53 protein-coding genes and 1 tRNA gene (1 of these 54 running past the window's edge) are annotated in these 57,671 nt (G+C 50.7%); 24 read left to right on the top strand and 30 right to left on the bottom strand.

Going from position 1 to position 57,671, the window contains the following annotated elements; translation table 11 throughout:
* The 4 genes in view from PsW64_RS23745 to PsW64_RS23730 are tightly spaced (each overlapping or abutting the next) and all read left to right on the top strand, a layout consistent with a single transcriptional unit that may run on beyond the window.
* Nucleotides 1-693, top strand: the 3' portion of a protein-coding gene (locus PsW64_RS23745; RefSeq protein ID WP_063305231.1) for a flavin-containing monooxygenase. Its footprint begins 624 nt before the window's first position; only the last 693 of its 1,317 coding nucleotides appear in the window; the start codon falls outside the window, past its left edge; the stop codon is at nucleotides 691-693.
* Nucleotides 690-1,610: a bile acid:sodium symporter family protein gene (locus tag PsW64_RS23740; protein WP_063305230.1), complete on the top strand. Its 921-nt coding sequence runs from the start codon at nucleotides 690-692 to the stop codon at nucleotides 1,608-1,610. The genes PsW64_RS23745 and PsW64_RS23740 overlap by 4 nt, the downstream gene beginning before the upstream one ends.
* Nucleotides 1,607-2,545: an SDR family oxidoreductase gene (locus PsW64_RS23735; RefSeq protein WP_063305229.1), complete on the top strand. Its 939-nt coding sequence runs from the start codon at nucleotides 1,607-1,609 to the stop codon at nucleotides 2,543-2,545. The genes PsW64_RS23740 and PsW64_RS23735 overlap by 4 nt, the downstream gene beginning before the upstream one ends.
* A complete protein-coding gene (locus tag PsW64_RS23730; RefSeq protein WP_063305228.1) occupies nucleotides 2,545-3,315 on the top strand; it encodes an SDR family NAD(P)-dependent oxidoreductase in 771 nt (256 codons plus the stop codon). The genes PsW64_RS23735 and PsW64_RS23730 overlap by 1 nt, the downstream gene beginning before the upstream one ends.
* 13 nt (nucleotides 3,316-3,328) lie before the next feature.
* Here PsW64_RS23730 and PsW64_RS23725 read toward each other — a convergent pair whose 3' ends face one another.
* From PsW64_RS23725 to PsW64_RS23700, 6 genes are all read right to left on the bottom strand, one after another.
* The gene (locus PsW64_RS23725) at nucleotides 3,329-4,726 is read right to left on the bottom strand and encodes a glutamine synthetase family protein (RefSeq protein ID WP_063305227.1); all 1,398 of its coding nucleotides are present in this window, start codon (nucleotides 4,724-4,726) and stop codon (nucleotides 3,329-3,331) included.
* A 34-nt stretch (nucleotides 4,727-4,760) separates the two neighbouring features.
* Nucleotides 4,761-5,747 carry an agmatinase gene (speB, locus tag PsW64_RS23720; protein ID WP_063305226.1) on the bottom strand — a complete coding sequence of 329 codons (987 nt, stop codon included), beginning with the start codon at nucleotides 5,745-5,747 and terminating at the stop codon, nucleotides 4,761-4,763.
* A gap of 14 nt (nucleotides 5,748-5,761) precedes the next feature.
* On the bottom strand, nucleotides 5,762-6,580 hold the full coding sequence (locus PsW64_RS23715; RefSeq protein ID WP_063305225.1) for an ABC transporter permease: 819 nt from the start codon (nucleotides 6,578-6,580) through the stop codon (nucleotides 5,762-5,764).
* Complete coding sequence (locus PsW64_RS23710; protein WP_208980989.1) at nucleotides 6,577-7,533, bottom strand: ABC transporter permease subunit; 957 nt, start codon at nucleotides 7,531-7,533, stop codon at nucleotides 6,577-6,579. The genes PsW64_RS23715 and PsW64_RS23710 overlap by 4 nt, the downstream gene beginning before the upstream one ends.
* Before the next feature lie 8 nt (nucleotides 7,534-7,541).
* The gene (locus PsW64_RS23705; protein WP_063305224.1) at nucleotides 7,542-8,690 is read right to left on the bottom strand and encodes an ABC transporter ATP-binding protein; all 1,149 of its coding nucleotides are present in this window, start codon (nucleotides 8,688-8,690) and stop codon (nucleotides 7,542-7,544) included.
* A gap of 90 nt (nucleotides 8,691-8,780) precedes the next feature.
* Complete coding sequence (locus tag PsW64_RS23700; RefSeq protein WP_063305223.1) at nucleotides 8,781-9,887, bottom strand: polyamine ABC transporter substrate-binding protein; 1,107 nt, start codon at nucleotides 9,885-9,887, stop codon at nucleotides 8,781-8,783.
* Nucleotides 9,888-10,074: 187 nt separating this feature from the next.
* On the opposite strand from PsW64_RS23700, the gene PsW64_RS23695 reads away from it, so the two are divergent.
* The 3 genes from PsW64_RS23695 to PsW64_RS23685 all read left to right on the top strand — a co-directional run bounded on the left by PsW64_RS23695 (nucleotide 10,075) and on the right by PsW64_RS23685 (nucleotide 13,707).
* Entirely contained in the window at nucleotides 10,075-10,752 is a 678-nt protein-coding gene (locus PsW64_RS23695) for a GntR family transcriptional regulator (RefSeq protein WP_063305222.1), read from the top strand.
* 190 nt (nucleotides 10,753-10,942) lie between these two features.
* Nucleotides 10,943-12,334: an aspartate aminotransferase family protein gene (locus PsW64_RS23690; protein ID WP_063305221.1), complete on the top strand. Its 1,392-nt coding sequence runs from the start codon at nucleotides 10,943-10,945 to the stop codon at nucleotides 12,332-12,334.
* A gap of 23 nt (nucleotides 12,335-12,357) precedes the next feature.
* Nucleotides 12,358-13,707, top strand: a complete 1,350-nt coding sequence (locus tag PsW64_RS23685; protein ID WP_063305220.1) for an NAD(P)/FAD-dependent oxidoreductase — start codon at nucleotides 12,358-12,360, stop codon at nucleotides 13,705-13,707.
* Here PsW64_RS23685 and PsW64_RS23680 read toward each other — a convergent pair.
* The 10 genes from PsW64_RS23680 to PsW64_RS23635 all read right to left on the bottom strand — a co-directional run bounded on the left by PsW64_RS23680 (nucleotide 13,699) and on the right by PsW64_RS23635 (nucleotide 25,692).
* Entirely contained in the window at nucleotides 13,699-15,105 is a 1,407-nt protein-coding gene (locus tag PsW64_RS23680) for a GH1 family beta-glucosidase (protein ID WP_063305219.1), read from the bottom strand. The genes PsW64_RS23685 and PsW64_RS23680 overlap by 9 nt on opposite strands.
* Nucleotides 15,086-16,750 carry an amino acid ABC transporter permease gene (locus PsW64_RS23675; RefSeq protein WP_063305218.1) on the bottom strand — a complete coding sequence of 555 codons (1,665 nt, stop codon included), beginning with the start codon at nucleotides 16,748-16,750 and terminating at the stop codon, nucleotides 15,086-15,088. The genes PsW64_RS23680 and PsW64_RS23675 overlap by 20 nt, the downstream gene beginning before the upstream one ends.
* A 123-nt stretch (nucleotides 16,751-16,873) precedes the next feature.
* A complete protein-coding gene (locus tag PsW64_RS23670) occupies nucleotides 16,874-17,626 on the bottom strand; it encodes a basic amino acid ABC transporter substrate-binding protein (protein ID WP_063305217.1) in 753 nt (250 codons plus the stop codon).
* A 63-nt stretch (nucleotides 17,627-17,689) separates the two neighbouring features.
* The gene (locus PsW64_RS23665; protein ID WP_063305216.1) at nucleotides 17,690-18,718 is read right to left on the bottom strand and encodes a LacI family transcriptional regulator; all 1,029 of its coding nucleotides are present in this window, start codon (nucleotides 18,716-18,718) and stop codon (nucleotides 17,690-17,692) included.
* Between the two features lie 353 nt (nucleotides 18,719-19,071).
* Entirely contained in the window at nucleotides 19,072-19,929 is an 858-nt protein-coding gene (locus tag PsW64_RS23660) for a carbohydrate kinase family protein (RefSeq protein WP_063300427.1), read from the bottom strand.
* Entirely contained in the window at nucleotides 19,926-20,984 is a 1,059-nt protein-coding gene (locus PsW64_RS23655) for an ABC transporter ATP-binding protein (protein ID WP_063305215.1), read from the bottom strand. Before PsW64_RS23655 ends, PsW64_RS23660 begins: the two co-directional genes overlap by 4 nt.
* 4 nt (nucleotides 20,985-20,988) lie before the next feature.
* The gene (gene argH, locus PsW64_RS23650) at nucleotides 20,989-22,476 is read right to left on the bottom strand and encodes an argininosuccinate lyase (protein ID WP_063305214.1); all 1,488 of its coding nucleotides are present in this window, start codon (nucleotides 22,474-22,476) and stop codon (nucleotides 20,989-20,991) included.
* Nucleotides 22,473-23,351 (bottom strand): carbohydrate ABC transporter permease, encoded by an 879-nt coding sequence (locus PsW64_RS23645; protein ID WP_063290664.1) that lies wholly within the window; start codon nucleotides 23,349-23,351, stop codon nucleotides 22,473-22,475. Before PsW64_RS23645 ends, argH begins: the two co-directional genes overlap by 4 nt.
* A gap of 1 nt (nucleotide 23,352) precedes the next feature.
* Complete coding sequence (locus tag PsW64_RS23640; protein WP_063289273.1) at nucleotides 23,353-24,246, bottom strand: carbohydrate ABC transporter permease; 894 nt, start codon at nucleotides 24,244-24,246, stop codon at nucleotides 23,353-23,355.
* 192 nt (nucleotides 24,247-24,438) lie between these two features.
* Nucleotides 24,439-25,692 (bottom strand): extracellular solute-binding protein, encoded by a 1,254-nt coding sequence (locus PsW64_RS23635; protein ID WP_063305213.1) that lies wholly within the window; start codon nucleotides 25,690-25,692, stop codon nucleotides 24,439-24,441.
* A 315-nt stretch (nucleotides 25,693-26,007) separates the two neighbouring features.
* On the opposite strand from PsW64_RS23635, the gene PsW64_RS23630 reads away from it, so the two are divergent.
* A complete protein-coding gene (locus PsW64_RS23630) occupies nucleotides 26,008-27,057 on the top strand; it encodes an ROK family protein (protein WP_063305212.1) in 1,050 nt (349 codons plus the stop codon).
* Between the two features lie 9 nt (nucleotides 27,058-27,066).
* Nucleotides 27,067-29,460 carry a PIG-L family deacetylase gene (locus tag PsW64_RS23625; RefSeq protein ID WP_063305211.1) on the top strand — a complete coding sequence of 798 codons (2,394 nt, stop codon included), beginning with the start codon at nucleotides 27,067-27,069 and terminating at the stop codon, nucleotides 29,458-29,460.
* Nucleotides 29,461-29,512: 52 nt separating this feature from the next.
* On the opposite strand, the gene PsW64_RS23620 is transcribed toward PsW64_RS23625, so the two are convergent.
* The 4 genes from PsW64_RS23620 to PsW64_RS23605 are packed head-to-tail and all read right to left on the bottom strand — an operon-like array spanning nucleotide 29,513 to nucleotide 33,204.
* A complete protein-coding gene (locus tag PsW64_RS23620; protein ID WP_063290668.1) occupies nucleotides 29,513-30,643 on the bottom strand; it encodes an ABC transporter permease in 1,131 nt (376 codons plus the stop codon).
* Nucleotides 30,640-31,557 (bottom strand): ABC transporter ATP-binding protein, encoded by a 918-nt coding sequence (locus PsW64_RS23615; protein ID WP_063305210.1) that lies wholly within the window; start codon nucleotides 31,555-31,557, stop codon nucleotides 30,640-30,642. Before PsW64_RS23615 ends, PsW64_RS23620 begins: the two co-directional genes overlap by 4 nt.
* Nucleotides 31,554-32,504 (bottom strand): HlyD family secretion protein, encoded by a 951-nt coding sequence (locus tag PsW64_RS23610; protein WP_063290670.1) that lies wholly within the window; start codon nucleotides 32,502-32,504, stop codon nucleotides 31,554-31,556. Before PsW64_RS23610 ends, PsW64_RS23615 begins: the two co-directional genes overlap by 4 nt.
* Nucleotides 32,497-33,204 (bottom strand): CerR family C-terminal domain-containing protein, encoded by a 708-nt coding sequence (locus PsW64_RS23605; RefSeq protein WP_063305209.1) that lies wholly within the window; start codon nucleotides 33,202-33,204, stop codon nucleotides 32,497-32,499. The genes PsW64_RS23610 and PsW64_RS23605 overlap by 8 nt, the downstream gene beginning before the upstream one ends.
* 210 nt (nucleotides 33,205-33,414) lie before the next feature.
* On the opposite strand from PsW64_RS23605, the gene PsW64_RS23600 reads away from it, so the two are divergent.
* Both PsW64_RS23600 and PsW64_RS23595 read left to right on the top strand, forming a co-directional pair.
* A tRNA-Ser gene (locus tag PsW64_RS23600) sits at nucleotides 33,415-33,504 on the top strand.
* 144 nt (nucleotides 33,505-33,648) lie between these two features.
* On the top strand, nucleotides 33,649-34,950 hold the full coding sequence (locus tag PsW64_RS23595) for a DUF6538 domain-containing protein (RefSeq protein ID WP_082831206.1): 1,302 nt from the start codon (nucleotides 33,649-33,651) through the stop codon (nucleotides 34,948-34,950).
* Between the two features lie 267 nt (nucleotides 34,951-35,217).
* Here PsW64_RS23595 and PsW64_RS23590 read toward each other — a convergent pair whose 3' ends face one another.
* The 6 genes from PsW64_RS23590 to PsW64_RS23565 form a co-directional block, all read right to left on the bottom strand.
* Nucleotides 35,218-35,451: a hypothetical protein gene (locus PsW64_RS23590; RefSeq protein WP_153042422.1), complete on the bottom strand. Its 234-nt coding sequence runs from the start codon at nucleotides 35,449-35,451 to the stop codon at nucleotides 35,218-35,220.
* Between the two features lie 254 nt (nucleotides 35,452-35,705).
* Complete coding sequence (locus PsW64_RS23585; RefSeq protein ID WP_063305206.1) at nucleotides 35,706-36,161, bottom strand: hypothetical protein; 456 nt, start codon at nucleotides 36,159-36,161, stop codon at nucleotides 35,706-35,708.
* Nucleotides 36,162-36,194: 33 nt separating this feature from the next.
* A complete protein-coding gene (locus PsW64_RS23580; protein WP_063305205.1) occupies nucleotides 36,195-36,869 on the bottom strand; it encodes a hypothetical protein in 675 nt (224 codons plus the stop codon).
* 52 nt (nucleotides 36,870-36,921) lie between these two features.
* Entirely contained in the window at nucleotides 36,922-37,698 is a 777-nt protein-coding gene (locus PsW64_RS27460) for a hypothetical protein (RefSeq protein WP_153042421.1), read from the bottom strand.
* 28 nt (nucleotides 37,699-37,726) lie between these two features.
* Nucleotides 37,727-38,479 (bottom strand): abortive infection family protein, encoded by a 753-nt coding sequence (locus tag PsW64_RS23570; RefSeq protein ID WP_244275187.1) that lies wholly within the window; start codon nucleotides 38,477-38,479, stop codon nucleotides 37,727-37,729.
* Nucleotides 38,480-38,553: 74 nt separating this feature from the next.
* Nucleotides 38,554-38,943, bottom strand: coding sequence for a hypothetical protein (locus PsW64_RS23565; RefSeq protein ID WP_063305202.1), 390 nt, complete (start codon nucleotides 38,941-38,943; stop codon nucleotides 38,554-38,556).
* A gap of 524 nt (nucleotides 38,944-39,467) precedes the next feature.
* Here PsW64_RS23565 and PsW64_RS23560 point away from each other — a divergent pair.
* Both PsW64_RS23560 and PsW64_RS23555 read left to right on the top strand, forming a co-directional pair.
* Nucleotides 39,468-45,149: an ATP-binding protein gene (locus PsW64_RS23560; protein WP_063305201.1), complete on the top strand. Its 5,682-nt coding sequence runs from the start codon at nucleotides 39,468-39,470 to the stop codon at nucleotides 45,147-45,149.
* 529 nt (nucleotides 45,150-45,678) lie between these two features.
* The gene (locus PsW64_RS23555; RefSeq protein WP_063305200.1) at nucleotides 45,679-46,071 is read left to right on the top strand and encodes a DUF302 domain-containing protein; all 393 of its coding nucleotides are present in this window, start codon (nucleotides 45,679-45,681) and stop codon (nucleotides 46,069-46,071) included.
* Nucleotides 46,072-46,209: 138 nt separating this feature from the next.
* On the opposite strand, the gene PsW64_RS23550 is transcribed toward PsW64_RS23555, so the two are convergent.
* The 4 genes from PsW64_RS23550 to PsW64_RS23535 form a co-directional block, all read right to left on the bottom strand.
* Nucleotides 46,210-46,461, bottom strand: coding sequence for a hypothetical protein (locus PsW64_RS23550; protein ID WP_063289257.1), 252 nt, complete (start codon nucleotides 46,459-46,461; stop codon nucleotides 46,210-46,212).
* 10 nt (nucleotides 46,462-46,471) lie between these two features.
* Nucleotides 46,472-46,681 (bottom strand): hypothetical protein, encoded by a 210-nt coding sequence (locus PsW64_RS23545; protein ID WP_063305199.1) that lies wholly within the window; start codon nucleotides 46,679-46,681, stop codon nucleotides 46,472-46,474.
* Between the two features lie 59 nt (nucleotides 46,682-46,740).
* Nucleotides 46,741-47,016 carry a hypothetical protein gene (locus PsW64_RS23540; RefSeq protein ID WP_063305198.1) on the bottom strand — a complete coding sequence of 92 codons (276 nt, stop codon included), beginning with the start codon at nucleotides 47,014-47,016 and terminating at the stop codon, nucleotides 46,741-46,743.
* A 578-nt stretch (nucleotides 47,017-47,594) separates the two neighbouring features.
* Nucleotides 47,595-47,909 carry a helix-turn-helix domain-containing protein gene (locus PsW64_RS23535; protein WP_063305197.1) on the bottom strand — a complete coding sequence of 105 codons (315 nt, stop codon included), beginning with the start codon at nucleotides 47,907-47,909 and terminating at the stop codon, nucleotides 47,595-47,597.
* Between the two features lie 550 nt (nucleotides 47,910-48,459).
* Here PsW64_RS23535 and PsW64_RS23525 point away from each other — a divergent pair.
* The 11 genes from PsW64_RS23525 (at nucleotide 48,460) to PsW64_RS23480 (ending at nucleotide 57,578) form a co-directional block, all read left to right on the top strand.
* Nucleotides 48,460-48,948: a hypothetical protein gene (locus tag PsW64_RS23525; protein ID WP_057465635.1), complete on the top strand. Its 489-nt coding sequence runs from the start codon at nucleotides 48,460-48,462 to the stop codon at nucleotides 48,946-48,948.
* A gap of 79 nt (nucleotides 48,949-49,027) precedes the next feature.
* Nucleotides 49,028-49,924, top strand: coding sequence for a helix-turn-helix domain-containing protein (locus PsW64_RS23520; protein WP_063305195.1), 897 nt, complete (start codon nucleotides 49,028-49,030; stop codon nucleotides 49,922-49,924).
* The gene (locus PsW64_RS23515) at nucleotides 49,921-50,487 is read left to right on the top strand and encodes a hypothetical protein (RefSeq protein WP_063305194.1); all 567 of its coding nucleotides are present in this window, start codon (nucleotides 49,921-49,923) and stop codon (nucleotides 50,485-50,487) included. Before PsW64_RS23520 ends, PsW64_RS23515 begins: the two co-directional genes overlap by 4 nt.
* 10 nt (nucleotides 50,488-50,497) lie before the next feature.
* A complete protein-coding gene (locus tag PsW64_RS27455) occupies nucleotides 50,498-50,773 on the top strand; it encodes a hypothetical protein (RefSeq protein ID WP_153042420.1) in 276 nt (91 codons plus the stop codon).
* Entirely contained in the window at nucleotides 50,770-51,369 is a 600-nt protein-coding gene (locus PsW64_RS23510) for a transcription termination/antitermination NusG family protein (RefSeq protein ID WP_063305193.1), read from the top strand. The genes PsW64_RS27455 and PsW64_RS23510 overlap by 4 nt, the downstream gene beginning before the upstream one ends.
* Nucleotides 51,370-51,734: 365 nt before the next feature.
* The gene (locus tag PsW64_RS28045; RefSeq protein WP_153042423.1) at nucleotides 51,735-51,908 is read left to right on the top strand and encodes an HNH endonuclease; all 174 of its coding nucleotides are present in this window, start codon (nucleotides 51,735-51,737) and stop codon (nucleotides 51,906-51,908) included.
* A gap of 154 nt (nucleotides 51,909-52,062) precedes the next feature.
* The gene (locus PsW64_RS23500; RefSeq protein WP_063305191.1) at nucleotides 52,063-52,464 is read left to right on the top strand and encodes a hypothetical protein; all 402 of its coding nucleotides are present in this window, start codon (nucleotides 52,063-52,065) and stop codon (nucleotides 52,462-52,464) included.
* 12 nt (nucleotides 52,465-52,476) lie between these two features.
* The gene (locus PsW64_RS23495; protein ID WP_063305190.1) at nucleotides 52,477-54,186 is read left to right on the top strand and encodes a terminase large subunit domain-containing protein; all 1,710 of its coding nucleotides are present in this window, start codon (nucleotides 52,477-52,479) and stop codon (nucleotides 54,184-54,186) included.
* Nucleotides 54,183-55,409 (top strand): phage portal protein, encoded by a 1,227-nt coding sequence (locus PsW64_RS23490; protein WP_063305189.1) that lies wholly within the window; start codon nucleotides 54,183-54,185, stop codon nucleotides 55,407-55,409. Before PsW64_RS23495 ends, PsW64_RS23490 begins: the two co-directional genes overlap by 4 nt.
* Nucleotides 55,406-56,254, top strand: coding sequence for a head maturation protease, ClpP-related (locus tag PsW64_RS23485; RefSeq protein ID WP_063305188.1), 849 nt, complete (start codon nucleotides 55,406-55,408; stop codon nucleotides 56,252-56,254). The genes PsW64_RS23490 and PsW64_RS23485 overlap by 4 nt, the downstream gene beginning before the upstream one ends.
* A 13-nt stretch (nucleotides 56,255-56,267) precedes the next feature.
* Nucleotides 56,268-57,578 (top strand): phage major capsid protein, encoded by a 1,311-nt coding sequence (locus PsW64_RS23480; RefSeq protein ID WP_063305187.1) that lies wholly within the window; start codon nucleotides 56,268-56,270, stop codon nucleotides 57,576-57,578.
* Nucleotides 57,579-57,671 lie beyond the last annotated feature (93 nt).

Raw genomic sequence — 57,671 nt, 5'->3', positions numbered from 1 at the left:
CGTGGCTATTACTTTGTTCCCAAGTATGTTTTCGGGAAGCCGGCAGACACGATGGGTGGGGCGGTGAAGTTGCCGCTCTGGCTGAAGCGGCGAGTGGATCAAACATTACTGAAATGGTTTGTTGGTGATCCGCAGGCCTATGGGTTCCCCAAACCTGACTATGAGCTTTATGAGAGCCATCCGGTGGTGAACTCGCTTATTCTCTATCATGCCGGTCACGGGGATATTGGCATTCGAGCAGATATCAAGGAACTGGATGAGCATACAGTTCGGTTTCGTGGTGGTGAAGAGGCTGAGTATGATCTCATCGTCACCGCGACTGGCTATAAACTGCATTATCCCTTTATCGACAAAGAGCTTTTGAACTGGCAGGGCGATGCACCGCATCTGTTTTTGAACTGCATGCATCCAGAACGGAATGATCTGTTTGTAATGGGCATGATTGAGGCAACGGGTCTGGGTTGGCAGGGGCGTCATGATCAGGCGGAACTGGTTGCGCGTTATCTGAGGGGCCTCAGGGACGGAAGTGCGACAGCTGAGGCAATCAAAGCTGAGAAAGCCAAGGGATTTGAGCGTGAGACTGGGGGGATGAACTACCTCCAGCTGGCGCGGATGGCTTACTACGTGGACAAACAGAGTTATCGCTCTGCACTGAACAAGCGCACACAGGCGTTGAAGAGGGAAATGGCATGAGTGACATTGACCTTGTTGTTCTCAACTTCAGTTCGGGTTCGCTGACCTTGCTCAACGGTATTTTGGGTGTTGTGATGTTCTCAATCGCGCTGGACCTGTGTCCTGCGGATTTTAAGCGACTGACACTGTCGCCAAAGCCTGTGGTGATTGGACTGTGCTCTCAATTTCTGGTCTTGCCGAGCCTCACATTTCTGCTTGTTCTGATCGTTCAGCCCCGACCTTCGATTGCTTTGGGGCTTATTCTGGTGGCGGCGTGTCCGGGTGGTAATATCTCAAACTTCATCACTCATCGTGCAGGAGGTAATGCAGCGCTATCGGTTTCCATGACGGCTTTTGCCACGGTGGGAGCAATTGTTGCGACACCCTTTAATATCGCATTTTGGGGTAGTCTTTACGGCCCGACGCGCGCGATATTGCAAGAGACGCATATCGATAAGCTGTCAGTTGCAATTACTGTTTGCTTTATGTTGGTGTTGCCATTGTTTCTTGGCATCATGCTAAACCGCATCAAACCACGGCTGGCTGCCAAAATCCGGCAGCCACTGCGCATGGCGTCCATGGGGATTTTTATCGGTTTCATCTTCATCGCGCTGTTTGCCAACTGGTCGTTTTTTCTTGCCTATGTGGGTGCTGTGGCATCTCTCGTAATTGTCCATAATGGGCTGGCTTTAGCGGCGGGGTATACTCTGGCGAGCATTGCTGGTGTGTCTGCTTATGACCGGCGGGCCATTACGATTGAAACTGGCATCCAGAATTCCGGTCTGGGACTTGTGTTGATCTTCGGCTTTTTTGGTGGGCTTGGCGGCATGTCTGTTGTGGCGGCTGCCTGGGGGATTTGGCATGCGATCAGCGGACTGGTGCTTGCCAGTTTTATGGCGCGCAAAGCAGTCAAGCTCCCCGCGGAGGCGACGTCATGACCAAGCTTCTTATTACCGGGGCTGCAGGAGGTGTCGGACAAGCATTCTTACGGCAATTGGCGGGCACGGAGCTGGAGGTTGTTGCGACTGATATTCGTGAACCGAGTGGCCTCCCAGCAAATGCCCGTTTCAGAACGCTGGATGTGACTACAGACAGGGTGTCAGCGCTGATTGAGGACGAGCGGCCTGATGTGATTGTGCATCTGGCTTCCATCGTCACACCCTCTGTGGGTTCTACACGGGATATTGAGTATCTGGTTGATGTTGTTGGCACTCAGTCGGTGATTGATGCTGCGATCAAAGCAGGTGTGAAGCGTCTTGTCGTCACATCATCCGGGGCAGCCTATGGGTATCATGCAGACAATCCTGTGCCATTGCATGAGGATGATCATATTCGCGGCAATAAAGAATTCGCGTACTCCTACCATAAGCGTTTGGTTGAAGCTGCTTTGGCTCGTGCACGTGCGGAGGCACCGCAACTGGAGCAGGTTGTGTTGCGGGTTGGGACGGTTCTTGGAACCGGCATGAACAATCAGATTACCGCGTTGTTCCTTAAGCCAAGGCTGCTTGGGGTCGCGGGATCGGACAGTGCTTTTGTGTTTATCTGGACGGAAGATCTTGCGCGCATTCTATTTTTGGCTACGACAGAAGCTCCTGAGGGGATTTACAACGTGGCGGGTGATGGAGCGTTGTCAATGCAGCGGTTGGGGCAAATGCTCAATAAGCCTGTCCTTAAGTTGCCGTCCTGGTTGTTGAAATTTGTTTTAGGTGTGGCGAAACCACTGCGGCTTTCCCGGTATGGACCGGAGCAGGTTCGGTTTTTGCAATACCGTCCTGTGCTGGCCAATGAGCGGTTGAAATCAGTGTTTGGCTATACTCCGGAAAAGACAAGTGCAGAAGTGTTTGAACACTGGCGAGCATCTGTGGGGCTTTGATGAAAACAGCGGTTATTACAGGCGGTGCTGGTGGCTTAGGGCAGGCACTTGCAACCCGGTTGCAGCGCGAGAGCTGGCATACGGTTCTGCTTGATTTACCCGGTCCGGCACTGGAGGGGCTGCCACAAAATGAGCGACAGAGCATTTATGCCTGCGACTTAACGGATGGGGGTGCGGTTGAGCAGGTTGCTCAGCAGGTTTTGGCTCGGCACAACAGCATTAATCTGGTGGTTTACAATGCAGGCATTACGCATATCGGATTGTTTGCGGACATGGACCTGACAGCGCATCGCAAAGTGCTGGATGTGAATTACTTCGGAGCGGTGCATACGGCGCGGGCATTTTTGAAAGCGGTGCGGGCCTCCAGTGGATGCCATCTGGCGATCTCGTCAGTTGCAGGATTCTCGCCACTAATTAAACGGACAGCTTATGCGGCCAGCAAGCATGCACTGGAGGGTTTTTTCGGCTCGTTGCGGTCTGAAGAGAAGTCTTATGGCGTTCATACGTTGATTGCAGCGCCTTCGTTTGTGGCAACCAATGTTGGACGGTCGGAGACGCAAGAGAACGGTTTGGCCCGTCCGGGCTCGTCAACAGATGGCGTTGATTATATGAGCGCGGAACGGGCGGCGGATATCATCTACAAAGCGTATGTGCGCAAGACGGAGATGAAGCCGGTTGGCCGCGTTGCCAGTTTGGCGTGGTGGCTCAACCGGTTATCACCCAAAGCCTATCAGCTGCTGATGGAGCGCAACATCAAGGAACCTTCCTAGGTTTGATGAAATGTCAGACCTTCCTGGCGTAGGTCTGACATTCAAAACCGGTAATGGTGGTTGCAAACACGTCGTACTCAGCTTTCCGGCTGATGCCGTAGAGGCGATGAAACTCTGCTGTGCTCATCTGCTCAGCCGTTTTGCTTTGCGCCCACGTTTGGATCGCTGTCTCCCAGTTTCCTGTCAGGTGATCATATTGGGTGAGGTCCGCCTCCAAGGTGATTGGAGTGCCGGGATCGCTTCGGTTTTCAAGACCGTGATGAATGCCTTCAAGGATCGCTGAGACAACCAGATATGGGTTGGCATCAGCGCCGGAGACGCGGTGCTCCAGCCTTGCGCCTTTGCCATGTGTAGCTGGCACGCGGATAGCTGCGGCGCGGTGATCATACCCCCAGCAAGAGGTGATTGGGGCATAAGAGCCCGGCTGGAGGCGGCGGTAGGAATTGGCGTGTGGAGCAAACAGAATTTGCATGTCCAGCATAGTGTCCAGCAGGCCTCCTACGGCGTTGCTCAAGGCCGGGTTTGCTTCCTCTGCGCTGCCGCTGAAGATGTTGTTGCCTTCAGTATCCAGCAGGCTGGTGTGGACATGGAAGCCGCTGCCGGTCTCTTCTGCGTAGGGTTTAGACATGAACGTGACATCCATGCCGTGTTTGCGGGCAATATGGCGGACAACGCGCTTGAACAGCAGGCAGTGATCCGCAGCTTCCACTGCGCTTGGCACGTGAAGCAAGTTGATCTCAAACTGTCCGTGACCAAACTCGGAGGTGGTGGTGTCTGCAGGAATATCCTGAATTTTGCAGGCTTGGTTGATCTCCATGAGGATCGGTTCGAACTGAGCCATGATGTCCAGATCATAGATCTGTGAGGCCTCAAGACGCTGGTTGGTGCCGGGAATGTATGGTGGGAGCGGCAAACCGGTTGGGCCGGACCCAATGTCGATAAAGTAGAATTCCAGCTCCGTGGCGACAACAGGTGTCAGGCCCTTACTCTGAAACTTCTTTTCAACGGTTTCAAGAACATACCTTGGGTCCAGCGGGTTTGGTTTCTGATCTTCAATCTCGAAAAGAGTGACGAGCACTTGCGCGGTCGGCACTTTGGCCCATGGCACGCGCTTCAGTGTTCCCGGAACTGGGATGCATATGCCATCCGGGTCTCCACGCTCAATGGCAAGGCCTGTTGCCGGCACATCAACGCCCCAAACGTCCAGTGCGACGGTGGACAAGGGCAACCGAACACCACCTTCTGCCAGCTTGTGCAGCATTTCTGCTGGCAACCATTTGCCTCTGAGCGGGCCACAAAAGCCAGCATAAAGGACCTCGATCTTTTCGAGGTCGGGATGTTGTTTCAGGAAGGCGTCGGCTTCAATTCGAAACTGTTCCAATTGCGGCTGTACTGCTGTCAGGGTTGGCATGCGAACTCTTCTGGTCGTGATCTGATGTGTTGTTTTATCGGGTGTTCTGATTGAACTGGCTGGCATAGATGCAAAGTAAATCCAAGGCTAATGTGGCACCGGCCAGTGCTGTGATCTCTGCATGGTCGTAGGCTGGTGCGACTTCTACAAGGTCCATGCCTTTTAGGTTTATTCCAGCAAGCCCACGCAGGATCTCACGTGTCTCTCCGGTATTCAGGCCGCCAACTACAGGTGTTCCTGTTCCCGGTGCAAAAGCAGGGTCGAGGCAATCGATGTCGAAGCTGATGTAGCTGGCACTTTTTCCAACCACGTTGTGAATGCGTTCAATCGTTGCCTCTGCCCCGTTATTACGGACCCAGTCCGCTGTAATTGTGGTGAGGCCCTGTGTGTTCTCGTTGTTGGTTCTGATACCAACTTGTATCGATGTCTGCGGGTTGATGAGACCATCTTTTACCGCTCTATAGAACATGGTGCCATGGTCAATACGGTTGGAGTTGTCTGTCCATGTGTCGCTGTGTGCATCAAACTGGATGAGGGAGAGTGGCCCGTGTTTTTGGGCGTGCGCTTTGAGCATAGGGTAAGTGCAGAAATGATCTCCACCGAGCATGAGTGTTGCTGTACCCGCGTCCAGAATGGCAGAGGCCTGCTGCTCCAGCTCGTCTGGGACGCTCATGGGGTAACCGGGATCGAAGATGAAGTCACCATAATCTGCGACTGCCAAACGGTCGAACGGGTCAAATGACCAACCCCATGCGTGGTCCCAAGCCAGAATGGAGGAGGCTTGCCTGATGGCTCTTGGGCCGAAGCGGCAACCCGGCCTGTTGCTGACTGAGGTGTCAAAGGGGATGCCACAGACGGCGACATCTATCCCTTTAAGGTCCTTGGTGAATTTGCGGCGCATAAAGCTGAGTGTTCCGGCATAACTGGATTCAGCTATGGTCCCGTAAGGGGTGGAGCGAGTGTAGGCCAGATCACCTTGCGAGTATTCATCCAGCGAGGATGGGTGTTTTGTATCAGACACGTGTACTTCCTCGATCAGATTGAGCTTATCGCCAGTCGTTCTTCTTTCATGCGCTTGACCTGTGCCTGTTTTGTGACCAGCGAAGCGGTGACCACGCCAACGGCAACAACAGCGATGAGAATGGATGACAGGGCATTGATTTCTGGTGAAACGCCAACGCGGACCTGAGAATAGATCTTCATCGGAAGGGTAGTCGCGCCCGGGCCTGAAGCAAAGGAGGCAATGACCAGATCATCCAGCGAGAGTGTGAAGGCCAGCAACCATGCTGCCAAAATTGCGGGAAATATGATGGGCAGCGTTACCTGCATGAAGGCGGAAAAACGGGTGCATCCAAGATCAAGCGCAGCTTCTTCCAAACTGCGCTCAAAGGTCACCAAGCGGGCAGAGACGACAACGGCGGCGTAGCACATAGAGAACGTGATATGCGCCAGCGTGACTGTCCAGAAGCCTCGGGTGAAATCCAGTGAGACGAATAGCAAGAGTAGTGATAGCCCCGTGATGACCTCAGGCATGACCATTGGCGCGTAGATCATGCCAGTGAAAAGCGTTTTGCCATGGAATGGGCCAGCGCGATTGAGCACAAGTGCGGCCATGGTGCCGAGCACTGTCGCGACAGATGCAGAGATGAAGCCGACCCGGAGTGTCACCCATGCGGCATTGATGAAACTCTCATTGAAGAAGACTGATTGATACCACTTGGTGGAGAAACCAGCCCAAACGGTGACCAACCTAGATTCATTAAAGGAGTAGATCATCAGCAGGATGATCGGCAGGTAGAGGAATGCAAAGCCGAGTGTGAGCGTTGTTGTGTTGAACCAGTTGAAGCGGGTCATTGACTGGCCTCCGCTTGCTTCTCCTGCTGTTTCTGGAACAAGATGATGGGTAGGATCAGCATGAGCAGCAGCAGAATTGCGACTGCAGATGCGACTGGCCAGTCTCTGTTAGAGAAGAACTCTACCCAGAGCGTTTTACCGATCATAATGGTGCTGGACCCGCCCAGAATGTCTGGAATGACAAACTCGCCGACAGCAGGGATAAAGACAAGGAAGCAGCCTGCCCAAACACCCGGTAGTGACAGTGGTAGGGTAATGACCCAAAATGCTTTCAGGGGCGAACATCCCAGATCCGTTGCTGCTTCCAACAGCGAAATATCGAGTTTTTCCAGAACTGCGTAGAGTGGCAGGACCATGAAAGGCAGGTAGGAATAGACGATGCCGATGTAGATGGCAGTGTCGGTGTTCAAGATCATCAAAGGCTCGTCAATGACGCCTGTCCAGAGCAGGAAGTAGTTGAGGAAGCCTTCTTTTTTTAGGATGCCAATCCATGCATAAACGCGGATGAGAAAGCTGGTCCAGAAGGGCAGGATTACCAGCATCAGGAGGGTTGCTCGCCACTCTTTCGGGGCTTTGGCCATGGCATAGGCAATGGGATAGCCAATTGCCAGAGTGAGCAGAGTTGAGATGGAGGCGATCCTGAGGCTGCTCAGATATGAGTTCAGGTAGAGTGTATCTTCCGTTAGCCAGACATAGTTTTCCAGATCAAACGCCTGAAGCATGGCGAGCAGACCTTGCCAACCCTCTGAGATGTCGAAGTTTGGAAAATATGGCGGGCGGGCCAGTATGACGTCTGACAAGGAGATCTTCAGCACGATTACAAAAGGTGCGAGGAAGAAGATCAGCAGCCAGATGTATGGGATCGCTATGAGCAATCTGCGCCCCCAACCTGAACTCAGGCCGGATGTTTCCTGTATTTCTTCTGAGGGGGAGGTAATGTCTGCAACTGTCATCGCTCACCTCACGCTTCCAGAAAGACGCCAGCGCCTTTCTCCCAGTAGACGTAAACATTGTCTTCCCACGTGATTGGGCGGTCGGCGAGATGCTCCCTGTTGGAGACCTGTGCTTTCAAAATGGCGCCATTTGAGGCTTTGACATGATACGTAGAGATGTTGCCAGTGTAACCGATGTCCCAGACTTCACCTTGAATGCAGTTATCGACGTTCTCTGGCTTTTCTTTAGAGATGCGGAGTTTTTCAGGGCGAACTGCGAGCCAGGCGGTCGTTCCGGTTTGAGGGCGAAGTTTGGTTGAGATCGCCAAAGGAGTTTCACCTTCAGCCCATGCTAAGCTCGCCGTTTCGCCAGTGGTAACGTCAATCTGGCCTTCTATGATGTTAACGTCGCCGAGGAAATCGGCAGAATAACGGGAGTTAGGATACTCGTAGATTTCAGCTGGTGTCGCGACCTGAACGATTTTGCCGTGGTCCATCACGGCGATGCGGCTCGCGACTGTCATGGCTTCTTCCTGATCGTGGGTGACGATGACGAAGGTGAGGCCGAGCTGCTCCTGAATATTCATCAGTTCAAACTGGGTTTGCTCGCGCAGCTTCCTGTCCAGCGCACCAAGCGGTTCGTCAAGCAGCAGGAGTTTAGGCTTCTTGGCGAGAGAGCGGGCAAGGGCCACGCGCTGTTTTTGACCGCCGGAGAGTTGGTGCGGCTTGCGCTTGGCGAAAGGTTCCAGCTGGACCAGCGACAGCATTTCTTCAACACGCCGCCGGATCTCGGTCTTGGGTGTCTTTTCTTGTTTGAGGCCGAAGCCGATGTTCTGTTCCACTGTCATATGCGGGAAGAGGGCGTAGGACTGGAACATCATGTTGACGGGCCGCTTGTGCGGCGGAGCTTTTTGTAAGTTGCTCTGGCCGAGCATGATGTTGCCAGCGGTGGGATACTCAAAGCCTGCCAGCATGCGCATCATAGTCGTCTTACCGCAACCGGACGGGCCGAGAAGGGCGAAGAATTCGCGCTCATAGATGTTGAGCGTTAGGTCCTCTATGGCAGTGAAATCGCCAAATTTCTTTGTAACGTTTTCAAAGCGCACCAAAGGTTCCTGAGCCGGATCTTCCCAAGGTGCGAATTTGCAGACTGGCTGAGTGCTTACCAAAGTTTCCATCGTGGCCCGCTCTACCCTCTGTTGTTGTCTTGCTTCAAAGGAAACAAGGGAGGCGCGCGGACAATTTGAGTTGCCCGCTTCTGCCGATGATTATTGGCCTGACTTCACAGCGGTCCAGGCACGGGTCACAATCCGCTGAATTTTTGGCGCATAAGGCGTTGTGACGTATAGTTTTTCCATGGTTGCCTCGTCAGGGTACACGGCGGGATCTTCCAGCACTTCCTTATCCAGATGCTCGTGGGAGGCTTTGTTGCCGTTGGCATAGACCACGTAGTTAGAGGCTTTTGCGATAACCTCCGGGCGCATGATGTAATCCAGGAACACATGCGCTTCCTTGGAGTTGGCTGCATCTGTCGGGATTGCCATCTGGTCAAACCACATCAACGCACCTTCCTTTGGAATGATGTAGTTGATGGTGACACCATTGTCGGCCTCTGCTGCCCTGTCACGCGCCTGAAAGACGTCGCCAGACCAGCCGATGGCTAAGCAGATATCACCGTTCGCGAGTGCGTTGATGTATTCGGAGCTGTGAAACTTCTGAACGTATGGGCGGATGGTTTTGAGGAGTGCTGCGGCTTTCTCAATATCAGCCTTGTTGTGGCTGTCAGGATTTAGTCCGAGGTGGTTGAGTGCCGCGGGGATGAGCTCTGTTGGAGCGTCCAGCATGTGGATGCCACAGTCCTGAAACTTGGCGAGGATTTCGGGATTGAAGATGATTTCCCAACTGTCGACCGGTTTGTCATCCAAACGCTTTGCGGCGGCCTCTACATTGTACCCGATGCCGGTGGTACCCCATAGGTAGTTTATGGAATAAGCATTGCCCGGGTCATAGATGGACGTCCTGTCGGAGACGAGCGACCACATGTTTTTCAGGTTCGGGAGAGCTTCTTTGTCCAGCTTCTGGAAGACGCCAGCTTGAATTTGGCGGGAGAGGAAGCTGCCTGTTGGAACGACGATGTCGTAACCGGTGGTGCCTGCGAGCAGTTTGGTTTCCAGGACCTCATTTGAATCGAAAACGTCGTAATTGACTTTGATGCCGGTCTCGTCTTCGAAATCTTTGAGAACGCTTTCGTCGATGTAATCAGACCAGTTGTAAACGTTGACAGTACCTTCTGCGTGCGCTGCGCTGGCTGCAAATGCAACCATCATTGCGGTTGCCATTGTGCCCGTCAGTCTGGACTTGAAGTTTGAACTCATTTCATCTTCCCCCCTCAAATTCTTGCACAGCATTGGTGCTGGCTTGTCTGGATCTGGCTGTCTCCGTTGTTCTTAATTGTGTGCCTGTTTTGAAAGATGACCACAGAATTCTCAGCTAGGCAATAGTTTGTGATCAAATTATCTTTGCAGCTGGTTCGGGTGCTTCTATAGTTCCTTCATGAGTAAGATGACTTTTAAAAGCGCTGTTCTCCCTGATGTCGGGATCCCTGTTCACGAGCAGGTTTACCGACAGTTGAGAGAGCGGATTTTGTTTGGCGGCTTTCTTCCAGGCAAGGCTGTGACTCTGCGTGGGTTGGCTGACGAACTGGGTGTGAGTGCGATGCCCGTTCGCGAGGCTGTGCGACGCCTCATTGCAGAAAATGCGTTGGAATTACATGGCAATAGGCGCGTTTCTATCCCGGATGTCTGTATTGATATAATCGATGAAATTTGGTCTGCGCGGCGACTTCTGGAAGTTGAACTGGCATCCAAAGCTCTGGATAATTTGAAAGAGGAAGATATTCAGGTTCTCCAAGACATTGATGATCAAATTGATGTCGCTCTGGAAACAGGTGATGTGGAAGGGTACATGCGCGGAAACTATGAGTTTCATTTTTACCTTTACTCAAAAAGCCATTCCGAAATTCTTATCAAACTTGTCAAAAATCTATGGGTTCAGTTTGGTCCATTTATGCGTCTTGTCTATGGGCGGTCTGGTACTGCGAATCTGGAGGACCAGCATAAACAGGCTTTGGAAGCACTAAAATCGCGTGATCAAAACGCTCTGAATGACGCCTTGGAAGCGGATATTGCGCAGGGAATGGGTTTTATCAGAGAGTCCCTCAGTCTTGCTGAGAAGGTTTGATGATCTGCTGTTTTCTCTGGCTGAGTTCACAGAGCCGCAGGCTTTGATGGGTTAGACTGGAGGCATAGGCAGGTAGCGTCTTTATTGAAGTAAAGATTGACTCTCTTACATTTGTGATCACAAAATAATGGGGAGTTTACTTCTATTGCCCGGTTTGCAGGGCGTGCCTCTTTTCGGAAGGACTGACCCCATGGACTATATTGCTAATCTTCCGCCCACTCATGTTCTGCAAGAAAAGGATGCTGCCCACCATCTGCATCCGTTTACAGATACCAAGTCCCTCAACGCCAAGGGGACGCGTGTGATTACGCGGGCTGATGGTGTTTATCTTTGGGATTCTGAGGGCAATAAGATCCTGGATGGAATGGCGGGGCTTTGGTGTGTGAATGTGGGGTATGGCCGTAAAGAGATTATCGAGGCGGTTCACCGGCAGATGCAACAACTGCCTTATTACAATACGTTTTTCCAGAGTTCTCATCCGCCTGCGATTGCCCTTGCCGAAAGGATCTCTAATCTAGCGCCGGATCATCTGGACCACGTATTTTTTGCAGGTTCGGGTTCTGAAGCCAATGACACCGTCGTTCGAATGGTACGCCATTACTGGGCCAGTGAAGGCAAACCGACCAAGAAGACGATCATCTCCCGTCATAATGCTTATCATGGCTCTACCATGGCCGGTGCGAGCTTGGGCGGTATGAGTGCGATGCACGCGCAAGGTGGACTGCCTATTCCTGACATCACTCACATCAACCAGCCTTACTGGTATGGTGAAGGTGGGGATATGGACCCTGCCGAGTTTGGCTTGATGCGCGCGCGTGAGCTTGAGGCTGAGATTGATCGTCTTGGCGAAGACAATGTGGCGGCCTTTATCGGGGAGCCTATTCAGGGGGCAGGCGGTGTTGTTATTCCGCCAGAGACCTATTGGCCAGAGATTCAGCGTATCTGCAGTGAACGCAATATCCTGCTGATTGCTGATGAGGTGATTTGCGGGTTTGGGCGTACCGGGAACTGGTTTGGTTCACAGACTTTCAACTTCAAGCCAGATCTGATGCCGATTGCTAAGGGGCTTTCCTCTGGTTATCTGCCGATTGGTGCGGTTGTGGTGAGTGAGAAGGTTGCCAAGGGCTTTATTGAGCATGGCGGCGAGTTCTATCACGGCTTTACTTATTCTGCGCATCCTGCAGCTTGCGCAGCAGCGCTTGCGAACCTTGATATCATTGAAAATGAGCGACTGCCTGAAAAGGTCGCGAATGATACAGGGCCGTATCTGGCTGAAAAGTGGAAAGCTCTCGGCGAGCATCCGCTGGTCGGCGAGGCGCGTATTTGTGGCCTGGTTGGTGCTTTGGAACTTTCGCCGGATAAGGCGCGTCGTGCTCGGTTTGAAGCTGAAAAAGGCACTGTTGGGACGATTTGCCGAGATCATTGCTTTGAGAGTGGCTTGGTGATGCGCCATGTTGGCGACAGTATGATCATCTCGCCGCCACTTGTGATTTCGTGCAGTGAGGTGGATGAGTTGATTGAGAAAGCGCATCGTGCGTTGGATCTGACGGCTGCTGATGTTACTGCCCAAGGCATCAAATAGGTTTTGAGGAGGCTCAGGCTCGATTGAGTTTGCACCGCATATTTCAAGAGGATGCATATGGAGAGCAACCGGTTGCCGAGAATTTCTGGCATCGTTCGCTCTCTCCTCAAGCGCTTGGTGCGCCGCTTTCCGATGAACAGTCCTGTGAAGTTGCTGTTGTTGGAGGTGGATACACAGGGCTGTCTGCAGCGTTGAAACTTGTGCAGCAGGGTGTCGATGTTGCGGTGCTGGATGCTCAACATATTGGATGGGGGGCTTCTGGTCGCAATGGTGGTTTCTGCTGTCTGGGCGGGACGATTGCAGATGATGCTGACTTGATTGATCGCTATGGGGAAGCGGATGCACGGCGGTACTTTTATGCAGAGCGTGCAGCCATTGATTTGGTTGCAGAGCTGTTGGAACAGAACTCGATTGATGCTGATGTTGTTTCCAAAGGAGAAACGGTTCTTGCACACAAAGCTCGGCGCGTTGATCAGCTGAAAGATACAGCTGCGGACATACAAAAGCGCTATGGGATCAGCTGCACCTTTCATGACAAAGATGAACTTGCAGAGCTTGGGATGACGGCCTCAGGGCTTTCTTCTGGGCTGACAATTCCAATTGGGTTTGCGCTGCATCCTTACAAATATGCGCGAGGTCTTGCTGAGGCTGTGAAGGCGCAAGGAGGCCGGTTTTGTGAACAGACCTCTGTGCTCGGCATTACTCCTGCTGCAGATGGGCAGTATGTCCTGAAAGCAAGAACTGGCCAGTTGCGTGCGCAAAAAATACTTTTGGCGACCAATGGCTATTCCTCTGAAAATATGCCGGAGTGGATGGCTGGAAAATATCTTCCGGTGCAATCTAACATTTTGATGTCGCGCGTTCTTTCTGATGAGGAGTTGAAGCGTCAGGGGTGGTTCTCTAGTCAGATGGCCTATGACACCCGGACTTTGCTGCATTACTTCCGTCTGCTCCCGGACAGGCGAATGCTCTTTGGTATGCGGGGAAGCGTAAGTGCTACGCCACATGCGCGAAAGCGTATGCGCACAGCTACACGGCGTGACTTTGAGCGGATGTTTCCTGAATGGGCGAAAGTTGAAACGCCAGATTTCTGGTCTGGCCTTGCTTGTTTGACCCATAAGCTCGTGCCATTTGCAGGTGCGGTTCCCAATGCGCAGGGGCTTTTTGCTGCTTTTGGTTATCATGGGAATGGCGTTGCTATGGCTACTTATGCCGGGCAGCTGGTGGCTGCTGAGATCCTGGGAGAGGCGATAAAACTGCCTTATCCAAGTTTTATGAAGCAAGCGCCGACAGAGTTTCCTTTCAGGGCTATGCGTCGCCATCTGCTTGCTTTCAGCTACACCTGGTTTGAGTTGAAGGACAGATTACTTTGAGGTTTCCTGCATCTCACACTGCAGTTGGCTGGCGACCGTGGAGTAAAGTCTGCCGCTTTGCTTGATGGTGCGTTTCTGGGTTTCAAAATCAACGTGGATCAGGCCAAAGCACGGGAGATACCCTTCTGCCCATTCGAAGTTGTCCATGAGTGTCCAGCAGAAATACCCTTTTAGCGGTACTCCATCTTCAATCGCTCTGGCTGCCTGCTTCAGATGGGACAAAACGTAGGTGCTGCGGTCCCAATCCTGAATGCTTCCGTCTGTTTCCAGAGTATCGGAGAAGGCGGCTCCGTTTTCGGTTATGAAGAGCTGTTTCGGAGCATAATTGGTGTTTACATACTGCAGAATGTCATAGAGGCACTCAGGATGAACTTCCCAGTCCATTTGGGTATATTGGCCTTCTGGTAGGTGGCGCTTGAAGTTGACTGGTGCGAACTCGGTTCCATCCTTGATGATTGATCTGCGGTAGATGTTGATGCCAAGGTAATCCAGAGGCTGCCTAATCTCCTGTAGGTCTGTCGTCTCAATGTGAGGAAGAACAGCCTTGTATGTCTCAAGCATGTCAGTTGGATATCGACCGTTAAAGATGGCATCCAGATACCAGCGGTTCTGACAGCCTTCAAAGCGTCGAGCTGCATCAATATCTGCAATGGCGTCGCTGGCTGGGGTGACTGGATTCAAATCCAGAACAATGCCGATTTGAGCGTCAGGTACGTTCTTGCGGATGATTGGAACGGCTCTGCCATGAGCCAGGAGGGCGTGGTGACTTGCTGTCAGTGCTGCTTTTGCGCCGCCGCCGAGGCCAGGTGCGTCCTCCTTCAATCCATAGCCCCACCACGTGAAGGTGAAGAGCTCGTTGAATGTGGCCCAGTGCTTGATTTTAGAGCCAAGTCGCTTCGTGGTGATATCGACGTAATTGATATAGTCGTCCACCAGCCCTCTACGCAACCAGCCGTTGCCTTCTTCTTGCAGGGCAAGCGGTAAGTCCCAATGGTACAGCGTCGCGTAGGGTGTGATGCCTGCTTTCAGCAGTAAGTCGGTCAGGCGCTCATAGAAGGCCAGGCCCTCTTCATTGATCGGGCCACGACCATTGGGAAGGATGCGCGACCAGCAGATGGAAAAGCGGTAGGCCGTGAGACCCAGCTCTTTCATCAAGGCAACGTCTTCTTCCAGCCGGTGATAATGGTCACAGGCTATGTCGCCGTTAGTACCATCTGCAATATTGCCGGGAATGTGGGTGAAGTGATCCCATACAGTAGGGCCGCGACCGCCTTCGTTGACTGCACCTTCAATTTGGTAAGACGCGGTGGCGGCTCCCAGAACCATGTCTCTTGGGAACTTGATTGAGTTTGCCAGCTGTTGGAGATGCTGCAGTTTACTAGTGTGATTTGCGCTCATAACGTCTCTCAATTGATTTGATTATGCTGGCAGCGCCCAGAGTGAGGACGACATAAAGAATTGCGGCGGAATTGAATGGGGTAAATGGCAGGAAGCTGCTCGCCTGAAACTCTCTCATACGCTGTGTAACGTCGCGAACAGAGAGGATCGACAGCAGAGAGGTGTCCTTCAACATGGCGATGAACTCATTGCCAAGTGGCGGGATTACAATGGATAAGGCCTGTGGGAGAACGACAAAGCGGGCGACTTTCCAACGGCTTAGGCCCAAACTCCGTGCGGCTTCAATCTGTCCTTTGGGGACGGCTAAAATGCCGGCCCGGAAAATTTCGGCCATGTAGGCGGAATAGCCAATGGAGATGGCGACGATGCCGCGGGTCATGTTGGACAGATTGATCATGCCGTCTGATGCGCTTTTGAGGGCTCCGCTGAGAGGGAGACCTACATAGAGGATGATCACCAACATTGGGATGCCGCGGACGGTGTCTATGAAGAACTCTGCCGCAATGGCGAGTGGGTGTTCGTTGCGATAAAAGGAGCAGCTCACCAGCAGCATGGTGAAGAAGCCAAGCACGCCAAACGTGATGGCGGGGTACTTGCTCTCATCCGGCAAGAAGGATGTCTGCCAGTGGAGATTTGCATTTGTTGGAACGGCTTCAGTTGGAATGAAAGCTGCCGATACACGTTCGTTCTTTTCAACGGTGACCAACGCATGGCTTGGGTCCTTCACACTGCGGATGTCGATACTGGTGTGATCTGCACCATCATATTCGCCAAAGCGGATTTGGTCGGTGATTGACTGCGGGGTGCCTTTGATGATGGCGACGCGGCCTTCCAAGGTTCCGATCAGGCTGTAGGACTGCTGCGGTTGCAGGGCGAAGACAGCGCAGAGACCGAAGAAGATGAGAGCGGCAACGGCGTAGAAGAGGTTGGTATGCTTCTTCTTTTCCAGGCTTTGCAGACCTGCCCAGATGAGGCCTAAGACCATTGAGGCAAAGTAAGCAAAGAATGCTGCGCGGAGGGTGACCATCAAACCGGCAGCGAACCCTGCGTGAGCGACAAAGAGTATGTAAAAAGCACCGAGTAAGTTGGTCAGGAGGAGCAGGGGCAGCGTGTATCTGCTTATGGAAACAAATGCTTGCTTTGATTTTCTGAGGTAATGAAATAGTAGGATGCCAAGTGAAGCAATCAGGTAAATGAAGGCGGCTTTGGAGAAAATGCCAAGCACTAAGTTTTGAGCTTCTGGTGTGAGTTGGCGTGGTCTGACTGCTTTTTGGATGAGGTCAGATGTGTAGGGATCAACACTGTTGGCGATGACAGAGTCAACAAAGACTGACAGGTCTATGGTGTTGGTTGCGATTAGCGCCAGAAGGGCAAAATAGATAATGAATGCAGAGTTTTGGCCAAGTTTGTTGGCTTTGCTTGGCTCGGTGCCTTTCAGCAGGGAGTAGGCAAGCCAAAAACCTGCGGTGAAGATGACCAGCAGGCACAGGAAGCCTGCAAACAATGTACTTGCGTTTTCTCCGATGCCGACGATTGCGAAGATCGAGCGCTTGTAGTTGTTGGTTGAGACAAACAGGTAGATTATGAAGGGCATGGTAGCAATGAGGATGACATTGCTGGGCCGCAGTGTTTTTAAGACATTCACGGGATTCCTCCACTCACATCAATGACTTGATGCGTTCCGTGGATCGCTTCAAAATATTGGGAGAGCGGGCTGCTCACTTTGAACAGTCCCGCCCGGAGGTTTAGGCATGGTGCCTAAAAGAGATTAGTTCTCAACACCCCAGTATTTGGCAGTGAGGGCATCCCATGTGCCGTCTGCTTTGATTTGCTCAAGGCCTTCGTTGAAGGCGTCGACCATTGGTGAGCCTTTTTGGAAGACGATGCCGAGCGGGTCAGATTCCAGTCCTTTGATCGCGGCTGTCAGTTCGCCAGCAAACTCCTGCTCGTAGGCATGGGCGGAGGTGCCGTCGATGATCACGCCGTCTACGTCAGCGTTCTGAAGGGCGAGGATGGCGGCTGCGAAGGTGTCGTAAAGGCGTGTGTTCTCACGTGTAACGAGTTTTTCGGCCAGTTGAGCGTTGGTGGTTCCGGTCTGGGCGGCCAGTGTTTTGCCGCCGCTCTGGAACCCCTCAAGAGATGTGCCTTCGTCTTCTACACGCAGCAGGATAGCCTGGCTGACGACAAGGTAGGGCTCTGAAAAGTCCATGGTTTTCTTGCGCTCATCGGTGATGGACACGCCTGAGACAACGACATCAAACTCACCTTGGACAAGTGCGGCGAAGATGCCGTCCCAGGCGGTTGTTACGAACTCGGCCTTGCAGTTAATTTTCGCGCAGATGGCGTCCATGATGTCTACGTCAAAGCCAACGATTTCACCGGTTCTCTCATCAACGGTTTCCATTGGCGGGTAGGTGGTATCGGAGCCAACTTTGAGAACTTTCCCTTCCAGATCAGCGGCTTGTGCGCTCACGATCACCATGGTGCCAAGAACAGATGCGGCAATAATTTCACGTAACATATTATGCTCTCCTCATAATTTTGCTTGGCTCAGCCAGAGCGCTGGGCCGTGTGCGTCTGAAGCCTAAGGTTTCAGGCGGTCGTCCTGCCGTTCGATCAGTTGTGGCATGACCATTCTTTGGAGGTCTTGTGCCGGCTCTCCCTCTATGCGGCGAATGATGAACTCGCCGAGAGCCTTGCTGGTTTCTTCAATGGGCAGGAAATATGTCGTGATTGGTGGGGTGAAGTATGCACTGACATTGATGTCGTCGGTGGCGTTCACAATCGCATCCTTGCCGAACTTTATGCCCAGTTCGTAAAAGGCGGAGAGCACGCCGAGTGCGCTGGCTTCGTTTGCGCAAATGTAGGCTGTTGGGTTTTTGTCGTGATTGTACAGGGCTTTAACAGTCGCTTTGCCGAACTCGGGTGTGAGCGGACCTGTTGCGATGAATTCTGTCTGGACGTCTATCCCCGCGTCTTGCAGGGCACGGATGTAGCCGCGTTGGCGTTGTTTGGAGTACATCAGCTCGTCTGGCGGGTTGATGGAGACGATGTTGGTGTGGCCGAGCTGGATGAGGCGGGTGGTGGCTTTTTGGGACATTTCCTGCGAGTTCGCATCCACATAGGAGTAGGGAGTGAAGTGCTCACTCATGCCGTATGTGACGAAGGGAAAGTCCTTTTCCAGCATATAGCTGATGCGGGCGTCATCGGGGCGGGTGCCTGAAATGATGATGCCGTCGGCCAGACGCTGTTCTACGATATTTCGAATTTCCTGAAAACTGCTGGCAAAATCATCAACCGGATAGATCGCCGCGCGGTACATGGTGCCGCGCAGAGCGCCCATTATGCCATTGAGAATATTGGTGTATTCGACACCTTCCCACTCATGGCTGCCAGTGATGGGAGTGGTCATGACGACGGCGACAGAGTAGGTGCGACCGGTGCGCAGGCGGAGACCGTCGAGGTTGCGGACGTAGTCGATTTCCTCGGCGATCTGGCGAACGCGCTGTTTGGTCTTGTCCTTGACTGAAGAGCAATCCTTCAATGCTCTTGAGACGGTACCAACCGACAGTTCTGCTTTTTGAGCTATGGTTTTGATTGTTGCGCGTGCCACTCTATGAAATCCGACAGATTGGGCTCTTCCAGACTCGGAAAAGCAATAATTGAAACGTTTATATTTTAGGAATCAAAATTTTGATCTGTCAAGAATGGCTTAAAATATAGACTTTCAAGAGGAATGCGCGATCATTTCGATATGTAAGAAATACGTTTTAATTTTTGCGTTGCAATGTGCGTTGCTATGTAAAATTTGCGCTGAAAGGGCAGGAGGATGCGTTCATCGGTATTTCATTGAGGCGCGCATACGTGCTGCGACTGCAAGTGACGCTGAGGGATGATGAAAGCGGGGATAAAAGGGAGAGCTAAAGGGGATAAGGGCCACAGCGTGTGTGACCCTTTTTGTTTGATTTAAGGTGCGCCGCCGACGCGCATGACGGCTGCTGCGCCGCACTTGTTGCCATCTTGCAGGCAAGTCTCGATGTCTGCTCCGCGGAGCCATGAGCTCAGGAAGCCAGCGTTGAAGGCATCTCCGGCGCCAGTTGTGTCGACAACAGGGACGGGGTCTGCGGCAACAGTGATCTCGCCGTCCTTAGTGATGGCGGTTGCACCTGCCTTGCCTTTTTTCACAACTGTGAGTGTCGGGCAGTTGGCTGGCTCTTTCAGGTAGCCAAGATGCTCTGCTTCCATCTCGTTCGGCAGGAACAGGTCCACCTGTGCGATGAGGTCCTGAACCTCTCCGTTGAGGAGGCAGTTCTGATCCCATGAGCAATCCAGAGAGACCGTCATGCCTGCGGCCTTGGCGATCTCCAGCAGTTCCGGAAGTTCCTGCAGTGTTGCCAGTTCACCGATGTGCAGGTGTCTGGCTTTTGACGTGCTGAACGCCTCCAGCATGTCTCTTGGGACTGCGGTGCCATTGCGCTTGGTGAGGAAGGCACGGTCTTCCTGACAGCCGATGACGGCTGTTACCTGTGCGCCGTTTGCAGTGTTGAATGGCGACAGGCTCAGGTCAACGCCGCTGCGCTGCATCTTGTCTAAAATCGCAGAGCCAAACGGGCCGCCGGGCATGGATGCCAGAAGGGTCGTTTTGTGGCCCAATGCGGAAAGGTTGGCAGCGGTGATGAAGCCGCCGCCTCCGGGTTCAACTGCCAGTTCTTCGGCGTAGGTTTCTTCGCCTAGTCTTGGCAGTTCGGTGAGCCCAGTAAAGATGAGGTCGCAATAAACCCGTCCCGCACAGACGATTGCCCCATCGGTTTGTTTTGAGATCACCGGATGGCCTCCCCGGTGTGCGCATCAAACAAGTGAATGGCTTCAGGTGCTGCATGCAGGTTGACTGTGTCGCCAACGGCAGGCGGTGTTCTGCCAGAGGCTTTGGCGATGACTTCCTTTTCGCCCACTTTAACGTAGGCGAGGGTGTCTGTGCCGAGTGGTTCGATCACGGACACTTCGCCGGAAAAGAGGCCTTCGCCTTCCTGAACCAGCAGGGCATCCGGGCGCAGACCAACGGCGACCTGCTGATTTTCACTGAGCTTGGTGGTTGGCACCTGAACTGAGGTGCCATTGTCCAGAGCGATCGCTTCTCCCTTCACAATGCCAATCAGCATGTTCATGGAAGGGGCGCCGATGAACTGAGCCACAAAGATGTTTGCTGGCTCGTAGAACACTTCGAACGGTGTGCCGACCTGCTGGATGTGACCGTCTTTCATGATCACGATACGGTCTGCCATTGTCATGGCCTCGACCTGATCGTGGGTCACGAAGATGATGGTGTTGCCAACGCGCTGGTGGAGCTTTTTGATCTCCAGTCGCATCTGAGTGCGCAGCTGCGCGTCCAGATTAGACAGAGGTTCGTCAAACAGGAAGGCAGCTGGATCACGCACCATGGCGCGCCCAATGGCGACGCGCTGGCGCTGACCGCCGGAAAGCTGGTTCGGCTTTCTGTCGAGCAGGTCTGTCAGTTCCAGAATACCGGAGACTTCATCGATGCGCGCGTCTTTCTCGTCCTTGGAGAGCTTGGAAGTGCGCAGTCCAAAGCCGATGTTTTTGCGCACCGTCATATGAGGGTAGATCGCATAGTTCTGGAAGACCATGGCGATGTTGCGCTCTTTGGGCTCCATGTCGTTGACCACATCGCCGCCGATGCGGATGTCGCCTGCGGAAATTTCCTCCAACCCTGCGATCATGCGCAGGGTGGTGGACTTGCCGCAGCCGGACGGGCCAACCAGAACAACGAACTCACCGGACTGGATGTCCAGATTGATGCCATGCAGGACCTGAGTGTCCCCGTAGGACTTAACGAGATTGTTTAGGGATACGGTGGTCAATCGATCACTCCTGCACTAGTTTTGCAAAAGCAGCGCTGCGCACTAAAGTGGCCTGCACGCTTTGATCTGCAAATGATTTGTTTTTGGCTCTCAAGGCTTTGGCGGACTGCTTGTAAGTTTCCAAAGCAGCATCCAATGCACTTGGAGCAGGCCCGCCGGGGCGGGTGCGAATTGCAACGAAGTTTTCGGCACTGACAGCATGCATGAACTGGTCTTCGCTCATGCTGGATATCTTTTGGGCGTGTGCCTCAAAGGCCTTGCCAAATGGGTCAAAGCCGTCACGGAGTGGTCTTTGCTCTGCTATCACTGCTTTGGCTGTGTCTGCTGCAATCTCATGGGCCTGACGGAAGGAAAGACCTTCTTCACGCACCAGCGTATCTGCCAGCTCTGTGATGGTGATGCAGGAGGCGTCCGTGTTCTTTGCAACGCGCGCTTCGTTGATTGAGCTTGCTGCGATGAGTGCTGCAAAAAGATCCAGCACGCGGCTGCCGCTTTCAAAGGCCGCATACCCTGCCTGCTGCACTTCACCCTCACTGTCGTTCATATCGGTGAACGGGGTGTTGTGCATGGTGCCGACGATTGCATCGCAGCGGCCAACGGTGATTGATGCCAGATGGCGCAGGTGCTCAATTGGCACCGGATTGCGCTTTTGTGGCATGATAGAAGAGATCTGCACCAGGCTGTTTGGCACGTAGAGCTGTCCAACTTCGAACGCGCTCCAGAATTGCATGTCCTGAATGACGCGGCCCAGATGTAGGAACATGAGCTTCATGGCCGAGTACAGGCCAGTCACGTAATCTACTGAGGCGATACAGCCATAGGAGTTGAGCAGCGGTTCGCTGAAGCCAAGCAGCTGCGCCATACGCTCCCTGTTGATCGGGAAGCCGGAGGTGGTGATGGCTGCTGCGCCCATTGGGCAGTGGTCAATGCCGGCTCGTGCCAGATTCAGCCGTTCCAGATCACGCAGTAGCACTTCCAGTGCGGCGGACAGGTAATGGCCAAAGGTGGATGGTTGTGCCGGTTGCCCGTGGGTGTAGGCAACAATCAGCGTTTCTTTCTCGATCTCAGCTTTCTTGATGAGCACATCACACAGATGCAGAGCCTGCTGGGTGAGGGCATCACAGCGTTTTGCCAGGGCCAGCTTGAAGACGGTGTGGTCCATGTCATTGCGCGAGCGCGCTGTGTGCAGCATGCCAGCGATGTCAGGGCCGAGCCGTTTTTTTAGCTCAGCTTCAACGAGGAAGAAGTAGTCCTCGTATTCGCCCGTGTATTCCGGATCAGCGTCTGCCAGATCCTTCTCGATCTCAAGGAGTGCCTTGGCGATTTGCTTGCCGGTTTCAACTGAGACAATGCCAGTCTCGCACAGCATCACCAGATGGGCCTGATTGATCTGGGTGATTGAGGCGACATGGTGTGCTTTTACGCCTTCAAAAAGCGGTGCAAGCACTGTGTCTTTGTAGACAGGATGGGGGAACTTGGAGCTGTCGATCATCCTTTAAGCCCTGCCATTACTACGCCGCGAATGATGTAGCGCTGGAACACCAGGAATACGATCAGGGTCGGGATGGTTGAAATTGCTGCACCTGTCATGATCAGTTCCCACTCCACCTGCGCTTCTACGGAGAAGGTGGTGAGGCCAACGGGTAGGGTGTACATTTCCTGACTGTTGGTGACGATGAGCGGCCAGATAAAGGCTGTCCAGTTGCCAAGGAAGACGAAGATTGCCAGCGCTGCCAGAGCAGGGCGCACCAGCGGCATGGCCACTGTCCACCAGATCTGTAGTTCGTTGAGGCCATCAATGCGCGCGGCTTCCAGAAAGTCGTCTGGTACAGTTTCAAAGAACTGCTTCATGAGGAAGGTGCCAAAGGCTGTCATAAGACCTGGGAACATGATGCCCCAGTAAGTGTCGAGCCAGCCGAATGCAGAGCTCATCAGGTACCACGGAATAACCAGCATTTCGGTCGGGATCATCAGGGTCGACAGGATGGCGATGAAGATGATGTAACGGCCCGGGAAGGTGTACTTGCACAGGACGTAACCGACGAGGCTGTCAAACAGCACGTTACAGATGGTTGTGATGGTTGCGATGAACAAAGAGTTGGTGAACCAGCCGAAGAAGCGCCCGTCTTCAAGAACGTAGGTGTAGTTCTCGATTGTTGGTTCTTCCGGGATGAGGTTCAGGTTGTAGACTTCAAACGGGTATTTGAAGGACGTGGACAGCATGAAGACGATTGGCATGATCATGGCGATGCCACCTGCAAACAGCAGGAGCCAACGGATGAACTGCGCCTGACTGCGTTTTCTGCGGGCAGAATTGCGCAGGGCCGAGGTCTTTTTGCTTGTGTCCAGAGTATCTGAGAAAGCCATATTACTTATCCCTCATGACGCGCAATTGCAGCAGGCTGACGACAAGCAAAACGGTGAACAGAACAACTGTTTGTGCCGCCGCGTACCCCATGTCAAAAGAGTTGAAGGCCGTGTCATAGATCATCAGAACCAACGGCTTGGTGGAGTTGAGCGGGCCGCCGGGATCATTCGTGGTCATGTTGAAGACCTGATCGAAGATGCGCAGGAAGCCAATGGAGGAGAAGACAACCAGAAAGACGATGGTTGGCTTGAGAAGCGGAATGGTGATCTCGGTCAGTGTTTCCCACGCAGAAATGCCATCAATGCGGGCGGCCTCATAATAGGTTTGCGGAATAGCGCGTAGACCGGCCATGAAGATGATGACTTGAAAGCCCAGTCCTGCCCAGATGGCCGGTGCCAGAATGGATGGCAGTGCAAAGGTGGTTGAGTTCAAAAACGGGATCTGCGGGATGCCGAAGGTGGCCAGCGTGTTGTTGAAGACGCCGATTGGAACTGGTTGGTAGAACCAGCGCCAGACCCACGCCATTGCGACCGCGCTGGTCATGAATGGCAGGAAGTACAATGCCCGGATCGTGCCATGCATGAAGCGCAGTTTGTCGAGATGGAACGCGATCACGAAGGCAAGGAGCAGAGAGCTTGGTGTTCCCAAAATCAAATAGAGGAAGGTGTTGCCGAACACTTTCCAGAATGTGGGGTCACTGAACAGCTTTACATAATTGTCGAACCCGGTCCAATTGCGGGAGCCGAGCAGGTTCCATTCCTGAAAAGAGAGCAGAATAGCGTTCGCTGTTGGATAGAAGCGCACGACTACATAAAAAACGATTGGGATGGCAAGTAGCCCCCACGCCCAGACGATCTGCTTTTGCGAGATCGAGAGCCTCTTATAAATCCCCAAAACCGCCCCCTGGTTATAGCCGGAATTGCAGCAGTTCGCTCAGAATATGAGACATGAGACTGCTCTAACTATTTGTTTTAAGGTGTTTTATGGCTCTGCTAAAGGAGCCTTTGCCCTACATGCTGTCTTGATGGTGTGGGGGCAAGGTGGAGCCCCCACACACATACGTTTTGATAGACTGTCGCGTGATGCTTAGTTGTAGTAGTCGTCGAGGATCTTCTGCTCTTCGCCTGCTGCCTGAGCAAGAGAGTCATCTACAGACTGATCTTGAAGACGCATACGTCCAACCATGTCCATCAGAGCCTGACGCTGACCACTTTCGTTGGCGAAGATTGTTGTCTTCGCATAGCCAAGGCCCTTGATGAATGGGCCGTAGACTTCGTGGTTGGCATTGGCTTCTGTCATCGCTGCAGATGGTTTTGCAGGAAGTTCGCCAACGGTGTCGAGCCAGACTTGCATGGCCTCATCGGAGGTGACGTACTTCATGAACTTGACGGCTGCATCGTACTTCTCATCGGTGGCTTTGGACGTGATGCCGTTCACCCAATAAGACGAGTAGTTGGAATGGGTGCCATCAGCTGCGGCTGGCAGCTCTGCAACGCCCCACTTGAGGCCGCGCACCTTGTTGAGTGCGCCGATGCGGAAGGAGCCGTCGATGTGCATGCCTGCGCGGCCTGCTTTAAAGGCTGCCTGTGGCTCATCCATGAAGCCTGCTGCGGTTACTTTGTGAGTGAACTCAAGATCGGAGTAGTACTTCAGAGCGGCTTTACCGGCATCTGTGTTGTAGTTCACTTTCTTGTAGTTATCCATGTATGGATCGCCGCCGAACTGGCGGATAAGCACTTCGCGGAACCAGTGGTGGTCCTGTGCGTTCATGCCTGTGGTGATGCCCACGGTGGACAGGTTGCCTGCGCCGTCTTTCTGGGTGAGTTTCTTTGCGGTTTCAACCAGTTCGTCCAGTGTCTTTGGTGGGCCGTCGATGCCAGCTTTGTCGAACAGGCGCTTGTTGTAGAACAGAGCCAGTGAACGCACTGCGGTTGGCAGGGCCATGTACTGATCGCCGCGCTTCATGGCCTGAACCATTGGGAAGAACTCAGCCTCAATTTCAGCTGGCGGGAAAACATCGTTTGGAAGTGGCTGAATGAGTTGTGCGTTCACGTAGTCGTTCAACCAGCCGTAAAACAGCTGCACCACATCCGGGCCCTGACCCGCAGGGATCGCTGCTGCCACTTTCGTACGGTAATCCGCATACGGGAAGTGGGTCATTTTCACGGTGATGTCCGGGTTTGCCTTCTCGAAGTTTTCGATCAGGGTTTCCATTGCTTTCACACGTGGCTCAAAGAAATATTGCCAGTACTCAATTTCAACTGCTTGTGCGCTGCCTGCTGCATACATTGCGCAAGCCGCGGTGGTTGCCCCCAGCATCCACTTTTTCAACTGCTTCATAAGACCCTCTCCTAAGTCCTAAAGTCGGAGCTGCCCTCTATTCCTCGCCCCGGCTTCTTTTGATAAATTGCGAAAAGAAATGTTCTTCTCTTAATATTTCACAATGCTGAACAGATTTAATTCAATTGAGTTGAGTATTCAAGTGTTTTGATTTAATGGATAGATATGCATCGAAAAACACCACTTAAAATCATTGGCTCCAACGCCGAAAGAACTCGACTTCACAATAGGAAAGTCGTTCTCGGGCACTTACGTTCTCATGGCAAACTGGGGCGAGCAGAACTTGCGCGCCTGACCGGTTTGTCCACACAGGCAATGAGTAACATTATAGCTGAATTGGAGAGCGAAGCTCTGATTCTTGCGGGTGAGCGGCAAACAAAAGGGCGTGGTTTGCCTGCGGTGCAATACACTTTAAATCCGGCGGGTGCTGTTGCGCTGGGGGTGGAAGTTCGCCCCAACGCGATCTTATGCGCGCTGGTGAATTTTCTTGGCGATACGCTTTACACCAAGCGCATACATATCGAGAGCAGTGCGCCCGCTGTGGTTTTGCCAGCCGTTAAAACGGCCTGCGATGAGGCTCTTTCATCCATTGGCAAGAACGCACCACCTGTTTTGGGTGCGGGAATCGTTATGCCAGGTCCGTTTGGCCGTGTGGGATTGACAGGAGCAGGGAAGGCCGAGCTGGTTGGCTGGGACGATAAAGACCCGCAGATGCTGTTTGAAGATGCGCTTCAGGTGCCTGTGCGCGTGGAAAATGATGCGACGGCGGCGGCGATTGCAGAGCAGACAACTGGCTCTGCTACGGATCTGCAGTCCTTCTGTTTTGTTTATTTTGGTACTGGTCTGGGGCTTGGGGTGATCTCCAATGGTGAGATCCTGCGCGGTGCGTTTGGCAACGCAGGTGAGCTGGGGCACGTTGTTGTGGAGCGGGGCGGGCGACTTTGCTCCTGTGGCAATCGCGGATGCCTTGAAACCTATACCAGCCGTATGGCGGCCAGTGAGTTTTTGCAACAGCGCGGCAAGTCTGCTGAGAGCCAGAAGGACCTTTCTGATCTGCTGGCCGTGAATGATCCTGATCTGGATGAGTGGATCTGTGAAGCGGCTGACCCATTGGCGCAGGCGATCGGGACACTTGAGAACCTTTTTGATCCGGAGGCCGTTATTCTGGGTGGTGCCATGCCGCCGGAGTTGCTGGAACGGTTGATTGCTAAACTGAACCTGATTGATGCGACGGTTTCCGTTCGCGCTGACCGGACTTTGCCGCGTGTGGTGCGTGGAGCGTCTGGTTGGATGACTGCGGCTCTTGGAGCGGCAGCGCTGATTATACACGACACCTATATTCCAAGTATTTCGAAGGTAGCCTGAGGGGACACGATGCCACTTTCAGAACAAGAACGTATTGCCGAGCACAAACAAAGTGTGCGGATGGTGAACCTTTGGCGGGCGCTGCAGCCACTCAAGTCAACGGTTTCCTTTATGAATACGGGAGCTCATCCGGATGATGAGATTTCTGAGATGCTGGCAGCGATTGGTCTTCGCGATGGCATTGCCTTGTCTTATGCCTGCGCCAATCGCGGCGAGGGCGGGCAGAATGATATTGGCACCGAGGCGACCGAGAACCTTGGTGTATTGCGCTCCGCTGAAATGGAAAAAGCCTGTGATGTGTTGAACATGCGCATGTACTGGCTCTCGGAAAATGCTGAGGACAGTGTTTTTGACTTCGGGTTTTCAAAGAGCGGTGTTGAGACACTTAGCAAGTGGGGGCATCAACGCACGCTGAAGCGGTTTGTTGAAATCATCCGGCAAGAGCGGCCAGACATCATCAGCCCGACTTTTTTGAATATTCCCGGCCAGCATGGTCACCACCGCGCCATGACGCAGGCTGCGTTTGAGGTGATGAAAGCGGCGGCTGATCCTGAGTTTCCTGATGTTGATCTGCCGTGCTGGACCGTCAAGAAGCTCTACCTGCCAGCATGGTCTGGTGCGGGCGGGGCGTATGATGATGAGGTTCCACCACCACCTGCGACGCTGGAGTTTGATGGCAACGGTGAAGAGGAAGTCACCGGCTGGAGCTGGGCGCAGATTGGGGAACAGTCTCGTGCATTCCATAAAACACAAGGTATGGGGCGCTGGCAGGCTTACGACAAAAGCAATGTCTGGCCGCTGCATCTGGCGGAAAGCACGGTTGGAACAGACGAGCTGTCTTTATCTGATAATCTTCCGAAAGACCTTTCCGAGCTTGCTGCGTTTGCAGGAGCGCCAGCACTTTCAGCATTGCTGGACAAGGCGCATGATCATTGCCTGGATGCGATTGAGGCCTTCCCGAACCGTGCGATGATTGGGGCGGCTGCAGCGCAGGCTCTGAAATTGTTGCGCAAAGCGATGGATGATTGCCCTGAGACAGTCCGTGATGAAGTTCTGCACCGTTTGGAGCGCAAGGAGCTGCAGCTTGCGAAGGTGCTTGAGCTGGCAGAGGGCATTGTTGCCTCTGTGCGGTTGTCTCAAGACCAGTTGAAGCGTGGTGAGAGCGCTGAGGTTGCGTTTGAATGCAATCGTGAAGCCGTGAGCTTTGAGCTGGATTTGCCGAAGGGCTGGGTGCAGCAAGACGGCCGCGTCCAAGTTGGGGGTGAGGCTGACACCAGTGATCCATACCCTGCAGTTTACCGTCCAGATGCGGTTCAAGCGCCCTGTGCAAAGCTTCAGTTTACTTCTCATGGTGTGGCGGTTGAAACGCGGCTGCCGTTTGAGGTGGAGCCAATTGTGCTTCCTTCTCATGTGGTTACATTGGATGACACGGGCTTCGTACTCAACAACACGCTGGAAAAACGGTCCTTGAGCATTCCGGTGGGTGGGAATGCCGAGGGCTTGAGCCTTGATGTGCCAGAAGGATGGACGGCACAGTTTGATGATGGTGTTTTCCAGATTGCTCTGCCGGATGATGTTGTTGGTGGGCTTTATGAATTGCCGATCCTGCAGGGGGGTGAGCAGGCTTACACCGTTCATGTTGTGTCTTATCCGCATGTGAGCCAGCGTGTTCGGGTTACTCCGGCGACGGTTCGGGTCTGTGTTGTCGAGGCGCGTCTTGATGCAAAGCGTGTTGGTTATGTCGGGAGCGGTAATGACCGTGTTGCCAAATGGCTTGGTGACATTGGCGTTGAACTGGTTGATTTGCCTGTTGGTGAGTTGAGTGCCAAGCGGCTGCAAGGGCTGGATTGCCTTGTCATCGGCATCTTTGCTTTCCGTAGCCGACAAGACCTGCATGATATGATTGAGGATATTCATGCGTGGGTGAAAGCAGGCGGGCGCCTGATTACACTCTATCACCGTCCATGGGATCGCTGGGATGCAGAAAAGCTTCCGCTTCAGCCGCTTGAAATTGGATCACCGAGCCTGCGTTGGCGGGTGACGGATGAAAATGCCGAGGTGCACTATCTGAACCCGCAGCATGTTTTGCTCAACCAGCCTAACGAAATTGGCAAGAGCGATTGGGCGAACTGGCACAAGGAGCGCGGGCTCTATTTTGCGAAGAGCTGGGATGTTGCCTATGAACCGCTGCTGGAGATGGCGGACCCTGATGAAGCACCTCACCAAGGCATTTTGCTTGCAGGTGACTTTGGGCAGGGGCAACACATCCACACCTCGCTTATCCTGCATCACCAGATGGAAAAACTGGTGCCGGGGGCTTTCCGCCTGATGGCCAATCTGGTCTCGAGTGGGGTTGAAGAAGCCAGCGCCTCTCAAAGCACTGAGGCTTTTGAGGCCAGCTAGTTGATCTGATTGAGGCGCTGCAAAACAGCGCCTCTTTTCTTGTGGGCAGTTGTTAGTCCAGTGTCCGCTTGAACCTCTTCAAGGCCAGCATCAGGAGCAGGCCGACGAACAGGAAGAGGGTGTAAACGCTTGCAGATACCTCGCTCCATTCCGCACCTTTCAGCAAGATCGCGCGAACAACGCGCAGGAAATGAGTGAGCGGGAAGATCTCGCCCAGCATTTGCGCCCATTCCGGCATGCCCGCGTAGGGGAACATGAAGCCGGAGAGCAGTAGGGATGGCAGGAAGAAGAAGAACGTCATCTGCATGGCCTGCATTTGCGTGCGGGCGACTGTTGAAATGAAGTAACCCAGCAGAACCAATGTCAGCACAAAAACCAGTATGGCACCGATGAGCAGCAGCAGCCCGCCTTCAAACGGGATGTTGAAGAGCAGGCGGCCTGCGCTCAACACTACGGCGACCTGAACCGCCCCCACGCCCAGATAGGGCAGGACTTTGCCGCACATGATCTCAAAAGGAGACGCGGGCATGGCCAGAAGGTTTTCCATGGTGCCGCGTTCTGTTTCTCGCGTCAGCGCGATGCTTGTCATCATCACCAGTGTCAGCTGAAGAATGACGCCCAGCAGGCCGGGGACGATGTTGTACTGGGTGATGCCTTCCGGATTGTATTTGCGATGAATGATGGTGCTGGATTTCAAAAGATCCTGCTTCAGACTTGGGTTCTTTTGTTTGATGGATGCAACGGCTTTTTCGATGATTGCCGGAGCAGAGGCGACCGCAGCGCCGGACGCTGCCGGGTCTGTGGCGTCTGCTTCAATCAGCGCGTTGGGTGTTCCCGCTTCTGCCTGCTTGGCGAAGTTGCTTGGGAACGTCACCACAAACGTGACTTTACCACGCCGGAGCAGGCTGCGGGCTTCTGACGGTGAGACATTCACATCAGTGAACTTGAAGTACTGAGAGTTCTCGAGGGCTGTGACGGCTGCGCGTGAGTATGGGTCATTTGCCATGGCAACCAGAGCCGTGGGGAGACCGCGCGGGTCATTGTTGATGGCGTAGCCAAACAGCACGAGCTGAAGCAGGGGAATACCGAGCATCATGGCGAAGGTGATACGGTCGCGGCGCATCTGGATGAACTCTTTGATGAGCATGGCAAAGAGCCGCTGAAGGGAGAATACTCTGCTCATTGCATATTGTCCGTGCTGTCACTCATGAACTTGATGAAGACATCCTCCAGATTGGTTTCTGATTGTTCTATCTGGATGTCTTCGTGTTGCTCCAGTGGTTTGAGCGCGCGTTTCAATGCCTGAAGGTCTGTTCCTGTCACGTGCAATGAGTTGCCGAACGGTGCGACCTGCTGCACGCCTTTGTTTTCCTGAAGCTGAGGAATGAAGCGTTCAAGGTTGGGGCCGGTGAGTGTGTATGTGTACAGTCCTGCATCTGCGATGACATCATGCAGGGAGCCGTCGGCTAAAAGTTCGCCATATGAGATGTAAGTGATGCGATGACAGCGCTCGGCCTCATCCATGTAGTGGGTGGAGACAAGAACGGTCATGCCGTCAGCTGCAAGGCGGTGGATCTCCTCCCAAAAATCGCGACGGGCCTTTGGGTCTACACCTGCGGTGGGTTCATCCAACAGCAGGAGTTTCGGTTTGTGCATGGTGCAGGCTGCCAGAGCGAGGCGCTGTTTCCAACCACCTGACAGTTCGCCTGCTAACTGGTTGCGGCGGGAAAGCAGGCCGAGCTTTTCCAGTGTTGCGGTGGTGTGCTGCTTCACTGGTTTGAGGTTGTAAAGCCGTGCGACGAAGCTCAGGTTCTCTTCTATGGTGAGGTCTTCGTAGAACGAGAATTTCTGCGTCATGTAGCCGACCTGGCTTTTGATCAGCAGACGATCCTTGATCAGATCATACCCAAGCACCTGTCCGTTGCCTTCGTCTGGCTTCAGGAGCCCACACATCATCCGGATGCTGGTGGTTTTGCCTGAGCCATTGGGACCAAGGAAGCCGACAATCTCACCCGGTTTGACTTTGAGCGAGACATTGTTGACGACCAGCTTGTCGCCAAAGCGTTTGGTCAGGCCTTTGACTTCAATTGCGTTCATTGCAAGCTGTCCAGATCAACGTCAAAAATCTGACCGGGTCTCAACGGAGAATGCTTCGTGATTGGCTTTGCCTGCACCTCATAAACCAGCTTCTCGCGTGTCTCTAAGGAGTAGATGACTGGTGGGGTGAATTCCGGGCCTTCTGCAATGTGGGTGATCTGCAAGGCTTGCAGGGTGGCGCAGCCGGAGCATCTGGCGTTGAACCGGGTACCAACTTCCAGCTGGGTGTATTGCTCTTCGGGCACGAAGAAATGAAGCTTGATGGAATTGACGGGCAACAGGCTGGCAACTGGCGCTGTTGGGCCTGCCATTTCACCAGAGTGTAGGAACACGTCTGTGACCTTGGCATCTTCAGGTGCATAGATCTTTCGCTTCTCCAGCAACCACTCGGCCAGATCAACTTTCGCCTTTGCCATCTCATATTGGCTCTCGGCGGCAGCGATCTGATCTTCACGTGCTGGCAGTTTGGCAACGGAGAGCTGGGCTTGCAGCTCTGTTATTCGGGCTTGTGCAACGAGCAGGGCGGTCTCTGCTTCATCAAACTGTGCCTGAGAGATGACTTTACGCCCGAGTAGACCCTGATATCTGTCGTAGACGTTTTGCGAATGTTTGGCCTGTGCCTGTGCTGAGCGCAAGGTGGCGTTTAAAACGTCGATCTCCTCAGGGCGCTTGCCAAGCTTAAGGTCATTGAGTGAGGCGAGTGTCTGTTGCAGTTGAGCCTTGGCTTCAGCCAGCTTCATGTTAGCATCGGAGGATTCCAATATGGCAATGAGCTGGCCTTTCTTGACCCGTTCTCCTTCTTCTACCTGTACATCAGTAATTTCGGAGAGCTCCACTGGCGCTAGCTTGAGGTACTCGCCTTCAACATAACCAGCTGTCAGGTTTGGTTCCGGCGCGCAAAAGGCAAGCCAGCTTGCCACAACAGGAAGGGCGCAGACATTAAGCATGACTCGAGCCTTTCGACAGATCATCCAACAGGGCGTTGATTGAGCGATGGAGGATAGATTTGATCTGTGCCAGCTCATCCGGGCCGACGTCTTGCCAGCCCATGCGCTTGAGCACCAGCGGACGGGCCAGACGGATGTAAAGCAACTGGCCGATCATGGCGAAGATTGCGAGCTTCAGTTCATCAGAGGCGACAGGCTGGCCAGTTGCGCGGCTGAAGAGCACGGTGACACGGTCCATCAGCGGCTCAAAGATCAAGTGGTACAGTGTGTCCACTTCCTCTGGTGAGTGCAACACCTCCTTGAGCATAAAACCAATCACCAGTTCAGCGCGCTTGTTTGTTTGGGTGAAGGTGATCATGCGGTCGATCATCTCCAGAATCTTAGTGCGTGCGTCTTCAGGCGACAGATGCTCGATGTCAGAGAGCTTTCGGTTCAGCACAACGGACATCACATCGCCAATCGACATGGCAATGAAGTTGATGCATGCCCGCTTCAACCCGGCCTTGCCATCGAAGTGATAGGCAATGGAAGCAATGTTGGCCTTCGCTGTTTGCGCGATAGAGCGCGTGGACGTGCCGGCATATCCCTCATGACCGAAGTGGTAGAGCGCAGATTCAATAAGGTCGCGTTTTGTTTTGGCCGATGGGGTGTCAGATGCCAGAATTTCACGCAGTTCATTTGGGGTGGGGGAGTTTGTCATGATGGCACCTATTTTCAATCAATCGTTTGATTGAAAACCTACGCCTGTTTCAGAATTTTGTAAAGTGCGCATCCAGAAATTCGTATTGATGGGAAATTGGGGGTGAGATTGGGACTTTTGTAGTTTCTACACAGGGTATTTTCTATTTCCACAGCTACAGTTGCTACTTGCTCTTGAATTTCAGGTGGTTCGTGGTATCTACCCGCTCATGGACACGTGGCCGAGTGGTCGAAGGCGCTCCCCTGCTAAGGGAGTAGGCCCGGAAGGGTCTCGAGGGTTCGAATCCCTCCGTGTCCGCCATCTTCCCTTTTTTGAAAATACGAATAGATACGCTTAGTCAATAGGTTAAAGCGTGTTGCGCAAAGTGATTTGACACTGGCGGACTGAGCTACATAACATTCTACATAACAAATTACATAACACTGCATGTAGGATGGGTAGAATATGGCTCATACGATCAGTCGTGGAATGTACTATTTTGTGAAGCGTGTTCCTAAAAGATATGCGTCTGTCGATCCGCGTTCACGCATCCAGCTCTCCCTTAAAACCGAAAGCCCTGATGTGGCGCTAAGGAAGTCTCTCATTATTGAGGAGAGGCTTGTCGCGTACTGGGAGGCTTTGCTCGCAGAAGATCATGAGGGGGCAAAGGCTCACTATGAGGCTGCAGTCAATTTTGCAGAGGTGCAGGGATATACCTACCTGTCATTGGAGGAGGTTGTTGCAGAGCCTTTAGGTGGCCTGCTCAATCGTATTGAGGTGATCCCTGAGGGTGAGCAATCCAAAACAGTTTCTGTTGTTGCTGATGGATTGTTAGGCGGTGCGGATAAGCCGATCCTGAAGGTGTCCAGGCTCTATGAGGAGTATCTGGAACTCACTCCGGATCTGCTCCTGGGAAAGAGTGACGACCAAATCCGCAAATGGAAGAACCCCAGACAAAAAGCCATCAATAACCTGATCACCGTTGTGGGTGACAAAAACGTCCATGGGCTAACTCGTGATGATGGGCTGAAGCTTCGTGAGTGGTGGATGGACCGTGTTGTCGATGAGGGTAAAAAGCCCAGCACGGCGAACAAGGATTTCACGCACCTCTCCAAAATCTTTTCGACCTGGCGAGATCTGAAGCAAGAGCAGTTGGCCAACCCGTTTCTTCAGCTCAGACTTGCACAAAATGATTTGCAGGATCATAGGCCGTCGTTCTCACGTGATTGGATTAAGACCGTTCTGCTGGCTCCAGATGCCTTTGGTGCAACAAATGAGGAGGCTGTGTTGGTGTTCAATACCCTGATCAACACCGGCCTTCGTCCTTCAGAGCTGTTGGGCGCGAAGTTGGAGCATTTTGTTCTTGAGCATGACGTGCCACACATCTGCGTTGAGGAGTACAGCGACGGGGCTATCAAGCGTAAGCTGAAGACGAAGTGGTCAGAGCGCGAAGTCCCGCTTGTTGGGGTTTCGCTTGATGCAGCTAAGCGGATCGTCACAATGGGCGGGGTTCAGGCTTACTACCTGAAGGCAGACCGCTGGGGTGCCTTGATCAACAAGGTAATGGTTGAGCGCAAACTGAAAGAAACAGAACGCCATACTCCGTACTCACTGCGCCACTCTTTCGAGGAGAGCATGCTGGAAGCGGGCGTTGATCACAGGCTTCGGGTGGAACTGATGGGGCATGCCTATAACAGGCCGAAATACGGAGAGGGCGGCAGCCTGGAACTAAAGCGTGAGGCTATCAGCCGGTTTGCGTTTGTTTGAGTTAGTCGTGAGAGTATTATGTGGTCGGTAGGCAGCGAAAAACTGACTTTAGATCCTGGCATGTGTAGACAATTGGCACATAACCGGACATTGAAGCACTTCTAGGTGGGTTTAAACGGGCATTCCACATTGGCTCAATGATCGGGAAGTTCCCAGTTGACCAATAGCGGACACTGAGACGCATATTTGCGATCACCATATCATAGAACATTCTCAATTGCTGATTGGTCTTACTATGCTCTTAACGGAAATAGAAAGCAGGCCTTCTTAGCTGGATTGATTTCCTCCGGCTCTCTTAAGACGCTTTGCATCTTTCAATGAGGCGATCTGCATTGTGAGGTTGTTGTGCACCCACTTCGAGGCGCGACTGATTGCATCTGCGAAGATTAAGTCAGCATGGACGCTCGTCAGAATGTCGATGCCATCGTCAAGTAATATTGATAAAGGTTCGTTCTGGCTGTCAAAAAAATAAACTTCATCTTCGGGATAATGGATCTGCAAATTTGCCTCTAAGTGGTACACTTCGATCCCAACGTGTCCATGAAGCGGGTAACGTTTGCCCCATTGTTTTAATGCACTTGCAAGCTTGGATCGATTGCCGCCATCTAGTGGTGCCCATAGATCCAGATCACGAGTAGGTCTCTCTCTATATGGTGCTTTAGCGCCATACCTCCAATAACAAGGTACTCAACTTCGAAGTCAGTTAGGCACGCAACAAATTGCCGTTGATATTCATTCAACATGCTCTGCGCTCCTTAGTTGGGCTTAAGTAAATCGCAGTTTCTCTTTTCGTATTCTTCCTGAGCTGCCAGTCTTCTCAAAATCCGCCAGTCTTCAATACTCTGAGTAGTCGCATCTCGTCGAGGTAAGTCTTCTTCAATTGACTTCCGTACCCTCACGAATGCGCCACCTAAAATAAAATCAATGGAAACACCGTAGTCATGGTTCTTCAATATCCATGAAAAGTGATCTCTGTCTTGCTCGGTTATTTTATCAGTAACTGCTGCTTGGTATGCCTTTTGCAATTTACTTAATCCTGAAAAGAAAAAGCTGTCTTGGTTGCCATTATCAAAGATCCTCGACAAGGATGAACATTCCCATTGGGCTTCCCCTTTCAGTGCTAGAAGCTTGTAATTTGAAGCTCTTGCAGGGTAGAGTTGGAGCGTGGATATTAAAACCAATATTCCTATGAAACACAGTATCTTATGCATTCAATGCTCCTTATTTGGACTGCTAATTAATCATTATTTTTTAGCGCTATCTTTCAATTTCGCTCTAAGTTTGATGATGCGAACCGGACCAAATTCTATCGCTAGAATCCAAACTAAGATTGCTGTCACAATAAATGGCAAGGCAAAGCCAAAGAACTCCATACCGTCTGATAAACCTGAAAAGAATGCTTCAGGAACACTTGTAACTTCTTGAATGCTCGCCAACTCAGCAGGGTCTTCTTCTAGAATTTTTTTGCCCCCCGTATCTTGAGTAGTTGAAGAGTTTTTTACTTGCATTTCTGTTTTTACTTGTTCGTCAATTGATTGTGATGCGCGGTCAGGTGATATAAAGGGCCAGATCCAGTTGGTAATAAAGTTTACTGTAATAGCTAAGATCACACCTCCTAGTACTTGCCATTTGGACAGCTTGTACCTCCAATGCTCCCAATAACCGTATGTGTGTAACCATTTCTGGCCTTTGTCCGTTAGAAAATATACGCTGCCTTTCGATCCGCGAATTGAAGCAATTGCAATATGTTCAATTAGCCCCAATTCTGTCAGCGTCTTATAGACATGATCGACATCGATATCTGGGTTTTTCTCCTTAATTTTTGATTGTTTCGTTCCTCGATTAACGGCTCTTAAAAACGTTAAGATGAAGTCAGCATTAGTAGTGAGTATAGGTAACGTATTGTTATTTGTCGTCAAATTAATAGCCTCAAAAATGTCGCTCTCTTCGGGGGTGCTCGATTGATGCTCCTTAGTTGGACAGTTCTTGCGATGTCAATGCACCCCACTCTTTCTCTACAAACTGGCACATATGCAATAGGCTTCTCATTGCCTCATCGGCATTAGCAACACTGATGGCACTGACAAGGCCATGAGCGGCCTCATCTCGCCAAATGGCAATGATCCCTGAAAACGCTTCCATATTTTTACGGATATGTTGTTTGGTGTTCCCTGTTACCAGATTTAAAATAGCTCTTCGACCATTAGAACCGCGGTACTGCTTAATGATTTTTTCTTCATCACTTGTTTTTGCAATTGCTACCGCAAGAAGTACTGACTCTGCTGCTGCGCCAGCCATGGCGCAACAAGCGAACCAAGCTTGCGCATTCCTACATTTGATTGCTTCTTGTGATCTTTGATAAAACCCATCCCCAAAAGTCTTGTTATAGCTTTTGAGTGCTGCTGAAAGTGACCCGGGTTGAAGTAAAACTATCTCGTTTTCATCAAGTGAGCTTAGCTGTTCAGAACCATATGAGGTAAGCGAGTAGCCGCCATCAGCAACCGCTTGTGCGCCATGGTGACTTACTCCTGGTCGTAGCCAACCGCGCTTTGTTAGCTCCCATGCGGCTTCTTGAAAAAGCGGATACCATTCTCTTTCCAGCCTATTTTTTTTGTTGTGATCATTTGAAGCTTCTCTGTCAGCTGCGTGGTAACAGACTGAAGAGGGATGGACATCATATCCATAATGTCTGGCTCCATTATTTTTAATTGCGGATATTGTTTTGGAAATAGCTTCGTCTAAATTCATGATAACATAGGTCCTATTCAAATTATGGCTATCGCAATATCTCTTGGTAGGTCTCGACGAGGAAAGTAGCAATCGCTCCTGCTGTATTGACCGCAAGGCTGGCATGACGTGGTGATGGCTTATCAGGCCACTTGCCTCCGCGACCATGGGAATCAGACAGTCGGTTGCGCAATGTGCCAATCCCACTAACGAGATTCATTGCACTTCCCATTATGGTCTTGATTGGTTCTTCTGAATGCTGGCTCGGTCCAAGGTTCAGTGTCTTAGCAACCTTGGCATATAGCTTCGGCAAGTCATCTCTGTCTGAATATGTTTCGTCACACTCGTCGAGGATACGCTTTGTGACGGTTTCAAGTAGAGTGCGCGCTACTGTGATTGCACCTTCAGGATCGGAATTTCGACGTGCAATGGCTTTGCTCCAAACAGAGTGAACGCCCTCTACGTCGAACGTCTCCAAAGTTTCAGATGCCAGCTTGTCGCTAGGGGCGATATTCCGCCCTTCAAGAAACTCCATGAGGGGGATAAAGCCCTCATTAATAATCTTACGTCGTTCCGCATATTTTTCTGCTTTGCCTTGGATATAAGACCAAAAGGCGGGTAGTGTCGGGCAACTTCTTACGAACGATGGGAGCAGGTTGCAAAGAAAGGGGTCAGCCATAAACCTACTACGAAGATGCATATACTCAGGGTAGTCTTTTAAATCACCGGTGGCACGTGAGGTAAGCATGCTTTGAAGCATCATCGCTTGCTCAATCGGTAAAGTTGGAATTTCATTATGCAATTTTATTGATCCTTTTCGCCAAAACAATATCGCAGTTCAACTTCCCAACTCACACCTAAACTTCTTTGTTGGGCCTAGCCTTTGGCAGATGCCAAAATAGCTAGTCCTAAAGATAAAATCCCCAATGCAAGCGATCCAACGGCTATCCATGCCGGTAGACGCACAGCTGGGTCCCGGGATTTCAACCACCAACACAAAGCGCCGATGATACCAATTTTCTTGATCGTAAAATCGTACACTTCATTTTTTGCCACGCCCATTTCATTTCTCACGTCATAAGGCATGGAAATCGATGTCTTGCAGTCCTGGCCAAGTGCTAAAGCCAGTATTCGCTTGCTAGTGTCTTGGCATTCAATCTCAATCACATCGTAACGTTTTGCGTGGTCCCTGTGATCTATGTTAACCCGCACAATCAATCGCCCAACATCATTGCGTAGCGCCTTCACCACCTTTAGTTTTGGCAATTCAATCTCCTTTTGGGACTGATTTCTATTCCCCTATAAAATAGATTCAATTATATGTAACGGCTAGGAAAATTAATGGCTTCCTTTGTCCGCCAATCAAATCTCATATCAATCCTTGATTGAACTACTCGAATGGCCGGTGTTGGCCCAAGCTTCCACGTCGATCTGTTGCCTCCTTTAGGTTTCACACCTGCAGCAAATGCCGGCAATGGGTTATTAGCCACGCAGACAATCAGAAAGAGAAATACTTCGAGGTTGTAATTGACCAAGTCTAGAGTGATTGCCCGCTATAGCCACAGAGTAACTTGCTGAACGGGCCAAAACCGGCCATTGGGGCAACTCAATCAAGGGTTGAGGAAAATTCTTAGAGGGTCTGCTGGGTGCTTTTGTACGTGCCCTGTTATACGCCAGTAGATAATTGATGCAGTTGGTGCTTAGGTATCGAGGTGAGGATTCTAGATTTAGCTTCCTAGTAAACTCTCCAAGCGATATCCTTAATCAAATTTACAATATGTGATTGAAAAATGACGAGCTCTATTAAACCAACTCAGCTGACAAGAGCAGGTTACGAATATCAAGATCTCGTTTGCATCGAGATTCTCCTCAACTGGTATCATGATCCAGAGCGCTATAAATGGATAAAAGTTGAAGGTGAGGTTTTAAAAGATAAGTTAGAAGGGCTAGATGATGTCATCGCATGTAGAAGTGATGACCGATATGAACTCACCCAAGTCAAATTTACTATTGATCCAAGTCGAGAAGATTTGGCGTTAAGCTTGGATTGGCTCTTAAGTAAAAAAAAGAGAGGAACTTCACTAGTTCAAAAGTGGTCTCATGATGTTGCTACCATTCAAGAGCGTGGTGAATTGTACAGCGCATGCCTAAAAACAAATAGAATCCCAGACGACGAACTGCTTAGAAACCTAGAGAATAATAGAATCTCATTCGACAAGCTGTCAGACAACCGACGACAGGAGCTGATTGCTCAGATAGGTGATGAGCAAAAAGTTAGACACTTTTTTGGCTGTTTTGAATTTCATCACAGCCTGAAGACGATAGAGAAATATGATATAGATCTTAAAAGCAATGTAGTTCCCGACCATACTTCAAACGAGGGATGGTATCGCTTTAAAGAAGCTGTAAAAAAATCGGCCCTCAAGCAAAAATTTCCAAGTGATGACGGCGCATTTTATATTTCAGATCTTCGTCGCATATTCCAAACCAACATTACACAGCCACTTTCACAAGAATTTGAAATCCCGATTGGCTACACTCCTCCTTCCGCACAATTTCATGCAGAGATCATAGAAGCTACCTCCCGATGTGGTTGCACGGTTATATCAGGACTACCCGGCACAGGAAAAAGTACATACCTTTCCCATCTTTCTGAAACTTTGACGGAACAAGGTAAGTTTGTAGTTCGACACCATTACTGGCTACAAACTGACAATATTATTGACCGTTTAAATAGTGAAAATGCTCTCAAGTCTCTAATATTACAAATAAAGCAATATCTACCAAACGATGTAGCAGAGCAGGTAACTTTAGACGACAATAATAAAATTGATGTGCAGTTCTCCAACGCTATAACGCAAATTATAGATTATCTGGATCGTGCTGAGCAGAAGTTGATTGTTGTTATTGATGGCTTAGATCATGTGTATCGAGAGCGTTCAAATATTGATCAGTTGGAGCATTTATACAATAGGTTGCATCCGTTCTTAGACCGAATGAGCCTTCTCATTAGTACTCAGCCAGTTAGAGACGAGGCACTACCGAATAAACTGATCGCTGAGATAAAACGTGATGATTGGGCGCAGATTCCAAATATGGATGAAGACTGCGTTCGTACTTGGCTATCAGTCCTGTTTAATAATGGCGAATTCTCATTGGCTAATGAGGGCCAAGATGAGATTGAGAGCATTGCAATTGAGTTGGTTCGGAAGACTAAAGGCTATCCTCTATATCTTATCTATGCACTTCAACAGCTTATCTACACCGATCGTTGTATCAGCCAGTTTGCTGCTTCCCAGTTGGAAGAGGTAAGTAGCGAGGATATAAATACCTACTATAGATCTCTTTGGGGGCGACTAAGTGCTGGAGCGAGGAATATCTTATGTCTTATTGCGGCTACGGATTTCGCCTGGCCAAGCAAACATCATTTATCTCTATGTTATGAAGATACCTTAGATTTTGAGAATGCATTTGCTGAAATTCAACACTTGATAGATTTTTCCAAAGTTGGAGTTCAACCATACCACAACAGTTTGAAAGCTTTCGTTGTTAGAGAACAATACTTTTCCTCGCTTGATCTCTCTTTGCGCAAGAAAATTGATCAATGGCTCGAAAAAGATGCTCCTAGTTATTGGCAATGGGGCTGGCACTGGATTAATTCTGCCAGTCTGGGCAATGCCTTACCATTAATTAATGGCGTGACGAGGGAATGGGTACTAGAAAGTTTCTCTTCAGGCTATTCGTTGGCACATATTGATCATATTATCTCCAAAGCCGAAGAGTATGCATTCAATGATCAGAACTATCCTAAGCTCGTAGATCTGCGCCTAATTCGCATACGGTTGATCAATGGTCCAGAATTTCAAATTCAAAGTTACCCTAGCTTATCAGCGCTTGCTTTACGGCATTCGTCTGAAGACCACGTCTACCTTCTTAAAACAGAAAATTTAAGATCGGCTTCAGACGCTGAACTAGTAGCACTTTCATGGGCCAAAAAAGAAGAATATCCAGGAATTATTTTGAGTTGCTATAATGAAGTTATGAGGCGTTTGCGTGTTTATAGTAAATTCTCATTTGACGGTCAGCAGGACCGTATTCATGATCTAATCAACTGCTGTATAGAAATACTCTCCCATGCAGGTGAAGAGCACATAGATAAATTTTTTAAGTTGCTGACACCAGTAGATAGCAAACACCATTCTGACCTTCTTGATAATTTCCTAGATCATTTAATATCCGCAGGGAATTTCGAAGTTATATTTAACCTCTCAGAGCAGACGATACCAGTTCATTCAAAAGATAAGTTCAACAGAAGTTTTGTAATTTCTTGCTGCTTAGAAGGAATAAATCTTACACATCGCCCTGAAGCTCCAGAATTAGAGCTAAATGCTTTAGGCGCACTTTACTTTTCTCTAGTTTCTGAAGATGTGAAGATTAACAATTCGATTGAATCTAGTAATCAGATATCACACTATGATTTTTTCTTTTGGGAACTATCTAAATTCGCGAATTCATCTTGTGATGATGTTGAAAAGCCAGTCATCATTGGTCATGGAAAAGATGCATTTCTACAGTCCATGAATGCTGCATTCTCATTCTTAGCAAAACAAGTGGCTATAGATCTTAATCGCCGAAAAAAGGTTAACCCACTATCTATTTATGCATATTTTGATGAACTTAAATTCCCTAACCGTCGGGAGATCAGTCATGACGTGTCTATGTTATGGCATACAGCGCAGCATGTATTGAGCAAAATCTCAGTAGATTTATATATAATCGCTCACGCGTGTAATAAATCTATTGAGCTTGATATTAATCAGTTCAGCCAAGTTCACGATTGCAAGTATTGGAATGCTCACGCCTGGCTCCAATGTCTATCTGAGAGATCTGCTGACAGCTTGGTAAAAAGTGAAGTTCTAGAGGTGCTTGTTACTCAGCTTCATAATGATCTTTATCAAAGAAGCGAAAGTACTGGATATCTTGCAAACGATGCTCTTGAGCTCGCTAAGATTGCGAACGGTCTTCGACTTAATACAGTAGTGACGAAAATCATAAAAACTGCCGGCAAACACACATTAGGGTATGGTGAACGCAAGGATACAACGTTTCATGAGCTCTATAAGGCCGTTGAATATTGTGCCGAATTTGAAGTCGGTCATCACAGAGAATGGCTAAGTAGAGTCGCGCCATTCACGATCGGGATGTTTAACTTCACTGAGCGAGAGATACGCCATCTGCCAGAAAAGTTCATCAACTTAATCGCCCAATTTATGCCGGAAAAATTGCCCGCGATTTTAGAGTACCATTTACACGAGCAGGATTGGGCCTGGGTTGATAGCGTTATCTCAGCATACATTAAATACTTCCCATTAAATGCCCCTGCAGATCACTCGATTTTGTGTAGCCTGTTGAATAGAAGCTGGTTAGAGACGCTCAAAGAGCGGTCAGAGAATGATGCTTCTTTAAAGTTCATTTATGATGCTCAGTTAGCTTTCATTGGCGGACATTATTCAGTTTCTGAAGAAAAAGACACTCCGTTTGATAATGGCTATGTGAAATTAAATTACGATCATTTCCCACCAGATAGACTTTCAGAATTAATCGATGCCTTAACAAGTGAACATCGCTTTCTTAATCATGAGCAAGTTGAAGAATGGGCAAAGGTTTGGGCTAATCATGGAAAAGGATTAGATGTCATTCAAGCTTTTCGTAAGGCTTACATAGAGGGGCGTGAAAAAGTTTGGGGTTTAGAGCGATGCCTACCAGCGGTATTTGATATCAGTCATAAACTCCAAGGAAAGAACCAAGCCTTGGAGTGGTGCATCAACGATATAAATGACAACCGTCATTGGTCAAAATGGTCAGGTGCTACATCTGAAGAACAGATCGTAAAATATGCCCGTATTTACAAAAATAGATGGAAAGATATTCTTGCTCAAACTCTGGAAGGTATTCAAGATTTTGGCGATGAAAATGTTTGGAAAGTCGTCCCAACAAGTTCATTGGTATTGTTCTTTCTCAATGTTGATCAGCACGAGCTAGCCATTTCTGTTACCAATGTGATGCTTAGCTCATTAGAGCAAGAAGTTTCTCATTTACCGCTACCTATTCTTGAATGGACGGATGAGAGCTATTCAATAGCAAATGCACCCTACGACATCTTATTGGCCTACTATTTCTGGCCAGATAAGCAAGCTCGGCTTAAATCAGCAAAACAGATTGCAATGCTATTAAAAACTGAAGCTAACTTTAAGGAGCGTTATCTCCTTAAGCTTTCAAAGCTCGACTTGGAAATGGAAATTTGTGACTTCCTATCTATATTAACTCTTTCTGGTGACGTAGGGATTAAGGAAAAAGAAATCAGGGAAGCGATTAAATACCCTTCATATCTCTCTGAATATTACATGGCTAGATTTTTTGGTTCGAGCCAGTTTGAAGACATCGACCTTAAAACAGATTCAGAGGATGCGACACCTATTGAGCAAATCTATAAAAACGGCCTTCCCCAAATGTATGCTTCTCTACTCGAACAGTGTTGTGGAAACGAACACAAAGAAGTCATTCAAAATCAACTTGCTATAGAATGGAATAAGGTCAAGAAACGAGCATATATACCTACCTTTAATCCTCATAGCTTCTGTTCTGAAAAGTACAATGGGAGAGATAACATTGGATGCTCATTATCGTGGCGTGCTGAGGCTGGGTATTTATCTGCATTTCTTAAGACGGTTGAATTTGCTCTAGGAGAAGACATCATTAGTAATGACCAAGCAAGGGAGCTGTCACTACTAACAATCCCTTTCGAGGACTCTTTGGGACGATTGGAGCCATCCCAAAAGCCTGCTTTTTGGCCAATTTTCTCGCACTTTAAGACTGAGAATGGCGGTATAGATGTCGACGCTGTTCTAAATAACATTAGCCTTTCAATGGATAATGAGTTTGTATTGCGCGCTTCAGGGCCGATGAAATGTGATGAAGAGAAATTGGAGGCTGATTTCGAGATAGCATTGATTAATTGTGACACTACCCTATTGGATCAAGCTCAAATTGAAGAATTGTTTCACAATGATTCTTCAGCGCACGGGGCACATGTCACCAAAAAATTATTTTTTGAGCATACCGGTCGATGGCTAACCGATCTGCTAGGCCGGGGCTATTTCCAGCCTGCTTTTTTTATCGGCGTACCTCCGCCTACCCAAGGCTTCAAAGAAGATGCTGTGATTTATGCTGATGCTACAGGTAATGAAATAGTCCAATGGAAATATTGGTTACATCAATGGTTTCCTGCAAGAAAAAGTGAGCTAGGCCCCAATATCGGTACACAACTTAAATGTCATCAAGAAATCATGCACCTAATCAGAGAGAATAGCAGCGGTAACTTTGCTTTGATTGCAAGACTAAAAATCGACGATACAAGATGGGGTAAGGAGAGTAGCCTTGGCGGTTGCTATTATGCATTTAAGTTGATTTAATCAGTTAATACTTAGTGTTCGTTTCTTTCCCAGACACATTGAGTGAGAGGTGTTCTAATAAGTGATACCTCCCTCATAAGACATTAAGCCAGTTCTGATGCATCAATTTTTTCTTAAGAAGTAAGTTGGACCAAGTCGCTCAGAAGTTGAAGTCACAATTAGATTTTGACCGCACTGGATCAAAGTCGAACGGCAGCTAATGGTCTATGCGCCATGCCAAATGCGCAGAAGCCGTAAGCTTCGGTATCCAACTACTCGGCTAACCTTCAGTCCGCAGTTGCGGCACGCTCCATCCCACACCCATCAGTCCATCAGACACGATCATGTGAAAATAATTTATATGTAGCTGGAATATTTCCATAGTTAAATAATCAAACTCCGGTAGGGGAAGGGCTTGGTTTTCTAAGTCGGGCTTCTGGCGTATTTGGCTATATGTTCCCCGAAGCCGGATTAATTTCACAAGAAGGATAGTGATTTGCGTAGTTTGTTTCTGGCTTCAGCGCTAATACTTGGGAGTTTGTATCCCGTCATGGCTCAAGATATTATCAAGGTCGATACCAATAAAGCAGTGCAGGAGACTATGGATGCGATGGAGGCTACCGCAAGGAAGGCAGGGGCAACAATATTTGCTCGTGTTGACCATGCTGCGGGAGCTGAAAAGGTTGGTATGTCCATTCCGGCGAACCAGTTGCTGATTTTCGGTAATCCGGTTCTTGGTACCCCTGCGATGGAGATCGACCCGCGGGCAGGCCTGTACCTGCCACTTAAAGTTCAGGTCTATGAGGATTCCGAGGGTCAGGTCTGGTTGGCTTACGAAGATCCGAAGGAAACAATGAAGGATCTGGATGATGTCGATAAATCACCGGTAATCGAAAAAATGCGTGGTGTTTTGGCGAAGCTGACCTCCAAGGCTGCCAAGTAGTCGAGCTCGATACCAGATCAAGAAATTCAGACTGCTCAGAGTCCTTTAAAGGGCTCTGGGTTTTTTAAAAATGGGTATGCGCAGCTTCGAGGCGAGTGCCCGCTGTAGTCACCATAGCTCTCTCTCTATCTCACCCACCTAATCATCCTTCGCAATCCGTAGCGCCAATGCCAGGTCGTCCTCGCGTTGCTGGAACTCTTTGATCTCGTGTTTCAGGCGTTGGAAGATCGGGAGGTACTTTGTGTTGCCTGCTGCGATGAGGGTGGCAATGACTTTCTGGGCGTTGAGGAGGCGTTCGAGCGTTATCTCCTGCTCCTTGTCAGAGCGCGGCAGGAGGTTGGCGACCGGGAATGGTTGAGGTGCTTTCTTGCGGCGTGGGGCGAGGTCCACTTTAGCCTCCTTACCTGGTTTCGAATGCGGCAAGATGAGCGGCGATGAAATCCGCAGGGACGCTGTGTTTTGCCTCAATCACTGTTTGGTCAAGCGCAGGGGTGAGGAAGAGCAGAGTGGCGGCAAAGCTTGCCAGAACGACCAGCTTCATGGCCTCGCTGAAGAGGAACAGGGGCACGTTGCAGTGATCACTAAAGACGTCATTCTCAATGCTGGTCATGGGTCTGTTCCTTTAGGGTGGGAACTCGAATTGATGATCGTGAGGGACAGGCGGCGCTGCTATGTGTGGCCCATCTGTTTCAGCAGTTTTGTCAGGGAGATTTGTGCATCCACGAAATTTTCGCGCAGTGAATAGATTCGGTTTGCGATGGCGGCTTTCTTGTCGGGAGAGATCTGGAGCATCTCGCGTAGGTCATCGCGGGCAAAGCAGGTGTCGGTCTGCGTTTGGGAACTGACTTCAAGAGCCTCAAAGCCAATCTCGACTGCGGATTTCACAGGGCGTGATGGGGTGGTTTTACGGCTTCCGGGAAACTGGATGACTTGAGCACTGGGCATCTGGATCTCCAAAAAAACGAGTAGTTGATGGAGAGAATGTAAATTCAAATAATTTGAACTGTCAATATAAAATTCAAATAATTTGAATATTTTTGTCGTAAGCCTAGCTTCGAAGGTGGTGCTTCAGTAAGGTTGGCGCTCGCTTGTTCGTTTCTGTGTTGAATAACTTGAGAGGTGATCAGAGTAAAGGGTGGGAAGCTCGGGATTGCTTGTCTTTTCCGGATGAGGGCTGTTTGGCTAGTTGTGAGGCCTGTGCAGCTGAGGGCGTTGTTTTATCGCCTTTTTCTAGCTTTGCGGAAGCGGCATTTGCAGATCAGCCCGTTAGCCTCTTGCGCGTGTGAGGGGGTGGGGGTGGTGCGGAGTTAGTGAGTTTGTTTTGGGGGAGGTTGACGCAAGGGGCTCACAAATGTGTATGCTGCTCGGACTACTACATGAGCTAAAAGCTCTCATTGTGTGGAGCTGGTGAGGAAGAGGTGGCGTTGCAGGGTTTTGCTGCGTTTTTATTGTTTAGATCTTTTGTGTGAAAGAGTGCTGACGATGAATAAGGAGCAGAGGTTAGATCTATTGATGCGAGTGGCTTATGATGCTGACTTGTCGATGGATATGCTGGAGGTGTTGTCTAGGGATCTTGATGCCCAGGCGCTTCGCATATTTTGTGGCAATGTCTCAACTCTGCCTAAGTATAAGAAATCAAGAGATGTTCCGTATCGTGCATTTATCTGAAGTGCTCCATCCAATGAAAGGCGGTTGGTCGCACTTTCCCAGTTGCTCAACTGAGATGGGCTTGCATTGATGCTTGCGGCAAACTCTTGTTTTTTTAAGCCGGTATATTCTCGCAGCCAAACCAAGCGGTTGGCAATGCTTTCTGGGGATGTGATCTCATTAAATGTCATGGCTTGAAGTTCTCATATTTCAAATAAATTGAAAAACATAAAAATTTGACCTTGCAAAAGTTCAATTAATTTGAAATTCTATTGTCATGGATACCGCAAAAACCATCGTTATTGAACTAGGAAGAGATCGTATACAGCAAGATCTTGGCGTTAAGCCGAGTGCTGTCGCTATGGCTATTCATAATGACCGCTTTCCGGCTGCTTGGTTTGATGTTCTTGAGGAACTCGCTAGGGACAAGGGACGGTCTCTTCCTCGTTCTTTGTTCAACTGGAAAAGAGCGCAAACTTCCTCTGAACAGAGAGGGCTGTGTCATGCCTCGTCTGATTGACGCATTCAGCTTGAGAGGAGGCCTTAGTCTTCATCTGTGTGAGAGCAGCTGATTAGCTGGCGCATCACTCAGCTGCTCTCACTTTTGCTTTGTCGTTGAGAACATGATGATTGCGAATTGTTGTTTTTAGTTGCCCACGCTGTCAGGTTTTTGTTCTCGCCTATCAACATATGGCCTGATCCTCAATGGGTCATTGGGCTTCTGGAAGGGATCGGGTACCTATGAGTTTTTCCAGAACGAACAACGGGCGCAAAGTCTGGATCTGTCGTCAGACCAGAGAGTTGATCAAAGCTTTTGGTGGGCAGGAGTGCACTGCTGCCTTTCTGGAACTTGGCCTGACCACCATCAAAAAATGGCCTGATGTGAATGAGGCTGGCAACATCACTTTGATGAGCCTGGTGAAGCTGGAAGAAGAGCTGGTCTCCATCGGCAGTGATCCGGTGTTCACGCTCGCGCACTTGCGAGCGCTTGGCTACATCACCACCAAACTGGACGCAAAAACCAGCAAAACCCCGGCTGCCTGTGCTCTTGATATGGTTCAGGCGGCCTGTGATGCCATCAAAGCCGCCTCGGAAGCCGCTGCTGATTGGGAGATCACCCCAGCCGAACACAACCGCATCGTCGGCATGTTCGAAGCCGCCCAAAAGGAATACGCCAAATACCTCTCAGCCTACAAATCCTCCGTCTCTGACAGTGTTGGAGAGGGATGAGCGTTTTGTGACTTTGAGTATCTCAGTCATTTCACATGATGTGTTCTTCAAGGAGCACACCTGAAAATGGAGGGACGTAATGAACGCGACTTTAGCCCTTGAAAGCCAAGCAGATCGCCCGCGTATCTCGTTTGTGCCTGCGGCGGTTTATGCGGATCAAAGCCTGATGCCACGTGACCGTGATGTGCTGGGTGTTCTGTGTTCCTCTACCGACAGAAACGGAATCTGCTATCGCTCTCAAGTGAAGATTGCGGAGCTGTTGGGTGTGGCGCGATCTACGGTGTATCGGGCCATCAGCCGGTTGATGGCATCAGGTTGGCTTGAGCGCAACGCGGGCCAACGCCCTGATGGCGGGCGCTGCTCCTACACTTATCGGGTCATCAATAAAGACATGCCGATACCGGAGCAGATGGACCTGTTTGCTGCCGATATTGAAGACGGGCATGTATCTGCAGACTGTTGCACAGACGGGCAGGGGATGCCCGCCCAGACGGGCAGCTATAATAACTTGTCTTTAAAAACTTCTGATGTTGATGACGAAGCGGCTGCGAGTGGGGCTGTTGAGGTAAATTCCATGCCTCCAGTTGCTGGCGTGTTGCAGCAAAGCGAGGCAGCACGGCGGTATATGCGCGGAGTTGCCGCTCTGCTTACCTCAGTGGGGCTTGATGTTGAGGAACTGCGGGGCGGTGCCAACCCTGCCATCGGCTGGTTTGTGCGTGGCTGTGACCTGGAGCAGGACGTAGTCACAGCGGTACGCGAGGTTGCTGGACGGGCTCCCGGCCTGATCCATTCGCTGAATTACTTCACCGGAGCGGTGCTTTCTGCGCACAAGGCGCGGCTGGAAGTCTCGAAAATCTATGGCAAATACCAGCGGTTGGGCGAGAAAGCTGCACGGCAACGGGCGCAGCGGGAAGAGCTTGAGCGGGAGAGTTGCCGGGAGGTGATTGCCGAGCTTGAAGCGGAGTACGCCCGATGACAGAGCTCGACGAAAAGTCCCTTGAAGATTGTTATGCCGATGTGATGCACTTCTTCGTCAAACCGCTCTCAGGTAAGTTCACCATGGTTCCCGGTGAAGAAAAGAAACCTTATTTTGACATGCTGTGCAAACAGTTAGGCGGGTTCGAGGTTGAGACGCTCGAGCTTGCTTCAACCAAGATTGCACGGGAGGTTTCCGGGCGTAGATGGCCGGATTATGCGGTTGCTATCGCTGCATGCAAAGCGGTGATGGGTGTGAAGCCCGTACGCAAACGGCGGGGTGGTCGCCGCTATAGCCTGCCCACTGATGCGGTGATGCGCATCCTTCTGGCTGATGGCAAAGCGCAGACGTTAGAGGCTTGCAACGGAGACTGGATTTCCGTGCTGTTTGATTTCGTAAAAACCAAGCACAGGTTTCCCTCTGATCGCGAGATTGAAGGACTGATTGTTGAGGTGCAATCGCGAGAAGCTCGCCTGAAAACACAGCGCATGGAAGCGTTGAAGGTGCTTTATGGCGAGACAGGATGCACAGAGCGACCTTTGCCTGATCGTCATCCCGTTTAGATGATGATCAATGCCTTTGCCAAACGACGTATGGATCTCTGTAACGCTGTTTTTCTGGAAGTTTACGGTTGCGATGTCGCAACGCTGGCTGCTGATGATGGAGGGCAAACCTATGCCACTGCATAGATTGAATGAGGAACGTGATGTGCTCCATTTGGCAAGCTCTCCCGAGGTGGCAAAGCCTGCTAATGAGGCTCCAGTTGCTCGCAATAGTGATACGCATACAGCGACTAAGACGCGGGATTGGTTGTTGGTTGCGTCAAAGTCCGGCGGGGTTCAGGGATGAACCAGGCACCGAATGCAGGCAACAGGGCGTTGGAGCAGGATTACAACTTGCTTCGAGCTCTCATCAAGCAGGCGCCCCTTGAGTGGGTCGTGGTGCAGACGAACCCCAACTGTGAGGATCGGGCGAAGGCAAGCGTTGCGGCGACAGGTGCGGTGGCTTACCTGCCCATGCTTCCCAAACGAAAGAAGGTGAAGCGGTCGGCGCAAATGCTGGACGTGAGCGCTCCCATGTTTCCCCGGTATCTGTTCGTTGGACTGGATGTTATCGGCGGTCAGTCCTGTGATCAGGTGCGCATTTGCGATGGTGTGGAAAAAATTCTTGCTGCAACCAAAGATGCGGCTTCACACCGTGTTCCCATAGCTGAGATGTTACGTATGCTCGATGCCTCGTGTGAAGCGCAGATTGGCAGAAAGAACTTGCATGGCCAGCTCTTTAGTATCGGCTGTGGTGTCGTTCTGACTGCTGGATCCGGTGCTCTTCTGAAGGGGGTTGTGAGAGAAGTATCTGATGGTGGTCAGTCCTTGAGAGTGGACGTTGAAGCCTTTGGCCGAACCACAAAAGCAACAGTGACAGTTGACAAAGTGGCGCCGCGTTAACCATCATGCATATCAGGATGATCCCGTGGATCTCCGGGGCCTGAGCGGTTAGGAGCCGCTATACCAAACAGAGCGACCTGGACACGAGACCCAGTCAACGTAAGACGCTGAGAAGCGGAGTTGGCGCGAAGAGTTTCTATGGATTTTTGGAGCACGTGCAAAGTGCAATTAACTGGTTCGCTGAGAGGCGGACCTTTTTTCTGTTTAGGTTTCTGGCTTTGCCCCTCAAGTCGATCACTCCCCGCTTGAACACATTGGGCCCAACGTTGCGCAAAGCACCAAAGGCGGTTGATCCGTTTTATCTCACACCTGAATGGAAGGCGCTCGCCAGGTACATCAAGCAACAGCGCGGCTGTGTCTGCGAGATGTGCGGCAAGGACTTCTCGAAGCTGCAACATAAGCTGATCGCCGATCACATCGTTGAGCGTAAAGACGGTGGTGCGGATCTCGACCCATCCAACCTCCAATGCCTTTGCACGTGGTGCCATAACCGGAAGACTGCGCAGGCTCAGAAGATGCGATGCCAAGGCGTTGATTGATAACGGAAGTGGGGGGTGGGGTAAAAGTCCGGGGGCTGAATTGCCCTTACCCACCCCGATATAACTGAGAGATTTTTTTTTGGCCGACTTCGATTTTGACCTGCTAGGCGATCCAATCCCTGAGGGATTTGGAAAACGAGGGCGTCCACCTCATATGGTGAGTGATGAAAAGCGTAGACTTGTCATGCAGTTACTCGCTTTCGAAAAAACTCAGGATGAAATTGCTGCAGCTTTAGGGATTACAGCTCCCACTTTGCGCAAGAATTATTTTCGTCAGCTCAAAGCCAGGGATGAAGCTCGGGAGAGGGTTGAGGCCAAGCTTCTGGGTAAGCTCATGGACCAGGCCGAAGCCGGGAAGGTGTCAGCGATTAAGGAAATCTTCTCCCGGCTTGAGAACTCTGATCGTGACAAGCTGGCGGAAGCGATTGCCAACCGTGGAAAGAGTGTTCCTGCGGCATCTGAAAAAACGCTCGGCAAAAAAGAAGAGCGAAAGAAAACTGCAGAAGATTATGCCGGAAAGTTTGCACCGCCCCAGGCCCCCCAGCTGATCAACTAAGAAAGAACTGTCTTGAAAATTCAGCACTGGTCAACTGCCTGCGTGGATTGGGAAGAGCGGATCGTTCAAGGGAAATCTCTCATCCCCTTTGGTCCGTTGTTCACTGCTGAAGCCGAAGCAGCTTTGAACGTCTTCAAGTCGCTCAAGGTGGTTGATGTTCCTGGCATGCCGACATTTGGTGAGTGCAGTGACCAGTGGGTGTTTGATTTTGTTGGTGCGATCTTTGGCGCCTATGATGCGGAACAAGGGCAGAGGTTGATCAGTGAGTTTTTGCTCCTGATCTCGAAGAAAAACGCCAAGTCCACTATTGCAGCAGGGATCATGGTGACAGCGCTCATTCGCAATTGGCGTCACCTCAACGAGCTGTTGCTATTGGCTCCAACCATTGAGGTGGCCAACAACTGTTTTGAGCCAGCTGCTGCGATGGTCTCCTATGATCCGGAACTCAAAAAAATCCTCAAAGTGACTACGCACCTGCGAGCAATCAAACACGAGACCACAAACTCAAACCTCAAGATTGTAGCTGCTGACAGCGACACGCTATCTGGCAAAAAAGCTGGCTTCGTTCTGGTTGATGAGTTGTGGTTGTTTGGCAAGAAGCCAAAGGCGACGGCCATGCTGCAGGAGGCCACTGGCGGATTGATTGCCCGTCCTGAAGGATTTGTTGTTTATCTGACTACGCATTCCGATGAGCCTCCAGCAGGGGTCTGGAAAAGCAAACTTGAGTATTACCGTGATGTGCGTGATGGCAAGATTGATGATCCTGAACGGTTAGGAGTTCTCTATGAGTTCCCGAAAAAGATGCTCAAGAATAAGGACTATCTAAAGCCTGAGAACTTCTACATCACCAACCCCAATCTCGGGCGCTCGGTGCGTAAGAGCTGGCTGGAATCCAAACTGCGCGAGGCGATGGATGGCACTGGTGAAGAGGACAAACAAAGCTTTCTTGCCAAACATCTGAACGTTCCGATTGGCATGAACCTGCGACGGGATCGGTGGGCTGGGACTGATCATTGGCAGGCTGCTGAATTCACTGTCATCCGTGATTTTGAAGAGTTTCTGGATCGATGTGAAGTTGTGACTGCTGGTGTTGATGGTGGTGGACTGGATGACCTTCTCGGGCTTTGCTTTATTGGGCGCGAAAAAGAGAGCGAGAAAAGCAGATGGCTGCTTTGGGCTTGTGGGTGCTGCCACAAGAGCGTGCTGGAAAAGCGCAAGCAGATCGCGACAGCTCTTCAGGATTTCGAGAAAGATGGCGACCTGTTCATCTGTACTGAATTTGCAGACGATATTCCGATTGTCGCTGACTTCATTGAGCAAGTTCTGGATCGTGGTCTATTCCCGAAAGAGAATGCAATCGGGCTGGATCCGGTCGGGGTTGCTGCAATCGTAGATGAGTTGATTGAGCGTGAGGTCAAGCCAGAGCAGCTCGTTGGTGTGCCTCAAGGCTATAAGCTTTCTGGAGTTACCAAAGGTATGGCGCGAAAGCTCGCAGATAAGTCTCTTGCTCATGGCGGCTCGCGAATGATGGCGTGGTGTGTTTCCAATGCCAAAACTGAAAAACGCGGCAATGCCGACTATGTGACCAAACAAGCATCCGGCTACATGAAGATTGATCCGCTCACAGCAGCGTTCAACGCGTTTGATCTTATGAGCCGCCATCCAGAGGCCGAAGGTAATGGCCTGGACGATTTCCTCAGCAATCCGGTGATGGTTATATGATCAGGTTTCTTAAGGCAGCGGCTCGTGGCATCAGGCAAGAGTTGCAGGCAGGCCAGTCTGGATGGATCAACCTCAATGGTGGAGATGCCTGGTCTGCGGGCGGTCATTCCTCTTCTGCCGGAAAATCAGTGAATGCATCGACGGCAATGACTGTTTCTGCTGTCTGGGATTGTGTACGTAAAACCTCGCAAGTCCTCTCCACATTGCCTTTGGCTCTGTATGAAAAGGGTGAGGGTGATAGCAGGATCAAAATTGAGGAGGACTTATCCTCAATCCTATCTGAAAGCCCAAATCGCGAGCAAACAGCCGTTGAGTTTTGGGAGGGAATGACTGCGCATATGACACTGCGCGGCAATGCGTTTGCAGAGAAGCTATTTGTGGGGAAAGGGCTGGTTGGTCTGCGTCCTTTGCTCAATGTTACTCCCAAGCGAAAAGCAAATGGCGAGCTGGAGTATAACGTCCGTGATCGAGGTAAGTTCACTAACTTGCCTGCTGACAAAGTGTTTCATCTTCGTGGTTTTGGAGGTGGTGACGGTCTTGGCATGTCGGCGATCAAGTATGGGGCGAATTCTATTGGTGCTGCTTTAGCTGCAGATGATACGGCAGGCAGTGTATTTTCAAATTCCATGATGGCTGCAGGTGTTTTGACCTCCGATCAAAAGCTCACTGCAGAGCAGCGGACCCAACTTCAGACATTGCTGGAAAAATTCATTGGATCGAGCAAAGCGGGCAAAACCCTTACGCTGGAATCTGGCCTCAAGTTTCAACAACTCCAGTTGAACCCTGAAGATGCGCAGCTTTTAGAAACACGGCGCTTTAGCGTTGAAGATGTTTGCAGGTGGTTCGGTGTTCCACCGATTGTGATCGGGCATTCAGCAGATGGCCAGACCATGTGGGGCAGTGGTGTTGAAGCGGTGATGTTGTCCTGGCTCTCGCTTGGTATCAATCCGCTACTTATCAAAAATGAAGCGCGTATCCTGAAAGATCTCATTCCCGTTGAAAAACGTGGGCGCTGGTACGTGGAATATAACCGCGAAGCCATGTTGCAAATGGACAGTAAGGCCAAGGGCGATTTCCTTCTCAAAATGCGGATGGGCGGTTTCATGTCTGGTGATGAGGGCCGCGACAAGCTCAATCTGCCACGACGTGGTGGCAACAGTGATGAGCTGGTGGTTCAAACCTCTATGGGATTGGTGGACTTGCTTGGAAAGGAAGACAAATGAGCCTTCGTAATTTGCCAACTGTGCCTTTGTCCGGACGGCAAGGTCTTCAAAGTACGATTACTGATAGTGTTTTGCAGCGGTGGAATCCTGACCTGAAAGTGGCGAGTAGTTCAGAAAATGAGAACTCTATCTCCATCCTTGATCCCATTGGGGAGAGCTGGATGTATGACGGCGTTACAGCAAAGCGAATTGCTGCAGCTCTTCGAAACATTGGCGAGAAGGATGTTGTTGTTTCGATCAACTCCCCAGGCGGGGACTTCTTCGAAGGGTTGGCCATCTATAACTTGCTGCGTGAGCACAAAGCCAAGGTGACGGTGAAAGTGCTGGGACTTGCGGCCTCTTCAGCCTCTATCATTGCTATGGCAGCTGATGAAATTCAGATTGGTCGAGCTGCATTCTTCATGATCCATAACACCTGGGTGTGTGCATGTGGTGATCGCCATGCTTTCCGTGAGGTTTCCGACTGGCTTGAGCCGTTCGATGCTGCGGCTGTGAGCATCTATCATGCAAGGACCAGTATCTTGGAAAAAGAACTGGAAGCCCAGCTTGATAAAGAGACTTGGATAAATGGTGAGAGTGCCGTTGAACAAGGTTTTGCAGATGCCTTACTAGCTGCTGACGAAGCAATAAATGAACCAACACAGGTCTCTCGCAAACCGTCGCCGAATGCAGCGCAAAAAGAACTCGATATTCTCCTGGTACGGCTCAACATTCCAAAATCAAAACGTCGCTCATTGTGCGCGGCTTTGAAAGGGAGCACGTCTGGCGCTGCTCCAAACGGCACGTCTGGCGCTGCCGTTCATCCAGGAGTGAAAGACCTCCTCGACAAGATTAATTCCATCTAATCGGAGAAGTTTGATGAAGAAGGCACTTATGCCCGCCATTTGCTTGGCGGCACTCGCTTTTGCACGTCCTGATGCTGTTGTTGGCTCGGTTCGAAATGACACTATGACCACTGAAGCGCTGCTGGAAAAAGTCAATCAGAAGCTTGATGAGGTTACTGCTAAAGTAAAATCTACAGCAGAGGATGCTCTCAATCAGGCTAAGAAATCAGGCGAGGTTTCGCAGGAAACCAAAGAGAAAGCTGACAAGCTTTTGACTGAGCAGACGGCTTTGAGCAACTCGGTCACTGAGCTGAAAAACTCGCTGGAAGGCATCAAGAGCCAGACGCTGGAGATCTCACAGCAGGTGGCTGAGGGGATCGGCAGCGGCGGTTCTGCTCCGGTGATGACACTTGGTCAGGCATTCGTGGCGGAAGATGAACGGATCAAGGCGTTTGCCGATGGTGGTGCTCGAGGCAATCTGCGAGTTACCGTCTCGAATGCAATCACCACTGCTGCAGGCTCGGCTGGTGGTTTGATCTACCATGAAGAAGAGCGTGATCCGATCCGCATGCCACGGCGTCGCTTGCTTATCCGGGATCTGCTGACCAAGGGCAAAACCAGTTCTGATCTGGTGAAGTACCGCAAGCAGGTAGTTCGTGACAATAAGGCGGCTATGGTTGCCGAAGAGGGGACAATGCCGGAATCCAGCTTTGGTTGGGAGAAGGCGACCTCTGAAGTCAAAAAGATTGCCCATGTCACCAATATCACAGAGGAAGCTCTGGCAGATTCCGACTTCCTGCAAACGGAGATCGATTCAGAGCTTCGCTATGGTCTGGATCTGGAAGAAGAAAAGCAGATCCTTGCTGGTGATGGACAGGGGGAAAACCTGAAGGGGCTTTTGACAGAGGCTGTGGCATTTGCTGCTGCTAATGGCCTACCTAATGCCACGCGAATTGATCGTCTGCGTCTTGCCATATTGCAGGTCGCATTAGCGGATTACGTTGCAACTTCCTTCGTCATGAACCCGACTGATTGGGCCGCAATTGACCTCCTGAAAGATGATCAGAAACGATACATCTTCGGCAACCCAGGCTCAATGAGCACTCCAATGCTCTGGGGTAAGGATGTGGTGGAATCCAATACCATGTCAGCCGGTGAATGGTTGACTGGCGATCTGGCGATGGCGGGAACTTATTATGACCGTCAGGAAACTGAAGTGCTCATTTCTTCCGAGCACGACACCAACTTCATTGAAGACATGCTGACCATGAAGGGTCGTAAACGGGTTGCTCTGGCGATCAAACGTGCTGCGGCGATGGTGAAGGGCAACTTCGTCTTCGCGTAATCCGAATAACCGAGGCCACCAACTGGCTCTGCGATCTTCTGATTGCAGAGCCTTTTTCAGGAGAATGAGCATGTACCTCAAAGTGAACTCAAC

This window comes from Pseudovibrio sp. W64 (assembly GCF_001623145.1).
Classification (GTDB): domain Bacteria; phylum Pseudomonadota; class Alphaproteobacteria; order Rhizobiales; family Stappiaceae; genus Pseudovibrio.
This window is presented reverse-complemented; position numbering and strand designations above follow the sequence as displayed.

Excerpts from the sequence above, each read along its gene's own strand:
- PsW64_RS23740 (WP_063305230.1), top strand. The coding sequence starts at position 690 with ATGAGTGACATTGACCTTGTTGTTCTCAACTTCAGTTCGGGTTCGCTG.
- PsW64_RS23735 (WP_063305229.1), top strand. The coding sequence starts at position 1,607 with ATGACCAAGCTTCTTATTACCGGGGCTGCAGGAGGTGTCGGACAAGCA.
- PsW64_RS23730 (WP_063305228.1), top strand. The coding sequence starts at position 2,545 with ATGAAAACAGCGGTTATTACAGGCGGTGCTGGTGGCTTAGGGCAGGCA.
- PsW64_RS23725 (WP_063305227.1), bottom strand. The coding sequence starts at position 4,726 with ATGCCAACCCTGACAGCAGTACAGCCGCAATTGGAACAGTTTCGAATT.
- PsW64_RS23715 (WP_063305225.1), bottom strand. The coding sequence starts at position 6,580 with ATGACCCGCTTCAACTGGTTCAACACAACAACGCTCACACTCGGCTTT.
- PsW64_RS23710 (WP_208980989.1), bottom strand. The coding sequence starts at position 7,533 with ATGACAGTTGCAGACATTACCTCCCCCTCAGAAGAAATACAGGAAACA.
- PsW64_RS23705 (WP_063305224.1), bottom strand. The coding sequence starts at position 8,690 with ATGGAAACTTTGGTAAGCACTCAGCCAGTCTGCAAATTCGCACCTTGG.
- PsW64_RS23700 (WP_063305223.1), bottom strand. The coding sequence starts at position 9,887 with ATGAGTTCAAACTTCAAGTCCAGACTGACGGGCACAATGGCAACCGCA.
- PsW64_RS23695 (WP_063305222.1), top strand. The coding sequence starts at position 10,075 with ATGACTTTTAAAAGCGCTGTTCTCCCTGATGTCGGGATCCCTGTTCAC.
- PsW64_RS23690 (WP_063305221.1), top strand. The coding sequence starts at position 10,943 with ATGGACTATATTGCTAATCTTCCGCCCACTCATGTTCTGCAAGAAAAG.
- PsW64_RS23680 (WP_063305219.1), bottom strand. The coding sequence starts at position 15,105 with ATGAGCGCAAATCACACTAGTAAACTGCAGCATCTCCAACAGCTGGCA.
- PsW64_RS23670 (WP_063305217.1), bottom strand. The coding sequence starts at position 17,626 with ATGTTACGTGAAATTATTGCCGCATCTGTTCTTGGCACCATGGTGATC.
- argH (WP_063305214.1), bottom strand. The coding sequence starts at position 22,476 with ATGATCGACAGCTCCAAGTTCCCCCATCCTGTCTACAAAGACACAGTG.
- PsW64_RS23645 (WP_063290664.1), bottom strand. The coding sequence starts at position 23,351 with ATGGCTTTCTCAGATACTCTGGACACAAGCAAAAAGACCTCGGCCCTG.
- PsW64_RS23635 (WP_063305213.1), bottom strand. The coding sequence starts at position 25,692 with ATGAAGCAGTTGAAAAAGTGGATGCTGGGGGCAACCACCGCGGCTTGC.
- PsW64_RS23630 (WP_063305212.1), top strand. The coding sequence starts at position 26,008 with ATGAGTAACATTATAGCTGAATTGGAGAGCGAAGCTCTGATTCTTGCG.
- PsW64_RS23625 (WP_063305211.1), top strand. The coding sequence starts at position 27,067 with ATGCCACTTTCAGAACAAGAACGTATTGCCGAGCACAAACAAAGTGTG.
- PsW64_RS23620 (WP_063290668.1), bottom strand. The coding sequence starts at position 30,643 with ATGAGCAGAGTATTCTCCCTTCAGCGGCTCTTTGCCATGCTCATCAAA.
- PsW64_RS23615 (WP_063305210.1), bottom strand. The coding sequence starts at position 31,557 with ATGAACGCAATTGAAGTCAAAGGCCTGACCAAACGCTTTGGCGACAAG.
- PsW64_RS23610 (WP_063290670.1), bottom strand. The coding sequence starts at position 32,504 with ATGCTTAATGTCTGCGCCCTTCCTGTTGTGGCAAGCTGGCTTGCCTTT.
- PsW64_RS23605 (WP_063305209.1), bottom strand. The coding sequence starts at position 33,204 with ATGACAAACTCCCCCACCCCAAATGAACTGCGTGAAATTCTGGCATCT.
- PsW64_RS23595 (WP_082831206.1), top strand. The coding sequence starts at position 33,649 with ATGGCTCATACGATCAGTCGTGGAATGTACTATTTTGTGAAGCGTGTT.
- PsW64_RS23585 (WP_063305206.1), bottom strand. The coding sequence starts at position 36,161 with ATGCATAAGATACTGTGTTTCATAGGAATATTGGTTTTAATATCCACG.
- PsW64_RS27460 (WP_153042421.1), bottom strand. The coding sequence starts at position 37,698 with ATGAATTTAGACGAAGCTATTTCCAAAACAATATCCGCAATTAAAAAT.
- PsW64_RS23560 (WP_063305201.1), top strand. The coding sequence starts at position 39,468 with ATGACGAGCTCTATTAAACCAACTCAGCTGACAAGAGCAGGTTACGAA.
- PsW64_RS23555 (WP_063305200.1), top strand. The coding sequence starts at position 45,679 with ATGGCTCAAGATATTATCAAGGTCGATACCAATAAAGCAGTGCAGGAG.
- PsW64_RS23545 (WP_063305199.1), bottom strand. The coding sequence starts at position 46,681 with ATGACCAGCATTGAGAATGACGTCTTTAGTGATCACTGCAACGTGCCC.
- PsW64_RS23540 (WP_063305198.1), bottom strand. The coding sequence starts at position 47,016 with ATGCCCAGTGCTCAAGTCATCCAGTTTCCCGGAAGCCGTAAAACCACC.
- PsW64_RS23535 (WP_063305197.1), bottom strand. The coding sequence starts at position 47,909 with ATGACATTTAATGAGATCACATCCCCAGAAAGCATTGCCAACCGCTTG.
- PsW64_RS23525 (WP_057465635.1), top strand. The coding sequence starts at position 48,460 with ATGAGTTTTTCCAGAACGAACAACGGGCGCAAAGTCTGGATCTGTCGT.
- PsW64_RS23520 (WP_063305195.1), top strand. The coding sequence starts at position 49,028 with ATGAACGCGACTTTAGCCCTTGAAAGCCAAGCAGATCGCCCGCGTATC.
- PsW64_RS23515 (WP_063305194.1), top strand. The coding sequence starts at position 49,921 with ATGACAGAGCTCGACGAAAAGTCCCTTGAAGATTGTTATGCCGATGTG.
- PsW64_RS27455 (WP_153042420.1), top strand. The coding sequence starts at position 50,498 with ATGCCTTTGCCAAACGACGTATGGATCTCTGTAACGCTGTTTTTCTGG.
- PsW64_RS23510 (WP_063305193.1), top strand. The coding sequence starts at position 50,770 with ATGAACCAGGCACCGAATGCAGGCAACAGGGCGTTGGAGCAGGATTAC.
- PsW64_RS28045 (WP_153042423.1), top strand. The coding sequence starts at position 51,735 with ATGTGCGGCAAGGACTTCTCGAAGCTGCAACATAAGCTGATCGCCGAT.
- PsW64_RS23500 (WP_063305191.1), top strand. The coding sequence starts at position 52,063 with ATGGTGAGTGATGAAAAGCGTAGACTTGTCATGCAGTTACTCGCTTTC.
- PsW64_RS23490 (WP_063305189.1), top strand. The coding sequence starts at position 54,183 with ATGATCAGGTTTCTTAAGGCAGCGGCTCGTGGCATCAGGCAAGAGTTG.
- PsW64_RS23485 (WP_063305188.1), top strand. The coding sequence starts at position 55,406 with ATGAGCCTTCGTAATTTGCCAACTGTGCCTTTGTCCGGACGGCAAGGT.
- PsW64_RS23480 (WP_063305187.1), top strand. The coding sequence starts at position 56,268 with ATGAAGAAGGCACTTATGCCCGCCATTTGCTTGGCGGCACTCGCTTTT.